Origin of the sequence: Pseudomonas sp. 9.1(2019) (genome assembly GCF_009910445.1) — a bacterium.
GTDB lineage: Bacteria > Pseudomonadota > Gammaproteobacteria > Pseudomonadales > Pseudomonadaceae > Aquipseudomonas > Aquipseudomonas paraversuta.
The window spans coordinates 623,595-678,549 of record NZ_VBWF01000005.1; the positions used below are offsets into that span (position 1 = coordinate 623,595).

The window sequence follows — 54,955 nt, forward strand, 5'->3', positions numbered from 1 at the left end:
TAGTCATAGGCAAGCCCGGCCTGTTCGGCCTGTTGGCGCTCGACAATCAGTGTCAGGCCTTCTTGTTCACGAAAGCTGCCGATCACCTCGCAACTGTCCGGGATGCGGTGGTCGGGCAGGGTGCAAAACACGTAGTCACCCTGGTTGAGGTGCGGGCTCATGCTGCGCAACAGAGTTGCCAGGGCGGTTTCGCCGGCCATGGAGTAAATCCTTGAAGAGTGAAAAGTGATGCTGGCTATTCTCGGGGCTGAAGCTGTATAAGAAAAACCAATATTGCTGATCGCTCATTAGGAAAACTGATGTTCGACTATAAATTACTCTCTGCCCTTGCCGCAGTCGTAGAGCAGGCCGGTTTTGAACGGGCGGCCCAGGTCCTGGGCCTTTCGCAATCGGCCATCTCCCAGCGGATCAAGCTGCTGGAGGCACGCATCGGCCAGCCGGTGCTGATTCGCGCCACACCGCCGAGCCCGACCGAGATTGGTCGGCGTTTGCTCAACCACGTCCAGCAAGTGCGTCTGCTTGAGCGTGACTTGCAGAGTGCGGTCCCGGCCCTGGACGATGAAGGCCTGCCCGAACGGCTGCGCATTGCCTTGAACGCCGACAGTCTGGCCACCTGGTGGGCCGTGGCGGTGGGGGACTTTTGTGCCGACCAGCACCTGTTGCTGGACCTGGTGGTTGAAGATCAAACCGTGGGCCTCAAACGGATGCGGGCCGGTGAAGTGGCCGCCTGCCTGTGCGCCAGTGAGCGTCCGGTGGCCGGGGCCCGTAGCGTATTGCTGGGCGCCATGCGTTACCGCGCACTGGCCAGCCCGGCGTTCATTGCCCGACATTTTCCCGAGGGGGTGAGTGCCGGGTTGTTGCCAAAAACCCCCGCGCTGGTATTCGGCCCGGATGACTTTTTGCAACATCGCTACCTGGCATCCCTTGGGGTCGACGGCGGCTTCGAGCACCATTTGTGTCCGTCCTCCGAAGGTTTTATTCGCCTCACCGAAGCCGGCCTGGGCTGGGGGCTGGTACCTGAATTGCAGGTGCGCGAGCAGCTTGCAAGCGGGGCTTTGGTGGAGCTTTTGGCAGATAAACCGATCGACGTGCCACTGTACTGGCATCATTGGCGCAACGGTGGGCAACTGCTGGGGCAACTGACCGAGCATTTAACGCGCTCGGCACCCCGCTGGTTAGTGCCTTTGGCCTGACAACCAGCGTTTAAACAGCAGGCAACAAGAATTACAGCATTTGGAGTGATTGATGAAGATTCTGGTCACCGGCGCGAGCGGCTTTATTGGCGGACGCTTTGCGCGTTCTGCCCTGGAGCAGGGCTTTGACGTACGGGTCAGCGGGCGACGGGCCGAAGGTGTTGAACACCTGGTGCGGCGCGGGGCTGAATTTATCCCGGGTGATTTGACCGATGGCTTGCTGGTGCGCGATTTGTGTGTCGATGTCGATGCCGTGGTGCATTGCGCCGGTCACGTGGGCGCCTGGGGTCGTTATCAGGACTTCCACCGCGACAACGTGCTGGTCACCGAGAATGTGGTGGAAGCCTGTCTGAAGCAGAGAGTACGGCGCCTGGTGCATTTGTCTTCGGCATCGCTGTACTTCGATGGCCGCTCCCATACCGATTTGACTGAAGAACAGTTGCCCCGGCGTTTCCGGCATCCCTGTGCCGCGACCAAAAACCTGGCGGAACAAAAAGTCTTCGGTGCCCAGGAGTTCGGCCTTGAGGTGATTGCCCTGCGTCCGCGATTCGTCACCGGGGCGGGAGACATGAGCCTGTTCCCGCGCCTGCTCAAGCTGCAACGCAAAGGTCGGCTGGCCATCGTCGGCAATGGCCTGAACAAGGTCGATTTCACCAGCATCCAGAATCTCAACGAAGCCTTGATGAGCAGCCTGCTGACCACGGGTTCGGCCCTGGGCAAGGCCTACAACATCAGTAATGGCGCACCCATTCCGCTGTGGGATGTGATCAATTACGTGATGCGCCAGATGAACGTGCCGCAAGTTACCCGCTACCGAGGCTATGGTCTGGCCTACAGCCAGGGAGCGCTCAACGAGGCCGCCTGCAAACTGTGGCCGGGTCAGCCTGAGCCGACCCTGTCGCGCCTGGGCGTGCAGATCATGGACAAGGACTTTACTCTCGACATCAGCCGCGCCCGGCACTATCTGGACTACGACCCTAAAGTCAGTCTGTGGGCGGCGCTTGACGAGTTTTGCGGCTGGTGGAAAGCCCAGGAATCGCCTTACCGTTAACCCTCTGGTGTCCGAAGCTTGTACCTTGACCCCATTTTCAGGATTCAAAAAAGGTTTAGCCATGCGTAATGATGCCCGCGACGACTTTCACGATGTACCGCTCCTGCGCGCCACGGCGGCTGATCAGGACCCGCTGGAGCCGGCTGGCGGTGCCCGTGAACGCACCACGGTGTACTCGCGCAACACGCCGGTGATCAAGGTCAAGGGGCCGAGTACCGGACCTTTGTGGGTGCTTGTCGGTGCATTGATGCTGGCGGTTGCGGGGCTGGGGTGGTGGAGCTTTCAGCAGATTTCGCTGATGGAGCAGCAACTGGTGGCGACCCAGGAAAGCTTTGCCCGTATCAGCGAGGATGCGGCGGGACGCTTGCAGGCCATATCGGGCAAGGTGGTGGCCAGCGAGTCGAACATCAATAACGGCAGCGAAGCCCTGAAGTTGCAGATCAAGCAGATTGAAGAGCAGCTGCAGGAGCAGAGCACGCGCCAGCAAGGCATGGTGGCGGGGCAGCAGGGCGAACTGGACAACCGTTTTGAGCAGATCAATGCCGCGATGTTGCTGCAGGTGACGGCCCAGAAAGAAAGCCAGACCAGGCTCGAAGCCGATATCAAAAGCCTGGGCAGTGAACTGACCACACTCAAAGCCAGCGTCGCGCAACAAGCGGTGGACGTGGCGGCCCTGAAAAAACAGGGCAACCCGGGTGCAGCGGTAGAGCGTCTGGAGCAGGACTTGATGGTGCTCAAAAGTGAACTGGAGAACCGCCCGGCACCCGCCCAGGGCACCAATACCGCTGAGTTTGACGCCTTCCGTGGCCAGGTGACGCGCAACATCAATACCCTGCAAAGCCAGATTCAAAACTTGCAGAAGCAGATCAGCGCTCGGCCTTGATGGGGTGCAACACCTCTAGCCGCGAGCTTGCTGGCGATGGCATCGGTGCAGTGTTCACGACTGCACCGATGGCCCAATAATTTACTGCGCCTTGTCTTCGCGACCGCGCAGCACCTGATTGGGCATGGCTATCGCGGCGCTCAACCCCAGCAGCGAGATTGCCGCACTGATCAGTAACAGGTGACGGAAGGTCTGCAGCAATTCTGCGCGAAGGCTCGCCAGTGCAGGGCCTTGCACTGTATTCAGGCTGTCGAGCAAGAGGTTGCCCGAGCTGCCTTCAACCAGCATCCCTGTGCCGCCGGCAGGGGCCAGCAAGGAACCGTGCAGCAGCGCCAGCAACAAGGCCGACATCAACGCCACACCCACTGCGCCGCCCAGTGAGCGGAACAGATTGGTGGTGCTGGTGGCCACGCCAATGTCGTGCTGCTGTACCGAGTTTTGTGCACCCACCAGCGAGGTCGGAAACTGCAGCCCGGCGGCAATCCCGGCGAACAACATAAAGACGCCGCTCAATACCTCCGAACCTGGCGGGCTGAATGCCATGCCGGAAATGGCCAGGGGCATCAGCACCGCGCCCGCCAGAATCATCGGTTTGTAATAGCCGGTAACCGAGGTCATGCGTCCCGCAAAGTAAGCGCCCATCGGCAGGCCCATGGCCAGTGGCAACAGGTGCATGGCGGCGCTGTCAGCGCCCGCGCCGGTGATGCTCTGATAACGCAGCGGCATCAGCACGATCAGCGAAATTGCCTGAAAACTGGTGAAGAAAATCGTGCACCAGCACAGCACCGCGTTGCGGTTGGCAAACAGGTGCATTGGCAGCAACGGCTCCAGGGTGCGGCGCTCATGCCGTACGAACAGGCCAAGGGCAATCAGCGCAGCCAGCAGCAGGCCCAGCACCTGAGTATCCCGCCAGCTATGGCCCTGACCGATAAAGGTGATGCTCAGCAGCAATGACGTGAGCCCGACAATCATCAATACCGTACCCAGGTAATCAATGATCGGTTTGCGTTGCGGCACGGGCAGCCCGACCAGTGTGCGGTACGAGATCCACCACGCTGCCAGGCCCAGGGGCAAATTGATCAAAAATACCCAGCGCCATGACAGGTATTGGGTCATATAGCCGCCCAGAACCGGCCCGGCAACGCTGGCAATGGCGTACATGCCGCTGAAATAGCCCTGATAACGCCCGCGCTCGCGGGGTGGCACGATGTCGCCAATGATTGCCTGGCTTACCGAAATCATCCCGCCCGCGCCGATCCCCTGAATGATGCGCGCCAGCACCAGTTGCTCCATGTTCTGCGCCAGCCCGCAAAACAGCGAGGCCAGGGTGAACAGGCCCATGCCGAACAGCATCAGGCGTCGGCGCCCGTACAGGTCGCCGAGTTTGCCGTAGATGGGAACGGCCACGGTCATGGCCACCATGTAGCCCGAAATCACCCAGGCCAGCTGGCTGACGTCCTTGAACTGGGCGGAGATGGCAGGAATGGAGACGGCTACGATGGTCTGGTCCAGCGCGCCGAGGAAAATCGCCAGCATCAGGGCAACCAGAATGCTGCGTATGGCGGGTCTGGATTGGGGGGGCTGATTCAGATTGGTCACTACAACACCTGTGCGCGGCATGCCTGTGGTGGAATGCCGCCCAGTCTACTCGATAGCTTGCTATTCGATAGCCTCGTAAGGAAGGCCCACGTAATTTTCTGCAATGGTCGTGCGCCCTGCCACAGAGTCGACGAAATATGCCAGCTCACTGTCGGTAATCCGCTGGCTAAAGCTGTCGCTGTCAGGGAAACGGTGCAGCATCGAGGTCATCCACCACGAAAAGCGTTCGGCCTTCCACACTCGCCGCAGGCACACCTCGGAGTAGCGCTCCAGCAAATCGGTGCGACCTTGTGTGTATACCTTGAGCAGAATATTGAACAGGGTGCTGACATCACTGGCGGCCAGGTTCAAGCCTTTGGCCCCAGTGGGCGGCACGATGTGTGCGGCGTCCCCCACCAGAAACATGCGTCCGTACTGCATGGGCTCGACCACGAAGCTGCGTAGCGGCGCGATGCTTTTCTCGATTGACGGGCCGGTCACCAGACGTTCGGCCAGGGGCTGCGGCAGGCGGGCCTTGAGTTCGTCCCAGAAGCGCTGGTCGGACCAGTCCTCGACCTGCTCATCGGCCGGCACTTGCAGGTAATAACGGCTACGGGTTGCCGAGCGCTGACTGCACAGGGCAAAACCGCGCTCATGTTTGGCGTAAACCAGTTCGTCGTTGACGGGCGGGGTATCTGAAAGCACCCCGAGCCAGCCGAAGGGGTAAACGCGCTCGAAGATTTTCAGTACGTCGCCGGGAATCGACTGGCGCGCCACTCCGTGAAAGCCATCGCAGCCGGCAATGTAGTCGCAATCCAGGCGCCAGCTTTCGCCGTCTTTCTCAAAGGTCAGGTAGGGCGCATCGGTTTTCATGTCGTGGGGCTGGACGTTGCTGGCGCTGTACAGGGTTTGCGCGCCTGCTTGCGCACGTGCAGCCATCAGGTCGCGGGTCACTTCGGTCTGGCCGTAGACCATCACCGTTTTTCCGCCGGTCAGACCCTTGAGATCGATATGGACCTGGCGGCCATCCAGTGCCAGTTCAAAACCGTCGTGCACCAGGCCTTCAGCGTCCATGCGCTGGCTGACTCCGGCCTGTCGCAGCAGGTCGACCATACCTTGCTCAAGCACCCCGGCGCGGATTCGCCCCAGGACGTAATCGGCAGTCTGGCGTTCGATAATGATGTTATCGATGCCCGCTCCATGCAGCAGTTGACCGAGCAACAGGCCTGAAGGGCCGGCACCGATAATGGCGACTTGAGTTCTCATCGTGGTGGTCTCTCGCAAGCCCCGGCCGTTAAGGGCGAGGTGGTTCTTATTAGTTTGTGCTTGTATTTTTCGCTTGCGAAGCGGGCAATAGAAGGTGATAACCACGTCATTACCGGTACTTTTCGCTAATCGGTGCGGTTATCGGCCCTTGACCCATCTTTAGACACTGGCGCTATGAATCTTTCCTCTTATCCGTCGATCCCGGTCTTCAAGCTTTATGGTGAGCAGCAGGACTGGCTCAGTCCCGACCTACTGCACTGCGAAACCATTTCGTTGCGCAGCCGTGTCCACGACTGGGAGATTCGCCCCCATCGGCATGCAGATCTGTGCCAGTTGCTGTACGTGCACAAGGGGCGGGCGCAGGTTGAAATCGAAGGCCAGCAGCATGTGCTGGAGCAATCTGCGATTCAGGTAATCCCGCCGTTATGCGTCCACGGTTTTCAGTTTTCCCCTGACGTTGACGGCTATGTCCTGACGCTGGCCGCGCCGTTGGTGGCGCAGTTGCAAGCCCAGCTGGGCGGTTCGCTGAGTGCTTTGCAAAGGGCGGCCAGTTACCCGGCGGGCAAGGATCGGCATTACCTGAATAATCTGTTCAGCGTGCTGCAAAGCGAATATGCGGGCGCCCGGCCGGCCCGGGACATGCTCCTGCAATCGCTCATCAGCGTGCTGTTGGTGTGGGTCACGCGCCAAGTCATCGCACGGCGTGAAGCGCGGCAATTGCCACAACGTGGCCGGGAGTATTTGAGCCTGTTCAATCAACGGGTCGAGATCCTGTTTCGCCAACAACCCGCCGTGGAGCAGTTAGCGCATCAGGTAGGCATTTCGGTGGCGCATCTAAACAGCATCTGCCGTGAACTGGCGGGGCAGTCAGCGTTGCAGATCATTCATCAGCGCCTGTTGCTGGAGGCCAAACGGCATTTGATCTACACACCGATGACCATCAGCGAAGTGGCCGATAGCCTGGGTTTTGCCGACCCGGCGTATTTTGCGCGTTTTTTCCGGCGCCTGACCGGGACTTCGCCCAGCGCGTTTCGTACAGACCGGACTGACAACAGCAGTCCGGTCTGACTCCGGGGCATCCTTACCTCAGAGCGCTAAACGCAGAATTACAGTGCCCGCCATTGCAACTGACGGTATATCCGACTGCTTGCCGGGTTTGTTCGGCGCGGTAGCAAGCGCCAGCAAAGATGACAGCGGCAGCAAAAATGAGAAACAAGGTCATGCATCTGGTTTTTGTTTTAGTGGTCATGGCATTCATCTCCTAGACGTCACACCATTGAGGCTAGTTCAGACCTAAGGACTTGCCATGCTAGTTGTACGAGTGGAGTTGCAGCGCTTCATCCTCCAAATGGACTATTCGCAAGATTATGTGGCCGCGCTCTAGATGTTTTTTCAGGCATCCCACGCCGGTTTTTCGGTAAAGCGCCCGGCGAGAAAGTCGAGCATGCTGCGCAACGTGGCGGGCATGTGCTTGCGCGAGGCATACACCGCGTAAATGTTCATCACCCGGGGTTCGGCATCTGGCAGCAGACGGACCAGTGTGCCCTGGCGCACATGTATCCCGGCCTGATAGGTGGGCAGCAATGAAACTCCGGCCCCTGCCAGTGTGGCGCTCAACAGGGTGCTGGCTTCATTGGCGCTGATGTTGCCTTGCACCGGCACCGCTATTTCTTCGCCGCGCCGGGTGAAATGCCACAGGCTTTTGCCGTAGTAGGAGTGGGTCAGGCAGTTGTGCCGGCTGAGGTCATCGACCTGTTGCGGTGCCGGGTGCTCGCGCAGATAGGCCGGTGCTGCGCATAACACCGAACGACAGACCGTCAGCTTGCGGGCAATCAGGTTCGGGTCCAGGTCATTGCTGGTGCGAATTGCCAGATCAATCCGTTCATCCACCAGATTCACTGTGCGGTCGAGCATTTGCAGATCGACGCTGACCTGCGGGTTGAGCCGCACATAGTCAGCAACGGCAGCGGCCAGTTGGGCCTGGCCGAATGAGGTGCTGACGCTGATCCGCAGCAAACCCCGCGGCGCATCACCGGGAACACTGACTGTGGCCTGCAGGTCATCTGCCAGTTCCAGTAATTGCCGGCAGCGGGGCAGCGTTTCGAAACCGGCGGCGGTCAGGCTCAGTTTGCGGGTGGTGCGGTGCATCAAGCGGGCGCCCACCCACTCTTCGAGTTCAGCCAGGTACCGCGACACCACAGGCCGCGACAGGTCCAGATGATCGGCCGCCGCTGACTGGCTGCCAAGGTCGACGACGGTGGTGAACACCCGCATTGCAGTAAGACGATCCATGATTTGCCCGATATCCGAAACAGACTATGTTCAAGCATCGCATTTTTAGTTGGCTGGGGTGCTACTAAGCTCTGTCCATCACCTGCATCGTCCCACGACTCTGGATACCTCCCATGCCTGGATTTTCCACCCTGCGCCGTTTCATTCTCGGTGCTGCCGTACTGGGCTTTGCTGCCCACGCGGCAGCGGCCCCGGCCCCCTTGACCCTGGACGTCTACAACCCCGGTGCTGCGGCCATTTTCCCGGTGTCCTCAGTGCTGGTCAGCGGTGAAAAAGACGCGATTCTGATTGATGCCCAGTTTGCCGCCGCCCAGGCCCGGCAAGTGGTCGACAAGATCCGCGCCAGCGGCAAACACTTGACCACCATCTACATCAGCCATGGCGACCCGGATTACTACTTCGGCCTGGAAACCCTGACCCGGGCCTTCCCGGACGCCAAAGTGCTGGCCTCGGGGCCGACCGTCGAGCACATCAATAAAACCAAGGACGCCAAGCTGGCGTACTGGGGGCCGCAGATGGGCCAGGATGTACCTGGCCGGTTGATCGTGCCGCAGGTGTTGAAGGGCAACACCCTGGAGCTTGAAGGGCGTGAGCTGGACATCGTAGGTCTGGGCGGCAGACAGCCGGATCGCACCTTCGTCTGGATTCCCTCGCTCAAGGCGGTGGTCGGCGGCGTGGTAGTGGCCGACAACCTGCACGTGTGGATGGCCGATACCCAGACCCCGCAGTCCCACCGGCAGTGGCTGGCCACTCTCAAACGTATCGACAGCCTGCAACCGCAAGTGGTCGTGCCCGGTCATTACCTGGGGCAGAACGACCGCTCCCTGAACGCCGTACATTTCACCCGCGACTACATCAAGGCCTTTGACGAAGAAGCCCTCAAGGCCCGCAATTCGGGAGAATTGATCGCCGCGATGAAAAAACGCTACCCGGATCTGGGCGAAGAATCTTCGCTGGAACTGAGCGCCAAAGTAGCCAAAGACGAAGTGCAGTGGTGAGGCAGGATTTACCTGCCACCCATCAATCCAGCTGGAGAATGTCATGAGCAAGATTGCAATTATCGGCGCTACCGGTCGTGCGGGTAGTCAATTGTTGGAAGAAGCCCTGCGTCGCGGTCACAGCGTTACGGCCATTGCCCGCCATGCTTCGAAAATCGGCGCCCGTAACGCAGTTGTGACCAAGGATGTGGACATCAACGACGCAGCCGCGCTGCAAGAGGCGGTGGCAGGTAACGATGTGGTGTTGAGTGCTGCGCACTTCTCGACCCTGCCGGCTGCGGCCATCATCGACCCGGTAAAAAAAGCCGGTGTCAGGCGCCTGCTGTTTGTCGGTGGTGCGGGTTCGCTGTTGCTGCCCGACAATACCAAGGTCATCGAAAGCCCGGGTTTCCCTGCCGAGTACAAGCCGGAAGCCACAGCCGGAGGCGTTTATCTGGATACCCTGCGCGCCGAGAAGGACCTGGACTGGACCTTTATTTCCCCGTCTGCCGAGTTTGTAGAAGGCCCGCGCACCGGTAAATTCCGTTTGGGCAAAGATCATTTGCTGGTCAGTGCCGAAGGCAAAAGCTGGATCACCTTCGCCGACTTCGCCATCGCCATGCTCGATGAAGTGGAGCACCCCAAGCATTCGCGTCAGCGGTTTACGGTCGGTTACTGATTACCGGCTGTGACAGGGGCGAGCAGGTCTGGTGACAGTATTGTCGCGAGGCGAGCTCGCCCCTACGGCGTTGTTGTTGCCTGCTTGACCAGCCATTCCATTAATTCGCGCAGCGGCGCCGAAGCTTCTGCGCGCGGCGAGCAGACAAGCTGATACACCGCTCCGGTGCGTACTTTCAAATCAAATGGCAGGGCCAGGCGGCCACTCTTCAGGTCGTCGCCGATCAGTGACCAGTCACCTATCGCGACACCGTTGCCCTGGGCTGCCACCGTCATGGCCAGGTCCAGGGTGTCGAAGTACTGACTTTTGCAGATGCTCGCGACATCGCCTCCGGCTGCATTCAGCCAATTGCTCCAGTCCCGTTGATCGCGGCTGGGGTGCAGTAGCGTGTGGTGCTTAAGGTCGTCCAGGCTATTGATGGCTTCGCTGCCCTCCAGCAACTGCGGGGCGCATACGGGGGTCAGTTGCTCATCAAGCAGGTGTTGGCCCAGGCGCTTTGGTCCCGGGGTGGCGCTGTAAATCACCGCGGCATCGAAGCTCTCACGGCGAAAATCCACCCCGTGCTCCATGCTGCTGGTCAGTTCTACCGGCACGTCCGGGCGCAGCTTTTGCCATTCCATCAATTTGGGCAACAGCCAGCGCAACATGCAGGTCGGAGCTTTTATCTGCAGCGGGATACGGCGCACGCTGGCCTGCTCGACCGCTTCACCGATCAGATCGAAGGCCTGCTCGATCCTCGGGTACAGCGCCTGGCCTTGCTCGGTCAGGCTCAAGCCCCGTGCCTGGCGGTGGAACAGGGCATAGCCCAGGTGATCTTCAAGCCCGGCAATCTGCCGGCTCACGGCACCCTGGGAGATATGCAACTGCTCTCCGGCCCGGGTGAAGTTGCAGCATTGGGCAGTGATTAAAAAAGTATGCAGCGCAGGGAGTGGCGGAAGGCGTTTCATCAGGAGTCAGCCATGAGCACAGGACATGGCTAGTATGAGCAGGTTTGCGTTGTGCGCGCCACACTCGCCCGCTTCAATGGTTCATTTAGAACAACAAGAGGGGCAGGACAGATGGCGACGTGCGGCGAAGTATTGGTCAAGTTGCTGGAGGCCTACGGGGTTGATCAGGTATTCGGCATTCCCGGCGTGCATACCGTTGAGTTGTATCGCGGGCTGGCGGGCTCGTCGATCAATCACGTGACCCCGCGTCACGAACAGGGTGCCGGCTTCATGGCTGATGGCTATGCCCGTACCAGTGGCAAACCCGGGGTGTGCTTCATCATTACCGGCCCGGGCATGACCAATATCACCACGGCAATGGGCCAGGCCTATGGCGATTCGATTCCGATGCTGGTGATCTCCAGTGTGCAGTCGCGCAGTCAGTTGGGCGGTGGCCGCGGCAAGCTGCACGAGTTGCCGAACCAGAGTGCGATGGTGGCTGGAGTGGCGGCGTTTTCCCACACCCTGATGTCGGCGGCTGAACTGCCGGCCGTACTGGCCCGCGCTTTTGCCGTGTTCCAGGCGGGACGTCCACGGCCGGTACACATCGAAATTCCGCTGGATGTGCTGGTGGAAAATGCTGATGCGCTGCTTGCCAGCCAACCGGTCAGCATTGCTCGTGCTGGCGCGGCGCCCGCTGCTATCGAACAGATGGGCCAGCGTCTGGCCCAGGCCAAACGGCCATTGATTCTGGCCGGTGGCGGTGCAATTGACGCGGCCCCGGCGCTGCAACAACTGGCCGAACGGCTGGGTGCGCCCGTGGCCTTGACCATCAACGCCAAGGGCATGCTGCCTGCCGCCCATCCGCTGCTGATCGGCTCCACCCAGTCCCTGGTGGCCACCCGCGCTTTGGTCGCCGAAGCGGACGTAGTCTTGGCCATTGGCACCGAGCTGGCCGAAACCGATTACGACATCACCTTTGCCGGTGGCTTTGAAATTCCCGGGGTCTTGCTGCGGATTGATATCGACCCGGATCAGACGGTTCGCAACTATGCACCCGCGCTGGCCCTGGTGGCAGACGCCAGAGTGGCGGCTGAAGCCTTGCTGGCTGAACTTGGCGTCTTGCCGGCACGCGGTGCCGAATGGGGCGCGGCGCGGGTCAGCCGCTTGCAGGCGCAACTGGCAAGTGACTGGGATGCGCCGACCCGGGCGCAAACGCACTTTTTGCAGACCCTGTTCGATGTATTGCCGGATGCAGTATGTGTCGGCGACTCGACCCAGCCGGTATACACCGGCAACCTGACCTTCAATCCCGATCAGCCGCGGCGCTGGTTCAACTCTTCCACCGGCTACGGCACCCTGGGGTATGCCTTGCCAGCGGCCGTTGGTGCCTGGCTGGGGCGTCGTAGTGGCAGCCAGGCGGGTGGTCCGGTGTTATGCCTGATCGGCGATGGCGGCTTGCAATTTACCCTGTCCGAACTGGCCAGCGCGGTTGAAGCTCGCACGCCGATTATCCTGTTGCTGTGGAACAACCAGGGTTACGGCGAAATCAAGAAGTACATGCTCAATCGTGCCATCGAGCCGGTGGGCGTCGATATCTACACTCCGGACTTTATCGGTGTGGCTAAAGCCATGGGCTGTGCCGCACTGGCGGTGGAGGGCGAAGGGCAACTGCGCGCAGCGCTGGCCAGTGCCGCCGACCGTCAGGGGCCGACCCTGATCGAAATCGACGAGCTGCACTGGCAAAAATCCCTGGCGCTATAGGCTCATTCGCAGGCGCGCCAGATCCCGTACCGGTGGCGCACCAAACAGGCGGCTGTACTCGCGGCTGAATTGCGAAGGGCTTTCGTAGCCCACACGGTAGCCGGCGGCCGATGCATCCAGCCCCTCGCTGAGCATCAACCGCCGCGCTTCGTTGAGGCGCAGCTGTTTTTGGTACTGCAACGGGCTCATGGCTGTCATCGCCTTGAAGCGGTGGTGCAAGGTCGACACGCTGAGATTGGCCTCCCGGGCCAGGCTGTCGATGCGCAGCGGCTGTTCGAAGTTACCGTTGAGCCAGGAAATCGCCCGGCTAACACGATGCGTCTGACTGTTCTCGCTGGCTATTTCATACAGCCGGTAGCCCTGCGGGCTGCGCAACAGGCGGTACAAAATCTCGCGGCGGATCAAGGGCGCAAGCATGGCGATATCTTTCGGCGTGTCGAGCAGGCGGGTCAGGCGCAGCAATGCGTCGAGCATCGGCTGGTCGATGGGTTCGACATACAGGCCCCGCCCCGCAGGCCGTGACGGTACGCCCATGGGCCCGGCGTCGCTGATCAAGGTGGTGATGTCTACCGGATCAATATCCAGGCGCAGGGCCAGTACCGGCTGTTCGGGATCACTCTCCAGAACCCGGCCGCTGATGGGCATCGACACCGAAACCACCAGGTAATTGAGCGGATCGTAGGCAAAGTACTCATCGGCTAACCGCACCTCCTTGCGGCCCTGGGCCATGATGCACAGGGCCGGTTTGGGGTGGCTGGGGGAAAAGTCACTGGGCCGGCTGTAGCGCGAAACGAACAGCGCCTCGACGGGAGTAGTGAACGTGCCGTCTTCACGGGCGTGACGGTGGATCAGGTCAGCCAGTTCCACCCGCTGCTTTTCTAGCGCGGGGTCGAGCGCGGGGCGCGGCGGTTCCAGCAGTGACATGGGAGCATCCTCGTTAAAGCGGCAGAGTGGGCACAGCTTAAATTTGTGCAAGGCGCAGGGGTAGTCGATTCCTGTCGAAGGCTTGCCTGATTCTGTCGCTGTCCGGGGTTGGCTGTCCGGCGAGGCCGTGGCAGAGGTCGATGATTGCTTGAAAGCATAGCGCCCAGTCAGTCTGGTGAGTACCTGGGCAGAGGAGGGGGACGTGCGAGGTTTTGCAGAATTGTGCAAGCCAGGGGCAGGAATCGACTAACGGCCAGGAGCGCCGGGCTATAAGCTTTGAACCTCTCACCCATGCCACTTTCTTTTGTGGAGGCCACCATGCCCCAGTCCAGTGCCGTCAGTCATATGACCTTGGTCCGCGCTCGCGTAGGGTGCTCGGCCCAAGTGCAGACCTGCCTCAACCAACTGCTCGAGCCCACCCGTAAAGCCGCCGGTTGTATGCACTTTGCCTTGCAGCATTGCGACACCGACCCGCTGTTGTGGCACGTCGTGGGCCATTGGCAGGATGAACCCTCGATGCAAGCCTACTTCAACTCCCCGGTGATGGAGGTTTACAGCGTGCTGGTGCACCAACAGGTGGTTGAAAGCATCGATTTTAAAACCTTCAGCGATGCAGGCGGGTTGAACAGGTAGAATGCCGGTTTTTTGTGGCCGGAGTTTTCAGCATGGCGCGTAAAGAGTTTGCACATTTTGAAGCGGTATCAGCGGTTGTTCCGGTAGAACCCGGTACTTACCATGCGGCGATTGCAGTCAAAGCCTTGTACGAAGGCGGCGCGCCGCGCTTTCACAAAGTGTTGATCGATCAGACTTTTAAAACAGCGACCGAAGCCGATGCGGCCGCCGCTCAAAAGCTTGAAGACCTGCAGGGCGTTACTGAAGACGCCGAACTGGTCTGGTAACGACTAGCGGGGGCGGTGCATTTTGAACAGCGCCTCAGGCCCCAGCTGGAAGTAATCCGCCGGGCCGCCGCCGCGCAAAATAGGTTCAGCGGCGGCAGTGTCGTAAATCCCGTCTTTAAGCAGATGCCTGGCGATATGTACCGCCACCACTTCCCCCAGAATCAGCCAGCTTGGCACCAGTTCCTGGTCTGCCCTTTGCAGCTGAATGATCTGCGTCACCTTGCACTCGAACGACACCGGGGTTTCGGCCACCCGGGGCACGCTTACTACCCGTGAGGCCACGGTCGTCAGCCCGGCCAATTCGAATTCATTGATCTCTGGCGCGACCATCGCACAGCTCTGGTTCATCGCCTCGGCCAAAGGCCGGGTAGCCAGGTTCCAGACGAACTCGCCGGTTTGCTCGATGTTATTGAGGCTGTCTTTGCGGCCAACACTGCAAAACCCGATGATTGGCGGGATGTAGTTGAACGCATTGAAAAAGCTGTAGGGCGCAAGGTTCAGCCGGCCCTGGGCATCCTGCGACGAAATCCAGCCGATCGGCCGCGGCCCGACGATGGCGTTGAATGGATCATGGGGTAAACCGTGGCCCTTGGCGGGCTCATAGAAATGGATGTCGTCATGCATGGCAGGAGTCCGCAAACGGCTGGGATAGAGGGGCTATATAGTGCAAGCCATTTTGTTGAATGACAAAACAAGATTGGCTTTTTGATATTTTTGGCGTGATTGAGCCCCTTTCTACCTGCAGCAGCAAGCTCGCGCCTACAAGTAGGAGGCCATTGCCTTTTACCTTGCTCCAGAAACGACTAAGCCCGGCCGAAGCCGGGCTGGAGTGGCAACTTCAGGTGTTAGCTGAAGCGGGCGCCGTGGGTACGATCATAGCCATCGGCGGCGAAGGTGGCCGACTGGGTGCGGCTGTAACCGTCTTCGGCAAAGGTGGCAGAACCGGTGCGGTCATAACCGTCGGCAGCGACTGCGGCAGAACCTGTGCGGCTGTAGCCATCTTCAGCAAAGGTTGCTGATTGGGTGCGATCAAATCCGTCGCCTGCAAAAGCGTTGAAGGCCAGGACTGAGAGGGCGGCGGCGAGGATAAATTTGGTTTTCATGGTCGTGCTCCTTGTTGCGGACTCTTGTGAAGAGCGGGATGTTTCGTTGCTATGGGTTTAAGACTACGCCGATTAAATTGATTAAAAAGCGCAAAAATTAGCACTAAGTAATCAGTTTATTCGATGTATTGGCGCGCTCAATCATGTGATCTGCAGGCTGCTCAGCTTGTTGGCCGAGGGCGCTGCGAATCATCCATGAACTGATGTTTCGCTGAGATTGATAGTGGGCTATCAGCATTAACTGACTATTAATCTTGAAAAAAACTGCACCCGCGGACGGACTTTTCATTTTCGCGTTACCTATTTTTCACCGGGCGGGCAGCAGTCTTCAGCGGGCAAAAAAGCCGACAACTGCAACGGCTTTGCACCCTGCCACCTGGAGCCTTTACCCGATGAATAAACTTCCCCAAATCACCCTTGCGTTCTGGGTGATGAAAATCTGCGCCACGACCCTGGGAGAAACCGCCGGCGATTTGCTGTCCATGACCCTCAATGTGGGTTATGCCGTTAGCTCGATGATCCTTATCAGCGTGTTCGTTCTGACCTTGCTGACTCAGTTGTTCTCGAAAACCTACAACCCGGTGCTGTACTGGTTGGTGATTCTGTCCACCAGTACGGCCGGCACCACCATGTCGGACTTTATGGACCGCACACTGGGCCTGGGTTACGCCACGGGCTCATTGATTCTGGTGTCGATACTGGTGGCGATTTTTGCGCTGTGGAAATGGAGCGGCGAGTCACTCAACGTCAGCAAGGTGCAGACCCCGCGCGGCGAGATGTTCTATTGGATGGCGATTCTGTTTTCCAACACCCTGGGTACCGCCCTGGGCGATTACCTGGCGGATGATTCGGGGCTGGGTTTTGCGGGAGGTGCCTTGTTCATCGGGGCAACCATTGCCGTTGTGGTGCTGGCACGTTACTTGAGCAACATCTCGTCGGTGGTGTTGTTCTGGGTGGCGTTCGTGCTGACGCGACCCTTTGGCGCGACCCTGGGCGACTTCCTGACCAAGCCCCATGACAAGGGTGGACTGGATTTCGGCACTGTCGGCTCGTCGCTGGTACTGGCAGGGATACTGGTGGCGATGATCGCCGGCGCCGCCTATGTCAAAAACAAACAAACCCGGCCTGCGGTGGCCGGGTTGTCTTAAACGATGAACTTGCAGGAGCGAGCTTGTCTGGCGCTCTGTTAAAAGCTCGCTCCTGCAGAGCCCGGGACGTTTAGTCGGTCTCGATCCGCGAATGTTTGCGGGTGTCTTTCATCGTGATGTACACCAGCAGCGAACAGGCGATACACGCCGTCACGTACCAGTAATAGCCGGTTTCCATACCTGCACTTTTGAACCACAGGGCGATGTATTCAGCAGTGCCGCCGAAGATCGATACCGTCAGTGCGTAAGGCAGGCCTACACCCAGAGCGCGGATTTCGGTCGGGAACAGTTCGGCTTTCACCACGGCGTTGATCGAGGTGTAACCGCTGACAATGATCAGCGCCGCCATGATCAGGAAAAACGCGCCCCACCAGGTGGTGATGGTATGCAGTGTGGTCAGGATCGGCACGGTGAACAGGGTACCCAGTACACCGAAGGCGATGAGGATCGGACGTCGTCCAACCTTGTCGGACAGCCCGCCCACCAGGGGCTGGATGCACATGAAGAGGAACAGCGTGGCGGCCGAAATGGTGGTGGAGTCGGAGATGCTCATCCCGACCGTGTTCACCAGGTATTTCTGCATATAGGTGGTGTAGGTATAGAACGCCAGTGTGCCGCCCATGGTCAGGCCGACTACGGTCATCAACTCTTTTGGATGACGCATCAGCGTGCGCATGGCGCTTTCTTTAGGCTCGGCTTTGACCTTCTTGAAGGACTCGGTCTCTTCCATTCCGCGACGCAGATACAGGGCAACCACTGCACACAGGGCACCGATCACGAACGGAATCCGCCAGCCCCAGCTATACAGCTGCTCTTCGGTCAGGGTCTGTTGCAGCACGATCAACACGCCCAGCGCGATGAGCTGGCCCGAGATCAGGGTGACGTACTGGAAGCTGGAGAAGAAACCGCGACGTTCTTTAGTCGCCATTTCGCTGAGATAGGTCGCCGAGGTACCGTACTCGCCACCCACCGACAAGCCTTGCAGCAAGCGGGCGAAGACCAGCAGGACCGGCGCCCATACGCCGATGGTTTCGTAACCTGGGGACAGGGCAATCAGCAGCGAGCCGAAGCACATCAGCAGTACCGAAGCCATGAGCGCGGCTTTACGGCCTTTGCGGTCAGCGTACAGGCCCATCAGCCAGCCGCCGATCGGGCGCATCAAAAAGCCGACGGCGAAGATCGCGGCGGTATTGAGCAATTGGGCAGTGGTGTCGCCTTTCGGGAAAAAGGCTTTGGCGAAGTACAGCGAGAACGCGGCATAAACATACCAGTCGTACCATTCGACCATGTTGCCGACGGAACCGCTGAAAATGGATTTGATGCGGCTGGAGGTGGTTCTTTCTTTCGGGGTTGCAGCAGACCCGGCAGACAGGGAGCTTGAGTTATCCATTAAATGGATCCTTCTTTTATTTGTTTTTTTATAGCGCGTCAAAACGCGAGCTTGCAGGGCTATAGCAGGAGTTGTGCCAAGGCTTGAACCCCCGGTTTATAAGGGGGGAACGATAGGAAATGAGCGGGTATCCGCCGGGCGGGATGTTTGGATGAGCGGAAATCCGCCTATATGGCGCGCAAACTGTTCGCGGCCGCTCTGAAGCGCTCGGGCCTACAGAGGTTGTGTGAATGCCTCACGTACCAGTCCATGACGCTGCATTTTTTCATTCAGGGTGCGGCGCGGCAGTTGCAGCTCGTTGAGCACGGCCTTGATATCGCCTTTGTGCCGGCTAAGGGCGGCCCGCAGGCATTGCGCTTCAAAGGCTTCCTGTTGCGCCACGAGGGACTGGCCAGGATTGAGGTCTTCAAACTGGGGTTCGCTCAGGCCCAGGACGTCACGTTCTGCAACGTTGGCCAGTTCGCGTACGTTGCCGGGCCAGTCGTGGCTCAGCAGACGCGATAGCTGCGGCCCGCTGAGTGGCCGCGCGCTACGGCCCAGACGCTCGGCCGCGGTGTGGGAAAAGTATTGATACAACAACGGAATGTCTTCACGGCGTTCGCGCAGAGGTGCCAGGCGCAGTTCGGCCACCGTCAGGCGATAGGCCAGGTCTTCGCGAAAGCGTCCGGCGCGGGCTTCTTCGAGCAAGTCGGGTTTGGTTGCGGCGATCACCCGCAAATCTACCGCGATGCTCTGGTTCGAGCCCAGGCGCTCGAGTTTTTGCTCCTGCAGCACCCTCAGTAATTTGGCTTGCTGGGCCAGTGGCATGCTTTCGATTTCATCCAGAAACAAGGTGCCGCCATCGGCATATTCCAGTTTGCCTAAGCGCTTGCCCTGGGCGCCGGTGAACGCGCCGCTTTCGTGACCGAACAATTCGGCTTCAAACAATTGTTCGGGGATCGCCGCGCAATTGAGCGCGACAAAAGGTTTGTCGGCCCGCGGGCCAAAGTCATGCAGGCTGCGGGCGACCAGTTCTTTGCCGCTGCCGGTTTCGCCGCGAATCAGCACATTGACCGGCAGCGGCGCCAGTTCCATCACCTGGCGGCGCAAGGTCTGCAAGCTGCGGGACATGCCGAGCAGGCGCCCGTCGATCTGCTGGCGCAGGTCTGCCTGTTCGTGCAAACGACGGTTCTCCAGTACCAGCCGGCGCTTTTCCAGCGCGCGCCGAAGGCTGCTCAGTAGCGCTTCGGGGCTAAAAGGCTTCTCCAGAAAGTCGTAAGCGCCATCGCGCATGGCTTCGACCGCCATCGGGACATCGCCATGGCCCGTCAGAAGAATGACCGGCAGATCCGGGTCCAGCTGCTGTAAGCGGTTCAGCAGGGCCAGGCCCCCCATCCCCGGCATGCGCACATCACTGACAATCACACCGGCGAAATGTGCGGGTAACTGGCTCAGGCAATCTTCAGCGCAACTGAACAACTGCACGTCAAAACCGCTGAGGCTCAGCCATTGCTCAACGGCATTGCGAATACTGGCCTCGTCATCGACCACGATAACCGAATTGAGCATGTTTCAAGATTCCTGTGCGATGGGCAACGTCAGCGTGAAGAGCGCGCCGTCAACCTGATTGCAGGCTGTCAGACGTCCACCGATTTCATGAACAATGGCGTAAGACACCGCCAGCCCCAAGCCTAAACCTTCACCCACGGGTTTGGTGGTGAAGAAAGGGTCGAACACTTTACCCAAGTGCTCCTCGGCGATTCCGCCACCGCTGTCGCTGACGCTCAATTTCCAGAGTTGCTGATCGGCTTCGATGCGGATTTGCAATTGCTTGCGCGGTTTGTCCGCCATGGCATCCAGCGCGTTGTGCAACAGGTTGATCAACACCTGTTCCAGGCGAATGGCATCGCCCCGTACCCATGCCGGGCGTACCAGTTCAACCTGCAGGTCTATCTCTTCTTCCTTCAGTCGTGGTTCGAGCAATTGCAGGGATTGATCCACAACGCTGGCCAGATCCAGTCGTTCGCGCAAGCCGCTCGGGCTTTGCCGGGCGTAGGTTTTGAGGTGGCCCGTGAGGGCCGCCATGCGCGTCAACATCTGCTCCAGTGGTACCAGGGCTTTATAGGCATCGTCGACCCGGCCGTGATCGAGCAACAGGCGCAAGGTTGCCAGTTGCATGCGCTGAGCCGTTAACGGTTGATTGATTTCATGGGCCAGCGCTGCCGACATTTGCCCCAGCGCCGCGAGCTTGGCCGATTGCACCAGGCCATCTTGAGCGGTACGCAGATCCCGGGTGCGGGCTTCTACCAGTTGCTCCAGTTCTTCACGATTACGCTGGCGCAAACGGCCCAGTCGCCAGCGCTGGAGGAGAAACAATCCTGAAAAGACCAGCGTCAGCCACAGGCCGATCGCCGCCAATGCGGCATTGCGGCTGTCTTCGGCTGCGACCACGGGGTGGCGTAACAGATGCAAGGTCCAGCCTTCAGCCGTTAGCGGTAAAGATTCCCACAAATAATCTGCCGCTCCAGTGGGGGCGTCGACCCGGGTCAGAAAGCTGTTTTCGGCAAAGCTGCGCAAAGTATGGGTTTTGAGCAAGGTCAGAGGTTGGTTGTGATACTGGCGAGTGAGGGTGATTTCGCTGCGGTCACTGTCACTCAACGGCCGTAAAAGGCGGTAACGCCAGCCTGGCTGGTTGGCGATAAATACGATGCCCCGCGCATCGCTGACCAGCAGTATGTCGTTGCCATGATTCCATTCCCGCTCCAGCTGCGGAAACTCCAGTTTAACCACCATTGCCCCTGAAAATTGCCCCTGGGCATCGAGTACCGCGCTGGACAAAAAATACCCCGGAATGCCGCTGGTCACGCCCACTGCATAAAAACGCCCGGAGCCCTGGCTGCGGGTCTGGCTGAAGTAAGGCCGAAAGCCATAGTTATGGCCTACATAACTGTTGGAGGTGTTCCAGTTGCTGGCAGCTACCGCCAGCCCGGTTCGGTCCAGCAGTTCCAGGGTTGAGGACTGTGCCGCGCCATTGATGCGCTCAAGTTTTTGATTGAGTGACGCCTGGACCTCAGGGGTGATGGGAGCACTCAGGGCGGCGACCAGTTCAGAGTCCAGCGCCAGCACTGCGGGCAAAGCCCGATAACGCTCAATCAGGGTGTGCAGTGAGTTGGCATACAAACTCAGTTGCTCGGGACCACGGCGGGCACTTTCTTCCAGTGCATGCTGCTCGGCCTGGCGCACGGCCCAGCCGCCGGCAATCACTGCGCCGGCCAGAATCAACAGGCAATACAGCGCCAGTCGCAGGGCTCGGGAGGTTAGCGGCATGCGGGGAAGTCGCTTGCAGCGCTGATCGCTACCACGCTCAGCAATTGCCCGTGGTACAGCGCAAATTGCGCGTCCAACTCCTGGCCCTGCTGCCATTCAGGCGACAGGTCGGTGAGCAGGCGCAGGCGGACATGGCCTTCGCGGGACCAGCTCAGCACCTGCGCATGCTCAAAGTAAAAGCGTTTTTTCACCAGCGGGAAGAGGGCCTTGAACAGGCTTTCCTTGACGGAAAAGGTCAGCGTCACCAGCAGCGCAATGTCTTGGGCTGCACCGGCGGCCATGGCCCGCAGTTCATCGGGGGTGAGGATTTCCTTGGCCAGGCGTTCGGCCCGCTCGGTACTGAGCATGTTTTCGAGGTCCATGCCCAGCCCTTGCCACTGGCTTTTAAGGCCGACGATGGCCGCAGCGGTGCCATTGCTGTGGGTGATTGCCCCGCTGATGTGGGCGGGCCACACGGGCGCGCGATCTTCACCAATGGCCGGGATGGCCCGGGTGCCGTCCAGTTGCAGCATGGCGGCGCGAGCGCAGACCCGGCCGGCGAGAAATTCGGTTTGGCGTTTGGCCACAGAGCGTTGAATACTTGCAGGCATCTCAATGGCACTGCTCGCAAAATCGTCAGCCGTGAGCCGGGCAGGGGTGAAACCGGTGCTGAACCATACGCTGCCCGGCAACGCTTGGGGCAAGGGCCATTCGTCACGCAGCGGGGTGCAACAGGCAGGCAGTGCGGGGAGTCGATTCATGGCGGGCATTTTGCAGGCTGGCGGCCATGCTGTGCAATTGTTCAGAGTATGTTCAGGGCACACGACATACTGTGTGTGGCTAAGCTATATAGGACGCACGTCCTTCAAGACGCGGTTTTTGCCTGGGAGAGCGCAATGAAATTGCTGGTGGTTGAAGATGAGGCGTTATTGCGCCATCACTTGCAAACCCGTCTGACCGAAAATGGCCATGTGGTCGAGTCGGTGGCCAATGCCGAAGAGGCGTTGTACCAGACCGGGCAGTTCAATCATGATTTGGCGATGATTGATCTGGGATTGCCGGGTTTGGGCGGTCTCGAGCTGATTCGCGAACTGCGCAAGCGCGGCAAGACGTTCCCGATCCTGATCCTCACGGCTCGTGGCAACTGGCAGGACAAGGTCGAAGGGCTGGCAGCAGGGGCCGACGATTATGTGGTCAAGCCGTTCCAGTTCGAAGAACTGGAAGCACGTCTGAATGCATTGCTGCGTCGTTCCAGTGGTTTCACCCATTCAACCATTGTCGCTGGCGAACTGGTGCTGGACATCAATCGCAAGCAGGCAGTACTTGAGGGCGAACCCCTGGCGTTGACCGCCTATGAATACCGGATACTTGAATACCTGATGCGCCATCACCAGCAGGTGGTGGCCAAGGACCGACTGATGGAACAGCTGTACCCGGATGACGAGGAACGTGATCCGAATGTGATCGAGGTGCTGGTCGGGCGCCTGCGACGCAAGCTTGAGGGGGCAAACGGCTTTAAGCCAATCGATACGGTACGCGGTTTGGGGTACCTGTTTACTGAGCGCTGTCGTTGATCCGTTCGCTTCGCGTTCGATTGATGCTGGCGGCCACACTGTTGGCCGTGCTCTTTATGCTTGCGCTGTTACCGGCGATGCAGGGGGCGTTCAGCCTGGCGCTCAAGGATGCGATCGAGCAACGCTTGGCATCCGATGTGAGTACGCTGATCTCGGCGGCCAGGGTTGAAAGAAATCATTTGAAAATGCCGGCATTGCTGCCGGACGAAGAGCTGAATCTGCCTGACAGCCGGATGCTCGGCTATATCTATGACCGCGAGGGGCGTCAGGTCTGGCGCTCGCGGGCGACTCAAGAAGAATCCATCAACTACAAACCGCGCTACGACGGGCGCGGTAACGAGTTTGCGAGTATTCGTGAAGACAATGGCGAAGAGTTCTTTGTCTACGATGTCGAGGTCAAACTGCTGGGCGGCAAAAGTGCAGCGTTCAGTTTTGTCGCCCTGCAACCAATGCGAGAGTACAACCTGACCCTCGAGGGGCTGCGTGAAAACCTCTATCTGGGGTTCGGTGCGGCCCTGGGTGTACTGCTGGCTTTGCTGTGGATCGGTTTGACTTGGGGGTTACGTGCCTTGCGACGTTTGAGCCAGGAGCTGGACCAGATTGAATCCGGTGAGCGCGAAAGCCTCAGCGAACAGCATCCTCGTGAGTTGCTGCGTTTGACCGGCTCATTGAACCGTCTGCTGCAAAGTGAGCGCGAGCAACGTACGCGTTATCGTGATTCCCTCGACGATCTGGCCCACAGCTTGAAAACCCCGTTGGCGGTGCTGCAAGGCGTCAGTGAAAGCATGGCCCAGCGTCCGCAAGATCGTGAACAGGCCTGGGTGCTGCAAAGTCAGATTGAACGCATGAATCAGCAAATCAGCTATCAGTTGCAGCGCGCCAGCTTGCGCAAGAGCGGTCTGGTACGCCACCAGGTGGAGCTGATTCCGGTGGTTGAAAGCCTGTGTAACACGCTGGACAAGGTCTACCGCGACAAACGGGTCAAGGTCAGTTGTGACATACCGCCATTGAGTCATGTGCCCATTGAACAAAATGCGTTGCTGGAGTTATTGGGCAACCTGCTGGAAAACGCCTATCGACTGTGTCTTGGACAAGTGCGCATCAGCTTGCATCGCAATGCTTATGGGGTTGAAGTCTGCGTGGAAGACGATGGTCCCGGCGTACCGGCTGATCAGCGCGCTCGGATCTTGCGCCGCGGCGAACGTCTGGATCGCCAGCACCCGGGGCAGGGTATCGGGCTGGCAGTGGTCAAGGACATCATTGAAAGTTATGACGCCAAACTCACCCTGGATGACTCATCCCTGGGCGGGGCGGCATTTCGAATTCATTTCCCGGCTTTGTAATCCCCAGCAGGGGGCGGTCTGTTTAAGGCGGATATCCGCCATCTGCGCCGCCACACCCCTTCGAAAAGGCGGAAACCCGCCAACTATTGTCCGACAAGATCCCTGCGCTATTTCCCTCCAGGCGAGTCGCCTGCGCTATTGCGAGGCTTTTGTTCAATGTGGCCCGCGCCTTGCAAAGTGTGTTGTGAGAGGTCTGCCGCTAGAGCAGCTCAACACAACAAATCCCTCCAAGTACAGGAGGGTTCGCGCTTTGGGTATCACCGGTCTCAGATGGAATGACGACTGAGTGATGCACTTGAGGAACTTTGCAATGACGACTCGTCAGCCACTGTACAAATCCCTGTATTTGCAAGTGATCGTAGCGATTGCTATCGGTATTTTGCTGGGCCATTACTACCCGGAAACCGGGGTTGCACTCAAACCCCTGGGTGATGGCTTTATCAAACTGATCAAGATGGTAATCGCGCCCATTATTTTCTGTACGGTGGTGAGCGGTATCGCCGGCATGCAAAGCATGAAGTCGGTCGGCAAGACCGGTGGTTATGCGTTGCTCTACTTTGAAGTAGTGTCGACCATCGCCCTGCTGATCGGGCTGGTTGTGGTGAACGTGGTTCAACCGGGCGCGGGCATGCACATTGATGTGGCCACCCTGGACGCCTCCAAAGTAGCGGCCTACGTGACTGCCGGTGCGGACCAGAGCATCGTTGGTTTCATCCTTAACGTGATCCCTTCGACCATCGTCGGCGCGTTTGCCAATGGCGACATCCTGCAAGTGCTGATGTTCTCGGTGATCTTCGGTTTCGCCCTGCATCGACTGGGTGCTTACGGCAAGCCGGTGCTGGACTTTATCGATCGCTTCGCCCACGTGATGTTCAACATCATCAACATGATCATGAAGCTGGCGCCACTGGGTGCGCTGGGTGCCATGGCGTTCACCATCGGTGCCTACGGTGTGGGTTCGCTGGTGCAGCTGGGTCAGTTGATGATCTGCTTCTACATCACTTGCGTGTTGTTCGTACTGGTCGTACTGGGCGGCATCGCTCGCGCTCACGGCTTCAGCATCCTCAAGCTGATTCGCTACATCCGTGAAGAGCTGCTGATCGTTCTGGGCACCTCCTCGTCGGAATCGGCCCTGCCACGCATGCTGGTGAAGATGGAGCGTCTGGGGGCGAAGAAGTCGGTAGTGGGTCTGGTCATTCCGACCGGCTACTCGTTCAACCTCGATGGCACTTCGATCTACCTGACCATGGCTGCCGTGTTCATTGCGCAAGCGACTGACACCCACATGGACATCACTCACCAGATCACTCTGTTGCTGGTGCTGCTGTTGTCGTCCAAAGGCGCTGCAGGCGTGACCGGCAGTGGCTTTATCGTACTGGCCGCGACCTTGTCGGCTGTAGGCCACTTGCCGGTTGCCGGTCTGGCGCTGATTCTGGGTATCGACCGTTTCATGTCCGAAGCCCGTGCCCTGACCAACCTGATTGGTAACGCTGTCGCCACGCTGGTGGTTGCCAAGTGGGTCAAGGAACTGGACGAAGACAAGCTGCAGGTGGAGCTCAGCTCCGGTGGCAGCCCGTTGAATGACATGCGTCCTGTGGACGACCTGGGCGTAGCTGAAGGCGCGGCCCCGGTGCTGTCGAAGTAAGCTCAGGCGGATAAAAAACCCATCTTCGGATGGGTTTTTTTATGCCTGTTCATTCGACGCGGGTTTCACCACTGAACACCAGCGTGTTGCGGCAGCGCCGGCACAGGTAGCCACGACCTTGCTTGACCAGGCCGTGGCGCTGGGCGGAAAACGCGAAATCGCTGTCCGGGCAAGGACAGCGGTAGATATAGCGCGTGGCGCTGCGGCGTTTGATGGCGTAGGTGTGGCAGCGGTTGGGTGGCAGTTCATAGACCCCGCGCATGATCAACTGCCACTCTTCGCCATGGGGCGTGATGCGGTCGCCAAACAATTGGTGGGCAATCAGGTGAGCGACCTCGTGAGCGACTGTTTGCTTGATGAAGTCTTCACTGTTTTCGCGGTACAGCTGTGGATTGAAACGCAGCAGGTTTTCGTGCAAATGCGCGACACCGGCCTTTTGCCCACGTAGCTTGAGACTGACCACGGGGCGTTTGAAGGGGCGTTTGAAAAATTTTTCGGCCTGTTGAAAACAGTCTTCGACGCGGGTATTGAGCAACTCGGGCATGCGGTTCGGTTCTCCAGAGCTGGCGATTATGCCGCAAGCGGCAGGAGTTCCGAAGCTGATCACGCCCAATGGTCATACAACCATTCTGTACCTGCAGGAGCGAGCTTGCTCGCGAGGTTTTTCAACCCCAGCCCTCGCGCCTGCAGGGTTTGCGCTCAGTTGGTATAGACCGGACCTACCCCCAGGCCCCAGATGATCACGGTAAACGCCATGATCGCGACCAGCACCACCAGGCCGACTGCCAGCACTGAACTGGAAAACAAAAACCCTTCGTCCGGGTCGATGTTCATAAAGGTCGGCAGGCCGACATAAAGCAGGTACACGGTGTAACAAATGGCCGCGGTGCCGACCATCATGCCCAGCCACATATGCGGATACAGAGCGGCCAGTCCCCCGATAAACAGGGGCGTAGCAGTGTAAGTGGCGAAGGCGATGCAACGGGCCATGCTTGGTTGCGCATCATAAGTACGCGCCATCCAGTGAATAAAGGCTCCCATCACGCCTACGCCCGCCAGCATCGCGATATAGGACATCAGGGTCATCCACAAGGCGCTGTCGGTGGTCAGCATCACTGCTGCCCGGCTGCCGATGGACCAGCCGACCTGTGTGGTGCCGATAAACGCCGAAATGGCCGGTATGGCAGCCAAAATCAGGGTGTGGGTGAAGTACATATGGCCGATGCTTTCCTCTGCATCGCCACGGATTTCGCGCCACTCTTGATCGGGATGGGTGAAAAGCCCCACTACGTGATGGATCATGGCTATCGCTCCTGTAAAAAACGCATCGCCCCAGAGGGACACGTGCCGGTCGCGCAGCCAGATGGTGGGTTCAGATACATGGGCATGCGGCCTTAGTCGCAGTATAGGAAAACTGATGCCCAATGAACCCGGGCCCTTAGAGCATATTGCGCTGTCAGGCGCCGGCTTATCGCGTTGCTGTCTTTAACCTTTGCAGGGGCTTCGTACAGCGGGTTTTTTTAAGTAAAATCCCCGGTTTTTGGTCTTAACTCGCGGATTTGAAGCGCTATGGGCACTCTTTCGGTCTCTCAAAATAAACTCCAGAAACGCTTGCGCCGACTGACCGGTGAGGCTGTGGCCGACTTCAACATGATTGAGCACGGCGACAAGGTGATGGTCTGCCTGTCGGGTGGAAAAGACAGCTACACGCTGCTGGATGTGCTGCTGCACCTGCAAAAGGTCGCGCCCATCCAGTTCGAAATCGTTGCCGTGAACATGGACCAGAAACAGCCGGGCTTTCCCGAGGACGTGTTGCCGGCCTATCTGAAGTCATTGGGTGTGGAATATCACATCGTTGAAAAAGACACCTACTCGCTGGTCAAGGAACTGATTCCTGAAGGCAAAACCACCTGCTCGCTGTGCTCGCGCTTGCGGCGCGGCACGCTGTACACCTTTGCCGATGAGATAGGTGCGACCAAGATGGCCCTGGGGCATCATCGCGATGACATCGTTGAAACCTTCTTCCTCAACATGTTCTTCAATGGCAACCTCAAGGCGATGCCGCCCAAGCTGCGCTCCGATGACGGTCGCAACGTGGTCATCCGGCCGTTGGCCTACTGCAACGAGAAAGACATCCAGGCCTACTCCGATTGGCAGCAGTTCCCGATTATTCCGTGCAATTTGTGCGGCTCCCAGGAGAACCTGCAGCGTCAGGTGGTTAAAGACATGCTGGTGGAATGGGAGCGCAAGACGCCGGGCCGCACCGAGAGTATCTTTCGCAGCCTGCAAAACGTGATGCCGTCGCAACTGGCGGACCGTAACCTGTACGACTTCAAGAGCCTGAAGATTGACCAAAACGCCGCACCGCGGTTCGTCAATCTGCTCAATCTGTAAGTCTGATAGCCAAGAGGAGAGGGCATGCGCGACTACAAATGGCTGCATGAATATTGTTTGAATCGCTTTGGTTCGTCAGCCGCCCTGGAAGCCGAGTTGCCCGTCCCCAAAACTGCTGAGCAGTTGCGCCGGATCAGTGACGATCGCTACCTGTCGACCCTGGCCTTGCGGGTGTTTCGCGCGGGGCTCAAGCACAGTGTGGTGGATGCCAAGTGGCCGGTATTTGAGCAGGTTTTTTTCGGTTTCGACCCTGAAAAAGTGGTGCTGATGGGGGCCGAGCATCTGGAGCGTCTGATGCAGGATGCGCGGATCATCCGTCACCTGGGCAAGCTCAAAAGCGTGCCGCGCAACGCGCAGATGGTGCTCGACATTGCCAGGGAACACGGCAGTTTCGGCGCCTTTATTGCCGACTGGCCGGTGACCGATATTGTTGGGCTGTGGAAATACCTGGCCAAGCACGGGCACCAGTTGGGCGGGCTGTCGGCGCCGCGCTTTTTACGCATGGTCGGCAAGGACACTTTTGTGCCGAGCTATGACGTGGTGGCGGCGCTGAATGCGCAGCAACTGGTGGACAAGGCGCCGACCAGTTTGCGCGACCTGGCGATAGTGCAGCACGCTTTCAATCAATGGCACGCCGAAAGCGGCCGGCCCATGTGTCAGTTGTCACAGATGCTGGCGTTCACGGTTAATCACTGACATTAGGGCGTTTTTATCGCTGGCAAGCCAGCTCCCACAGAGCGTGCATTTAACTTGTGGGAGCTGGCTTGCCAGCGATGGATTCAAGCACCTTCACCCGCCAGCCGGCGCTCAAGTTGATAGTGCCAGCGCACATGCAGCATGGCGCTGCCAAACACTGCCACGCTGGTAAGCCAGCTCCCACAGAGAGTGCATTTAGCTTGTGGGAGCAGGCTTGCCAGCGATGGATTCAAGCGCCTTCACCCGCCAGCCGGCGATCCAGTTGATAGTGCCAGCGCACATGCAGCATGGTGCTGCCAAACACTGACACGCTGGCAAATCAGCTCCCACAGAGAGTGCATTTGTCTTGTGGGAGCTGGCTTGCCAGCGATGGATTCAAGCGCCTTCACCCGCCAGCCGGCGGTCCAGTTGATAGCGCTAGCGCACATGCTGCATGGCGCTGCCAAACACTGCCACGCTGGCAAGCCAGCTCCCACAGAGCGTGCATTTAACTTGTGGGAGCTGGCTTGCCAGCGATGGATTCAAGCGCCTTCACCCGCCAGCCGGCGGTCCAGTTGATAGCGCCAGCGCACATGCAGCATGGCGCTGCCAAACACTGCCACGCTGGCAAACCAGCTCCCACAGAGCGTGCATTTAACTTGTGGGAGCTGGCTTGCCAGCGATGGAATCAAGCGCCTTCACCCGCCAGCCGGCGGTCCAGTTGATAGCGCCAGCGTACATGCTGCATGGCGCTGCCAAACACTGCCACGCTGGCAAATCAGCTCCCACAGAGAGTGTATTTAACTTGTGGGAGCTGGCTTGCCAGCGATGGATTCAAGCACCTTCACCCGCCAGCCGGCGGTCCAGTCGATAGCGCCAGCGCACATGCAGCATGGCGCTGCCAAACACTGACATGCTGGCAAGCCAGCTCCCACAGAGCGTGCATTTAGCTTGTGGGAGCTGGCTTGCCAGCGATGGGTTCAAGCGCCTTCACCCGCCAGCCGGCGGTCCAGTTGATAGCGCCAGCGCACATACAGCATGGCACTGCAAAACACTGCCACGCTGGCTGCGATTTCCAGCAAACCGAACACCTGCCGGTTCGGGTCGAATGCGGCCAGTGCACCTTTGATCAAGTACAGGTTGACCACATAGCAGGTGAACGAGTGCCCGCGTGCGCTGCCCATCAGCATGCCCGGCACCAGAAACATCAGCGGCACCAGTTCGATCAGCAAGATCACCCAGGGGCGCGCGCCATGCAGGTTGGCGAACCCCAGGTAATAGACGCAGAGCAGGCCGACCAGCCCAAAGAAGCTCACCAGGCTCAGTACCCGCATCAGCTTTACCCGGGGTGCCAGCCACTCGATGGAGGGCAACACTTTTGGCTTTTTAGCCACGGGTGTTCTCCAGTCTCAGGGCGGTGGTCGCCAGGCGCTGCCCCAGTGCCCGGCACAGGGCTACTTCGTGCTCGTCCAGCTTGCGCTTGCCATCCGCTCCGGCATGGTGGCTGGGACCGTAGGGAGTGCCGCCGCCCGTGGTATTGAGCAGCGATGTCTCACTGTAAGGCAGGCCGGTGATCAGCATGCCGTGATGCAGCAAGGGCATCATCATCGACAGCAGGGTGGTTTCCTGGCCGCCGTGCAGGCTGGCGGTGGAGGTGAACACGCCGGCAGGCTTGCCGACCAGGGCACCGGTCAGCCACAGGTTGCTGGTGCCATCCAGAAAGTACTTGAGCGGGGCGGCCATGTTGCCGAAACGGGTCGGGCTGCCGAGCGCCAGACCGGCGCAGTTTTTCAGGTCGTCAAGGCTGGCATACAGCGCGCCCTCGGCCGGAATGTCCGCAGCCACGGCTTCGCATTCGCTGGAGACGGCCGGCACGGTGCGCAACCGCGCTTCAAGGCCGCCCTGCTCGATGCCCCTGGCGATTTGCCGGGCCATTTCATTGGTCGAGCCATTGCGGCTGTAATACAGCACCAGAATGTAGGGTGTGCTCACGGCAGGATCTCCAGGACTTTTTCAGGCGGACGGCCAATGACCGCTTTATCACCTGCCACCAGAATCGGACGTTCGATCAATTTAGGGTGTGCGGCCATAGCGGCGATCAAATCCTCGTCACTGAGGCCGGCATCGCCAAGGTTGAGGGTTTTGTATTCCTCTTCGCCGGTGCGCAGCAACTGGCGCGGGCTGATGTCGAGTTTGCCCAGCAGGCTGTGCAATTGCGCAGCGTCCAGAGGGGTATCGAGGTAGCGCACCACGGTAGGGGTGAGGCCGCGGGCTTCAAGGATTTCCAGCGCACCGCGGGATTTCGAGCAGCGCGGATTGTGATAAAGCGTCAGATCGGTCATGTGCGGGTCGCATCTTGCGTAAGGTGGCGGCTATTCTACCCGTCTGGCGAGCGTGTCTGAACCGCATGCGGTGATTGGCCGCCGTACAAAGATTTTTTGACTGTATTTACCCACAAGGATCAACACATGTTTAAGCGGCTTTTGGCGGTAGTTACCGTCGCCACCACGTTACTGCTGAGCGGTTGCGGTATTGATTACGGGGTCGATCAACATGGACAGAAGGTCGCATCCGAGCGTCTGGACAAGCAATGGAAGGTCATTAATTACTGGGCCGAGTGGTGTGGCCCGTGCCGCATTGAAATCCCGGAACTCAATGAGCTGGAGAAGCAGTTGCAGGGGCAGTCGGTGGGCGTGTTCGGGGTGAACTACGATGGCTTGCAGGGCAAGGAGCTGAGCGATGCCAGTTCTGCGATGGGCATCACCTTCACCGTGCTGGCGCAAGATCCGGCCGAGCATTTTGATCTGCCGCGCAGCGAAGCATTGCCGGTGACCTACATCATTGATGAGAAGGGCAAGGTCATGGCGCAGATGATGGGCGAGCAGACCGCCGCCGGGGTATTGGCCAAGATCAAGGAACTACGCGGTAATTAAGCCCGCTGCCCTGTAGAAGCGAGCGTGTTCGTGATCTTTTAATCTTCAAAGATCACGAACCGGCCCGCTGCTGCAGTGGCGCGGCAATCAGCCTTCTTCAGGCCACAGCCGCAACGGCTTGCCTTCGGCAGGCCAGAAACGCACCTGTTCGATCGGGGAGATGTCCCAGCGCTGTACGGTTTGCAGGGCTTCGAAGAATCGTTGCTCCTGCTCCATCAACGCCGGAGCACAGGCTTTGCGGGTGCTGCCCACGCCACCAAAGGTCAGTTTGTCGCCGTCCAGGGTGTAGGGCGCAAACCAATGATTACAACCACCGTTGCCATAGGCCCGGCCGCCTTCATCGAAGGTCACGGTCAGATGGCTGTAATCCATCAGTGGCCGCTCGCCAATCCATTCCACGACGTAGGCACGGTTGTGCTGCAATTGCACCGGATCGCCTGCGCAGCCTGCCAGGCTTGCGCCCAGCAATGCCAACAGGGTCAGGTGTTTCATAGCGCGGCCTTTTGGCATTGCGGGCACTGGTGCTTGCTGCCTTCAGTGCTCCAGCCCAGCTCGGCAATGCGCAGGCTGGCGGCAGGTTTCTGCGCTTTGGTACCGAGCTTGGCGTCTACCGCGAACTCGAACTTCAGTTCTTTGCCACAGGCATCGCAATTGACTTGCCATTGATGAATCGCCAACTCACCGAAAACCGGTCCTTTGGTGACGGCAACCCACTGGCCGCGCGGGTTGATCAGGTGGCGCACTTTGTCGACGGTCAGGCGCATGGACAAGTCCTTGCTGCCTTTGAGCGTCACGATCAGTACGTCACCGGTCTGGATCGAGCCACCGTTGCCGGTGACTTGATACAGGCCTGGCGCCAGGGCGCGGCATTCAATCAGGGTGTGCTGCGGGTTAAGCAGGCTGTAGCGAAAATCGTGTTCGACCATGGGTCCTCCAAATAGGCCGCTATGCTAGCACGCAGCCGAGGTCTGGCCTTTCAACCTTCGATCAGGTTTTGTGGCGTGCCGTTGCTCCAGGCCGCAATGTTGTCCAGTGTGGTGCCGGCAATCGCGCTGAGTGCCTCGCGGGTGAGAAAGGCCTGGTGCGCAGTAATGATCACGTTGGGGAAGGTCAGCAGCCGCGCCAGCACGTCATCCTGCAACGGTAAATCGGAGCGGTCCTCAAAGAACAGCTGGGCTTCCTCCTCGTACACATCCAGTCCCAGGTAGCCCAACTGACCACTTTTCAGCGCCTCGATCAGTGCCGGTGTGTTGACCAGTGCACCGCGCCCGGTATTGATCAGCATGGCGCCATGTTTGAGGGTCGCCAGCGACTGGCTGTTGATCAGGTGCTTGTTATCCGCAGTCAGCGGGCAGTGCAGGCTGATGATATGCGAGCCTGCCAGCAGCTCGGGCAAGCTTACATACTGCGCACCCAGTGCCAGCAGTTGTGCATTTGGATACGGGTCAAAGCACAGCAGCTTGCAGCCGAAGCCGGCCATGATTTTGCCGAAGGTCGCGCCGATCTGGCCGGTTCCGACCACGCCGACGGTCTTGCCGACCAGGTCAAAGCCGGTCAGCCCGTGCAGGGTGAAGTCGCCTTCGCGGGTTCGGTTGTAGGCGCGGTGCAGGCGGCGGTTAAGCGCCAGGATCAGGGCCACGGCATGTTCTGCCACAGCATGGGGCGAGTAGGCGGGAACCCGCACAACGCTCAAACCCAGGCGCTTGGCGGCGGCAAGATCGACATGGTTGTAGCCGGCCGAGCGCAGGGCGATCAGGCGGGTTCCGCCAGCGGCCAGTTGCTCCAGTACCGGGGCACTCAAATCGTCGTTGATGAACGGGCAGACCACCTCGTAATCATGGGCAATGGCCGCAGTATCGAGGCTCAGGCGCGCCGGTTGAAAGTGCAGTTCAAGACCCTCGGGTTGCGCGGCGGCAGTAAAACTGTCGCGGTCGTAGGTCTGGCTGCTGAACAGGATCGTGCGCATGAGATCTTCCTTGGGGTGTGTGGGGTGGTGACGGTCTTGCCTGGTTACGCGGTACTGCGTGCCTCTTTGGCCAGGCGGATAATGGCCTCGTCCAGTTCGTTGAGGGCGGCGTAGGCGTGCGGGCTTTCTTGCTTGAGCAGGGTTTCGCTGCGCTGGCAGGCGGCACGCAATTGCGGTACCCCGCAGTAACGTGTTGCACCGTGCAGACGGTGTACGCGTTCGATCAGTGCATTGTTGTCCTGGTCCTTGCGCGCCAACAGGATCGCTTCACGATCTGCCTCCAGCGAGGCCAGAAGCATGGCCAGCATGTCGATAGCCAGATCGGCTTTGCCAGCGGCCAGTCGCAGGCCTTCTTCGTGATCAAGAATCGGTAGTTTGGCGTTGGGGCGGGCAGGCTCGTAGCCGCTGTCCTGGACTTGATTGCGCAACGCCAGCCCGGTCCACTTCAGCACCACTTGCGCCAACTGCCGTTCGCTGATGGGTTTGGTCAGGTAGTCGTCCATGCCGCTCTGCAGCAGGGCGCGTTTTTCGTTGGCCATGGCGTGGGCCGTCAGCGCGACAATGGGCAGCGGCGCATTGTGCTGCCCGGTTTCCCACTGGCGCACCACTTCGGTGGTTTCCCGCCCGTCCATGCCGGGCATCTGGACGTCCATCAGCACCAGGTCGAAGGCTTCATTCTTGACCGCTTCAATGGCGGCATAGCCGCTGTCCACGGCCGTTACCTTGGACCCCATGTCTTCCAGAAGGGTTTGCACCAGCAACAGGTTGGCCGGGTTGTCATCGACGCACAAAATTCGCGGTGCACGGCTGGCCAGCAGTTCGCCGGGCTCGGTACGGGCCTGTCGCGGGTTGATCAGGTCGGCCAGGGTGCGCCGCAGTTTCCGGGTGCAGGCAGGTTTGGATTGCAACTGGCTGTGGGGATTGGGCACCGCCGTATTGAACAGGACCTGCTCGGTGGTCGGGCACAGCACCAGGACTTTGCAGCCCATATGTTCGAGGTCCCAAATATGCTGGTTGAGGCGCTCGGGCGGCATGTCTTTGGCCGTGACCCCAAGGACCGCCAGATCAATGGCCTGAGGCGTCTGATGGGCACCGGTCACGCAATTGGTGAGCTTCTCCAGGGTGGTAAACGGCGTGACTTCAAGTCCGCAGTCTTCCAGTTGATGCTGCAATGCCTGGCGTGCCAGATCGTGTTTCTCCAGCAAGGCTACGCGCCGGCCCGGCAGCGGGGCGGCGGGCAAATCTTCAGCATCGTCCCGGGCTTTGGGCAGCTTGACGCTGATCCAGAACACCGAGCCTTCGCCGGGGGTGCTCTCAACGCCAATTTCGCCGCCCATCTGTTCCACCAGACGCTTGGAAATGACCAGTCCCAGGCCAGTACCGCCGGGTTGGCGTGACAGGGAATTGTCGGCCTGGCTAAAGGCCTGGAACAGTGCCCGTACATCCTGGCTGGTCAGGCCGATACCTGTGTCTTGCACGCTGATGCGCAACTGCACGCAGCCGTCGGCATTATTGTCATCTTCATCTTCGAGCATGGCCCGCACCGCAATCGTGCCCTCGCGGGTGAACTTGATGGCGTTGTTGACCAGGTTGGTGAGGATTTGCTTGAGCCGTAACGGATCGCCAATCAGCGACAGGGGGGTGTCGCGGTAGACCAGACTGACCAGCTCCAGGCTTTTTTCGTGGGCTGACGGGGCAAGGATGGTCAAGGTGTCCTGCAACAGGTCGCGCAGGTTGAACGGGGTACTGTCCAGTACCAGCTTGCCGGCTTCGATTTTCGAGAAGTCCAGAATCTCGTTGATGATGCCCAGCAGGCTGTCGGCAGATTTCTCTATGGTGCTCAGGTAATCGTACTGGCGGGGTGTCAGCTCGCTTTTTTGCAGCAAGTGGGTGAAGCCCAGGATGCCATTGAGCGGGGTGCGGATTTCGTGGCTCATGTTGGCCAGAAATTCGGACTTGATGCGGCTGGCCTCAAGCGCTTCCTTGCGGGCCAGATCGAGCTCCAGGTTCTGGATCTCGATGGTTTCGAGGTTTTGACGCACGTCCTCGGTGGCTTGGTCGACGCTGTGTTGCAGTTCTTCCTGGGCATTTTGCAGGGTTTCGGCCATGCGGTTGATGCCTGAGGCCAGTTCGTCCAGCTCGTGGCTGCCCAGGGGTGGCAAGCGGGTTTGCAACTTGCCGTCCTTGAGCTGGGACACGGCATGTTTGATCCGGTCCAGGGGAGCATTGATCGTGCGACTCAAACGCAATGCCAGCAGCGTGGTAAACACCAGTCCGCTGACAATCAGCATCAAGCTGGCAAACAGGCTGCGGTAGCCGCGCAACAGCATGTTGTTATGGGACAGTTCAAGCTCGACCCAGCCCAGCAGGCGATGGGCTTCGTTAGGTATTACATCGCCCGCCAGGTTGCGATGACGACCAAATACGGGCAACAGATAGCGTGTGGCATCGTTGTCGGAGCGCTGCTGTAGTTGGGTGCCGTAACCCAGTGGCGGCTGGTTGATCATGGTCGGGCCGGTATGCACCAGAGGTTCGTGGTTGGCATCAAGGAATGCCACGGACCGTACATCTTGTTGTTCCAGGGCTTCGTTGGCGATGCGGGTCAGCAGGGCAATGTCATTGCGGCCCATTGCGGGGGCAGCCAGGGGGGCGAGCTGTTCGGCGATCATTTCGCCGCGTTGCAACAGTTGCGCTTGCAGCTCTGACTGCTGCAACCACGTGAAGTAGCCACCCAGTACCATCGCCATCAGCGTGACGGGCAATAACGTGAGCAACAACACACGACCTTTGATACCCAGGTTCTTAAGCACGCAACTCTCCAGCCCTACATTCTTATAAGTGTTTCCTGAGCGTCCGGCGCAGGCCAGGTGCCAGTGTAGCCATTTGAAGCATGGCAAATCCGTGAAAATTTGTCGTCAAGGCCTGGATCAGGCTTTGTAGACCCTGTGCCGGTTGCTCGTGGTGGCCCAATATTGAATAATCGATGATTGAGAATTACTTGCAGACGCTAATGAATCCCGTAGCTGTTAGCCCGTCCCGCCTGTTGGCGATAGAAGACGACCCTGTTCTGGGCGCCTACCTGCATGAGCAGTTGCTGCGCTGCGGGTTTGAGGTCGTTTGGTGTCAAAACGGTCAGGAGGGGCTGGCACGTGCCCGGCAAGAACCGTTTGACGTGGTGCTGATGGATATCCTGCTGCCGGGCATGAATGGCCTGCAGGTGCTCACGCAATTGCGCCAGACCCATGCACTGCCAGTGATTCTGATGTCTGCCCTGGGGGCCGAGGCGGATCGTATCAGCGGCTTTCAGCTGGGAGCCGATGACTACTTGCCCAAACCGTTCAGCATGGCCGAATTGCGGGTGCGGATTCAGGCCATCCTGCGCCGGGTCGCGCTGGACCGCATGCCGCGCCAGGCACCGGTGGCGGATGGGGCCCCGGGCGAGTGCGAGCTGTTTGTCGATGAAGAAACTGCCGATGTGCGCTATGGCCAGCAATGGGCCGGCCTGACCCGCAGTGAATACCGTTTGCTCGACACGCTGCAGCGCAATCCCGATGAAGTACTGAGCAAGGCATTCCTCTATCAACAGGTGCTGCAGCGCGGCTATGCGGCCCACGACCGCAGCCTGGACATGCATATCAGCCAGATCCGGCGAAAACTCAAAACCATCGGCTACCACACACGGGAAGTGCGTACGGTGTGGGGCAAGGGGTACGTCTTGAGTGCCAGCGATGCGCTGTAAGGTGCCCGGCAAGCATTCGGTGTTCTGGAAACTGGCGTGTTTGCTGGTGGCTTTTTGTTTGTTGATGATCTGGCTCAGTTGGTCCTGGGGCCGCTACATGGACAAGCGCACCGGCTATTTAACCGAGCTGGCACAGAGCACCCTGGTGCGCTATGCGGGGGAGGCCGAACGCGCCTGGGAGACCGGCCAGCAAGCGGGTGTCGACCAGTGGTTGCAGAAGATGGGGCGCAAGGAGCCTGGCTGGATCGGTGTGGTGGGGCAGGACCTGCAAGCACTCAGCAGTTATCCGTTGAGCGAGACCGAAAGTCAGCGAATGACCTTTCTGCGCGGTCTGGACTGGCCCATCAGCCACGTCAGAACGGCCCGGCCGTGGATCAAGGTGCCGTTCCCCAAGGATACTTCTGCGGGGTACCTGATTATTGAACTGCCCCAGCGCTTTATGCCGGGCCATTCGCAACTGATCTGGCGCATTCTCACCAACGGTGTGATTCCGGGCCTGTTCACGTTGCTGCTATGTGTGGGGCTGTACCGCTTACTGATCGTGCCGCTGAACCATTTGCGCGAGCAGGCCAGCGCCTGGCGGGCCGATCAGCTGGGTACAAGGCTGTCGAGCCAGACCACCAGCCGTCAGGACGAGCTGGGGGACCTGGGGCGGGCATTCGATCAAATGTCCGAGCGCCTGCAAAGTACCGTCAACCAGCAGCAACAACTGCTGCGCGACTTGTCCCATGAGCTGCGAACGCCTTTGAGTCGGCTGCGGGTGGCCTGTGACAGCGAGCAGGACCTTGAGGCCCTGCGCGAACGTCTGGGCCGTGAAGTTGATGGCATGCAGCGGCTGGTCGAAGACACCCTGCAACTGGCCTGGCTGGATGCCGAACGCGGGCCGTTGCCGGTGGAAGACATTCAGATCCAGGCGCTGTGGGAGATGCTCACTGAAAACGCCGGCTTTGAAAGTGGCTGGCCGCAATCGCGGTTGCCCTGCTTTGTTGAAGCTGATTGTTGGGTGCGAGGGCATTTGAACAGCCTGGCCCAGGCCCTGGAGAACATCCTGCGTAATGCCATTCGTCACTCTCCGGCCGAAGGTACTGTCAGTCTGAACGGGCAGCGCGAGGGCGAGATGTGGCATTTGTGGCTCGATGATCAGGGCGGCGGGGTGGCGGCTGAAGAGCTGGAACGGATCTTCGCCCCCTTTACCCGGCTCGATGGTTCACGCCCGGGTGATGGTGGCTTTGGTCTGGGCCTGAGCATTGCGCGCAATGCGCTGCGGCTGCAGGGCGGCAGTTTGTGGGCGGAAAATGTCGGGCCGGGCTTGCGGGTGCATATCCGGTTACCGGCCAGTTCCGGGCAGTCCTGATTACTTGTGGGGGCTTGCCGGCGCTGGGGGTTTTCCAGCCCCGGTTGTTCACCTCACAGGCAAGCCGTCTGCCACCGGGTTTGCAGTGTTTGCCCGGGAGGCTTATAGCCTTTCGCCATAAGCACCGTACTTTGCGTGATATGGGCTGTGGGCGTTTGTCGGTATGATGTGCGGCCCCGCGGTCTGGATTGCGAATACGCCATGATATTGCAGTACCCAACTATCGCCGATTGCGTCGGCAACACCCCGCTGGTGCGCTTGCAGCGCCTGGCGGGAGACACCACCAATACCTTGTTGCTCAAGCTCGAAGGGAATAACCCTGCGGGTTCGGTCAAGGATCGCCCGGCTCTGTCGATGATCAGCCGCGCCGAAAACCGCGGCCAGATCCAGGCCGGCGATACCTTGATTGAAGCCACCTCGGGCAATACCGGGATTGCGCTGGCGATGGCTGCCGCGATCAAGGGCTACAAGATGATCCTGATCATGCCCGACAATTCCAGTGCCGAGCGCAAGGCCGCCATGACCGCCTATGGCGCCGAGCTGATTCTGGTCAGCCAGGAAGAGGGCATGGAAGGGGCCCGCGACCTGGCCGACAAGATGCAGGCCGAAGGCCGTGGCAAGGTGCTCGATCAGTTCGCCAACGGTGATAACCCCGAGGCGCATTACACCAGCACCGGCCCGGAAATCTGGCGCCAGACCCAGGGTACGATCACCCACTTCATCAGTTCGATGGGTACCACCGGCACCATCATGGGCGTTTCGCGCTATCTCAAAGAGCAAAACCCGAACGTGCAGATCGTCGGTTTGCAGCCGATGGAGGGCGCCGCCATTCCGGGCATCCGTCGTTGGCCACATGAGTATCTGCCCAAGATTTATCAGGCCGACCGGGTTGACCGGATCGTCGACATGGCCCAGCGCGAAGCCGAAGACGTGACGCGTCGCCTGGCCCGGGAAGAAGGCATTTTCTGCGGTGTGTCTTCAGGCGGGGCAGTGGCAGCGATGCTGCGCTTGTCCCAGGAAGTCGAAAATGCGGTGATGGTCGCGATCATTTGCGACCGGGGCGATCGTTATCTGTCGACCGGCATTTACGATGAGCCGAACTGATGGCTAAGCAAGAAAGAGGGCTGCGCTTCCAGCCAGCTGGCGGTACCAAGGCTGCGCAAGTGCCTGTGGGCAAAAAACAGCGTTTGAACATCGAGCGTCTGGCTAACGATGGCCGTGGCATAGCCTTTGTAGAAGGGCGTACCTGGTTTGTCTCGGGCGCCCTGGCCGCAGAGGAAGTAGAAGCACGGGTTCTGGGGGCGCACGGTAAAGTCGTCGAAGCGCGTACCGAGCGCGTGTTCAAGGCCAGCGACGTACGGCGCGTGGCCCCTTGTGCCCATGCAGGTAAATGCGGTGGTTGCAGCCTGCAACACTTGCCCCATGAAGAGCAGCTTGCACTTAAACAGCGCATGCTCGCCGAGCAACTGTCCCGCGTGGCCGGTGTCGAACCTCAGGAGTGGGCGCCGCCGCTGACCGGCCCCGAGTTTGGCTATCGCCGCCGGGCACGCATTGCCGTGCGCTGGGATGCGCGGGCCAAGCACCTGGAGGTCGGTTTCCGCGCTGCCGGCAGTCAGGACATCGTGGCCATCGATCACTGTTTGGTGTTGGTACAGGCATTGCAACCTATCATGGCCGGGTTGCCTGCCATGTTGCGTCAACTGAGCAATCCCAAGGCTTTGGGGCATGTCGAACTGTTCAGCGGTTCGGCGATTGCCGTGTTGCTGCGTCATATGGCACCGCTTAACGATGCCGACATGCAGGTTTTACACGCATTTTGCCGCACCCATGACGCCCAGCTGTGGCTGCATGGCGACGCCGGGCCACAGCCGGTCGATGTGAACCAGAACCTGGGCTACCGTTTGCAGACGTGGAATCTGGAGTTGGCCTATCGCCCGGGTGATTTTGTTCAGGTCAACGCCGGCGTCAACGAAGCGATGGTGTCTCAAGCATTAGCGTGGCTTGCTCCGCAAGCTGATGAACGGGTTCTTGACTTGTTCTGTGGGCTGGGTAACTTCGCATTACCGCTGGCGAGCCAGGTGCGCGAGGTGGTGGCTGTCGAAGGTGTTGCGACCATGGTCGAACGCGCCGCGCAAAACGCGGTCAGTAACAAGCTGAATAATGCAGCGTTTTTCCAGGCGGACTTGTCGCAGCCGCTGGACGACGCAGCCTGGGCCAAAGAGGGCTTTGCCGCCGTACTGCTCGACCCGCCGCGTGACGGGGCTTATGAAGTGGTGCGCAAACTGGCGGGGCTGGGTGCCAAACGTTTGGTGTATGTGTCGTGCAACCCGGCAACGCTGGCGCGCGACACCCTTGAGTTGATGAAGCAGGGTTATCGGTTAAAACGTGCCGCAATCCTCGATATGTTCCCGCAAACAGCGCATGTCGAGGCGATGGCGTTATTTGAAGCAGACTAGGACGTCTGTCTATTTCAACTGGCCCGCAACCCCGTGCTGCTGAGCCCTGCAGCGCGTGGTTGGTATTAGGGGCGGTGATTTTGACACATTGAATCTGTGTCGTAGGGAAGGTAAGCAAGATGGTACAGGTCAGAGCACACCAGCCGATCAACACCGACGGCAGTCTCAACCTCGAGGCATGGCTTGATCACGCGGTGAGTGTCGATGCGGCGCTGGACCGTGAAGCCTTGAAGGAAGCGTGCGAGTTTGCGCGTGAGGCGGAACAGCAGGCCAATGCGGCTAAAAACCTGTGGGCCGAAGGCATGTCGAGCTTTCGCACCGGTTTGGAAATCGCCGAGATTCTCGCTGATCTCAAGCTGGATCAAGACTCTCTGGTGGCAGCGATTCTTTACCGCTGTGTTCGCGAAGGGCAGGTGCAGTTGCCTGCCGTCAGTCAGCGCTTTGGTCCGGTGGTGGCCAAACTGATTGATGGCGTGCTGCGCATGGCGGCCATCAGCGCCAGTCTCAGTCCCCGTCAGTCCATGGTGCTGGGCACCCAGGGCCAGGTCGAAAACCTGCGCAAGATGCTGGTCGCCATGGTCGATGACGTGCGTGTGGCACTGATCAAGCTGGCCGAGCGCACCTGCGCCATTCGTGCGGTCAAGAATGCGCCGGATGAAAAGCGCAACCGGGTTGCCCGCGAAGTGTTCGATATTTACGCGCCGCTGGCACACCGTCTGGGTATCGGCCATATCAAGTGGGAACTGGAGGACTTGTCCTTCCGCTACCTCGAGCCTGAACAGTACAAACAGATTGCCACTTTGCTGCATGAGCGCCGGCTTGATCGCGAGCGCTTTATCAGTGACGTGATGAACCAGTTGCGCACTGAACTGGTGGCCACCGGGGTTGACGCCGATATCAGCGGCCGGGCCAAACATATCTATTCCATCTGGCGCAAAATGCAGCGCAAGGGCCTGGCCTTCAGCCAGATCTATGACGTGCGTGCGGTCCGGGTTCTGGTCCCGGAGATGCGCGACTGCTATACCGCGCTGGGTATCGTCCACACGTTGTGGCGACACATTCCCAAAGAGTTCGACGATTACATCGCCAACCCCAAGGAAAACGGCTACCGCTCGCTGCACACTGCGGTGATCGGGCCTGAAGGCAAGGTGCTGGAAGTGCAGATCCGCACCCACGCCATGCACGAAGAAGCGGAGCTGGGGGTTTGCGCACACTGGCGTTACAAGGGCACCGACGTAAAAGCCGGGTCCAACCAGTACGAAGAGAAAATCTCGTGGTTGCGCCAGGTGCTGGAATGGCACGAAGAGCTGGGAGACATTGGCGGCCTTGCCGAGCAGCTGCGGGTCGATATCGAGCCGGACCGGGTTTATATCTTCACCCCTGACGGTCATGCGATCGACTTGCCCAAAGGCTCCACACCGCTGGACTTCGCTTATCGGGTGCATACCGAGATCGGCCACAACTGCCGTGGCGCCAAGATCAACGGGCGCATCGTGCCGCTCAACTACACCCTGCAAACGGGTGAGCAAGTCGAGATCATCACCAGCAAGCACGGCACGCCGAGCCGCGACTGGCTGAACCCGAACCTGGGCTACATCACCACGTCCCGGGCGCGGGCCAAGATCGTTCACTGGTACAAGTTGCAGGCCCGCGACCAGAACGTTGCCGCCGGTAAAACCTTGCTCGAGCGCGAGCTGAGCCGTTTGGGCTTGCCGGGTGTGGACTACGAGAAGCTCGCTGACAAAGCCAACATGCGAACCGCCGAGGACATGTACGCGGCCCTCGGTGCCGGCGATCTGCGGTTGGCGCAACTGATCAACCTGGCGCAACAGCTGGTGGAGCCGGAGCGCGGCAACGAGCAGATGGAGCTCATTCCCCGCAAGGCCACCGGCTACAAGCCGGGCAAGCGTGGAGATATCCAGATCGAGGGCGTGGGCAACCTGCTGACCCAAATGGCCGGATGCTGCCAGCCACTGCCGGGCGATGCGATTGTCGGCTACATCACCCAGGGTCGTGGTGTGAGCATTCACCGTCAGGACTGCGCCTCGGTGCTGCAACTGGGCAGTCGTGAGCCAGAGCGGATCATTCAGGTCAATTGGGGGCCGATCCCGGTCTCGACCTATCCGGTCGATATCGAGATCCGTGCCTACGACCGTTCGGGATTGTTGCGTGACGTGTCCCAGGTGCTGCTCAATGAGCGGATCAACGTGCTGGCGGTCAATACCCGCTCGAACAAGGAGAACAACACGGCGTTGATGTCCTTGACCATCGAGATCCCGGGGCTGGATGCATTGGGGCGTTTGCTGGGGCGGATTTCGCAGCTGCCGAACATCATCGAAACCCGCCGCATAGGGCGCAGCGAGCCACGCTAGCGGCGAGCTTTGAGCAGCAAGCAGCAAGTTAAAGCCGGGCGCGGTCTGTCTTGGTTTTCTCTTGCAGCTTGCCGCTAAAAAACTGAAGGATCCTGATGCATACCTTGGACGATTTGCTGTTTTTGATGACCCGACTGCGGGATCCGCAGTACGGCTGCCCGTGGGATATCAAGCAAACCTACGCCACGATCGTGCCCTATACCCTCGAAGAAGCCTACGAAGTGGCTGATGCCATTGAGCGCAGCGACTTCGAGCATTTACAGGGCGAACTGGGCGATCTGCTGTTTCAGGTGGTGTATTACAGCCAGCTGGCCCGCGAAGAAGGGCGGTTTGAATTCGCCGGGGTGATCGACAGCATTACCCGCAAGCTGATTCGTCGTCATCCCCATGTATTCCCGACTGGCGATCTGTATGCGCCGCTGGATGTGCCGCGCCTGAGCGAAGAGCAGGTCAAGGTGCGCTGGGATGAGATCAAGGCCCAGGAGCGAGCAGAAAAGTCTGCGGCACCCGAGCAGTTGTCGTTGCTCGATGACGTGCCTGTGGCCTTGCCGGCCTTGTCCCGGGCCGCCAAGTTACAAAAGCGCGCGGCTCAGGTCGGGTTTGACTGGCCTGCTGCTTTGCCGGTACTGGACAAGGTTCGTGAAGAGCTGGACGAAGTGCTGGAGGCCATGGCGGATAACGATTCGGTGGCGATCCATGATGAGATTGGAGACCTGCTGTTTTCAGTGGTAAACCTCGCCCGGCACCTTAAAGTTGATCCCGAAACAGCCTTGCGCGGTGCCAATGCTAAATTTGACCGACGTTTCCGGTTTATTGAGCAGGCATTGCGCGATACCCTGCGTCCCATTGAAGATTGCACCCTTGAAGACCTGGACGCCCTGTGGGGCGAAGCCAAGCGTCAGGAAAAGAATTTACCCAGCTGCGGCTGAGTTTGCCTAAGTGAGTAAGTAGATGAGCATTTCCCTACGCGACCAGTTGCTCAAAGCCGGACTGGTCAACGAGAAGCAGGCCAAACAGGCCGGCAAAGAAAAGCAAAAGCAGCAACGCCTGGTACACAAAGGCCAGATTGAGCAGGACGATACTCAGCAGCGTCTGGCTGCCGAAGCCAAGGCCGAAAAGGTCAAGCGCGACCAGGAGCTCAATCGTCAGCAACAGGAAAAGGTCGAGCAAAAGGCCCGCGCGGCGCAGATCAAGCAACTGATCGAAGTATCGCGTCTGCCCAAGCTGACCACCGAGGACTATTACAACTTCGTTGACGACAAGAAGGTCAAGCGCCTGTCGGTCAACACCTTGATGCGCAACAAGCTGGCCAATGGTTCGCTGGCAATTGTGCAGCACCAGGGTGGTTACGAAGTGATTCCCCGTGAGGCCGCACTGAAGATCCAGGAGCGCGACCCGCGCCGTATTGTCCAGCTCAACATCCTGGTGGAGTCGAAGACGCCGGAAGAAGACGATCCGTACGCGGCTTATCAGATTCCGGACGACCTGATGTGGTAACCCCGCAGGAGCGAGCTCGCTCCTGCAGGTGTTGATTGCCCCGGATACGACAAACCCCGCTTCGGCGGGGTTTGTGTTTTTCAAGTCTGTGGTTTTAGTGACTCATGCCTGATGTTTCTGCGCTTCCAGCTTTTCCAGCTCAGCCTTGTAGCTTTGAGCGTCGCTTTCGCGGTGGAACATACCAACCAGTACGTCTTCCTGATGCACGTCCCACAGGTGAATACCGTGGGCCACAAGCTGGTGGAACATACGTGAATCGTCGCGTTCAGTTACTTTGATAGTCATCTGCTTGCTCCAAATTCTGATGGGGATCTGCGGCAAGGCGTCGCAGGTCTTCTTTATAGAATTTGTTAGCTTCCTAAGTAAATAGCCAATTGTCATGCTGTCATGTTGTTAAAAACGTCATATCGCTGCAGCCCTTTAACTACGGGGTGTTTACGAAATGATCCAATAGTTTTATGACAAATGTTTCATGTTGGAAGGCTTTCTGATGGCAGGAGAGGCGGCTCCTGCGGGGATAGCGCTTTGCACTCAGATATGAGGTTCAGAAACGAAAAAACCTCGCCGAAGCGAGGTTTTGTCTTACAGCTTGCAGCTCAGGGCTTGCCGCTTAGTTGCCCTTGACTGTTTTGCCATTCACCGTGCCGTCCAGCAGCATGATGTTGTATTCCTTGCCGTCTTTTTCGACCTGACGCAGTTTTACCAGCAGACCATCCCAGTTCTTGGCGAACCACATTTCAGTGATGCGCTTGTTCTGGGACGGGTCGCGAACACGTTCGACCTTGATCGCGTCTACCTTGCCGGCTTTGGTCTCGACCACTTCCGGGCCGATGACGCGGAAGTCATAGGTATCCACATCGTTGCCATCGACCACCTGATAGCTCATCGACTTTTTGCCCGCAGCCACATCGCGCTGCAGGGCCAGTTGGTAGGTGGACTTGTCGAGCATGCCGGTCAGCAACTTCACGTTTACCGGCTCTTTATTGTCGGTGCCGGTGACGGTCATGTCGGACCAGTCGAAATTGAGATCGATGTTCTTGGCCTTGCCCAGACCGCCACGTTCGAAGTGGTAGGTCAGCGGAACCGGCTTGTCTTTTTCCAGCTTGAGGGTGCTTTCTTCGTTCAGGCTGGCCACCAGCATCGAGGCCTTGAAGTTCAAGGTCCAGTTGCCGTCGCTGTTTTTAGTCAGGCTACGCTCGGCAGAACCGCTCATCGGCAACTGTTTCCAGTCTGCGGTGTAGCTGGCGTTGAAAGGCTGAAGATCGGCCGCCTGCACTGCTGGAATAGTCAGCAGGCTGAGGGCGAGGAGCAGGGCACGACGCATAATGTCTCCTAGGTTCGTATCAAGTGGCCGCTGGCCGCAAGTAATTGACCGTCTAATAATGCGCCTTGCTCGTCAAGTGCCAAACGACCTTCGGCAAACCAGCGCACTGCAAGCGGATAAATCCGGTGTTCCTGGGTATGAACCCGTTGCGCCAGACTGTGTGGCGAGTCGTCGGACTTTACCGGCACTACTGCCTGTACGACCAGAGGCCCGCCATCGAGTTCCTCGGTTACAAAGTGCACGCTGCAGCCGTGCTCGCGATCACCCGCCTCCAGCGCGCGCTGATGGGTATGCAAGCCTTTGTATTTGGGCAGCAACGAGGGGTGGATATTGAGCAGGCGACCCTGATAGTGGCGTACGAAGTCTGCGCTGAGAATGCGCATGAATCCGGCCAGAACCACCAGTTGCGGTTTGAAAGTGTCAATGACTTCGATCAGTGCAGCATCGAAGGCCTCGCGGCCCTCGAATGCTTTGTGATCCAGTACGCAGGTATCGATACCTGCGTCTTTGGCGCGTTGCAGGCCGTAGGCATCTGCGCGGTTGGAAATCACCGCGCGAATTTTAGCCGGGCTGTCCTTGATGTCATTGCTGTCGATCAAGGCCTGCAAGTTGCTGCCGGTGCCGGAAAGCAGCACCACTACATCACAGGTGTCAGGCATTAGTGCGCCTTGAGGTTTTGCAGCTCAACTTGTGGCGCGCCTTCGGCGGCCGTTTCGATATGGCCGATCACCCATGGCTGCTCGCCAGCTTCACGCAGTACGTTCAGGGCGGTCTCTACGTCGGCCTGGGCTACGCAGATCACCATGCCTACGCCGCAGTTCAGCACGCGATGCATTTCGGTTTCGGCCACGTTGCCTTTTTCCTGCAACCAGTCGAATACCGCCGGGCGCTGCCAGCTGGCAACATCAACTACCGCCTGAGCGCCTTTTGGCAGAACGCGCGGGATGTTGTCGAGCAGGCCGCCACCGGTGATGTGGGCCATGGCTTTGACAACGCCGGTGTCTTTGATCAGCTTGAGCAGCGGCTTGACGTAGATGCGGGTCGGAGCCATCAGCAGATCGGTCAGCGGCTTGCCGTCGAGCTGGATATTTTCGATGTCGGCACCGGACACTTCGATGATCTTGCGGATCAGCGAGTAACCGTTGGAGTGCGGGCCCGAAGATGGCAGGGCGAGCAGGGCATCACCGGCAGCAACCCGGGAGCCGTCGATGATTTCGGACTTCTCTACAACGCCAACGCAGAAACCGGCCAGGTCGTAGTCTTCGCCTTCGTACATGCCCGGCATTTCAGCGGTTTCGCCGCCTACCAGCGAGCAGCCGGACAGTTCACAGCCAGCGCCGATACCGGTAACCACCTGGGTCGCGGTTTCTACGTTGAGCTTGCCGGTGGCGTAGTAATCGAGGAAGAACAGTGGCTCTGCGCCGCACACGATCAGGTCGTTAACGCACATTGCAACCAGGTCGATGCCGATGCTGTCGTGTTTGTTCAGGTTCAGTGCCAGGCGCAGCTTGGTACCTACACCGTCGGTGCCGGAAACCAGAACAGGCTGCTTGTAGCCAGCCGGAATTTCGCAGAGGGCGCCAAAACCGCCGAGGCCGCCCATCACTTCCGGGCGTGCAGTGCGCTTGGCCACGCTCTTGATGCGTTCGACCAATGCTTCACCGGCGTCGATGTCTACACCGGCGTCTTTGTAGCTCAGGGATGGTTGCTTGCTCATAATCCAGGCCTTTAGGGGGGATTCGGGGGTATCGACCGAGTTCAGAGGGCTGGCTTGCACGTGCTCAGGTATTGAACGGAGCATTTACATGGCGCCCGGCTGTTGCCGGTCTGCGAAGGCGCGCGATTTTATCAGGCTTGAAGGGCAGCGGCCATCCTCGGGCCGACAGGCAGGGTTATATCTGTCGAAAAAAACCTTTTTTAGTCGTATTAGGGTCTGTGCCCGGGCCTGTATAAGGTATAGATGTCTGGTTTCTATTTGTTATACCGAATGAAAACTGCTGGGTTGGGGTGAATGATTCGGCTGCGGCCCTGTCTGAAGCCTTGTCGAGTGTTTTTATACGGCTTTTATAGTGTCTTTTGCCGTCGGGAATTTTTCATGCGCTTTCATCAATTTTTAGCTGTGGGCTGTTTGTCATTTTTTAGCCTGGCCAGTCACGCCGAAATTCTGACCGGTCTGTATCAAGTTCGGGAACCGGTCTCCAGTCAAACGCCAGAAGAACGTACCCAGGCCACGCAAAAGGCCCTGGAAACCCTGGTTTTGCGCCTCACGGGCGATGCCAAGGCTGTACAGAACCCGGCGCTGGAAGCGATTCGCAAAGACCCGCAGCAAATCATCAGCCAATACGGTTATGACGCAGGCCCGCCCGAAAGCCTGCAAGTTGACTTCGATCCTGTGAGCACTGACCGGGCTCTGCGCCAGGCCGGATTGTCGCTGTGGGGCACCAACCGTCCGGCGCTGCTCGGCTGGTGGTTGAATGATTCGGTTGACGGATCGAGCCTGGTCGGTGATGGCCAGTCGGCTGCCGGACCTTTGCGGCTCGCGGCGCAACACCGCGGTCTGCCGCTGCGCCTGCCGTTGGCGGACTTGAGTGAGCAACTGGTCGGAACTGCGGAAAATCTCGAGGGCAGTAACCCGGCCCCCTTGAAGGATGCTTCCGAGCGTTACGGCGCAGATGCGTTGCTGGCCGTGCATGCCCGTGAGGATGATGGCAAGTGGAGCGCCAAGTGGCGTCTATGGGTTGGCGATCAGCAAGAACAAGGCACTGCTGAAGCGTCCGATCAGGCCGCTCTGGCTGATGCGGTGATGCTGGCCGTGAGTCAGCGGCTGGCCCCGCGCTATGCAGTCAAGCCCGGTATTTCCACTGAGCAGTTGCTGCAGGTGCAGGGCATGACGCTGGAGCGTTACGCGCAGTTGGGGCGTTTGCTCGAGCCGTTTGGTGGTCAGCTCAAAAGCGTCGAGGGTGACCGCATTGTTTATCAGGTCAACGGTAGTGCCGAACAGTTGCGCTCACAGCTGGGCCTGGCCCAGTTGCATGAAGTGACTGCTGATCAGGCGCAGGGCGCAACTGATGCGCCGGGCGTGCAGTTACGGTTTCGCTGGTAGGTTTTTTTCTTCTATATAAAGGATGGGTAGTTCATGGCAGATTCGCGGCGTTGGGTATGGTGGGGCGTAGCGTTTGCAGCGGCCTTGTTCGTGTATTTTTTGCATCCAATACTCACGCCGTTTCTGGTCGCGATCGTTCTGGCCTACATGTTCGACCCTGTGGTTGATCGTCTTGAAAAGTACGGTTTTTCAAGAACCTGGGGCGTCGTCACGGTTTTCGCGCTGTTCACCGTCATTTTCATGACTCTGCTCCTGGTGTTGGTGCCGTTGCTGGCCAAGCAGTTGCTGAAACTCTATCAATTGGCACCTCTGGTGCTGGATTGGCTGCAGCACACGGCCATGCCCTGGGTACAGGCCAAGTTCGGGTTGAGTGACGGCTTCTGGCAGTTTGACAAGATCAAGGCGGCGATCACCGAGCACGTGGGGCAGGCCGGCGACATCGTCGGGGTGGTGTTGTCCAAGGCGACCGCTTCAAGTCTGGCGCTGGTAGGCTTTCTGGCGAATCTGGTGCTGATTCCGGTGGTGGCGTTTTACCTGTTGCGGGACTGGAACATCTTGCTGGAAAAAATCCGCAATTTGCTGCCGCGTGACAGTGAAGAGCGGATTGTGTCCCTGGCCAAAGAATGTCACGACGTACTCGGTGCGTTTGTTCGCGGTCAGTTGCTGGTGATGCTGGCGCTGGGGGTTATCTACTCGGCCGGGCTGATGCTGGTCGGGCTTGAGCTGGGGCTGTTGATTGGACTGATGGCAGGTCTGGCGGCCATCGTGCCCTACATGGGCTTTATCATCGGGATCGGCGCGGCGTTGACCGCAGGCCTGTTCCAGTTCGGCGGTGACCTGTACCCGATGCTCGGCATCGTGGCGGTGTTCATGGTCGGGCAGGCGCTGGAAGGCATGGTGCTCACGCCATTGCTGGTGGGAGACCGGATCGGCCTGCACCCGGTAGCGGTGATCTTTGCCATTCTGGCCGGTGGCGAGCTGTTCGGTTTTACCGGGGTGTTGCTGGCGCTGCCGGTGGCGGCCGTGATCATGGTGCTTGTGCGCCATGTGCAGGATGCGTACAAGGACTCCCAGGTATACAAAGGCGATGAGGATCCTCAGCTGTAACGGTGTGAGGGTTTGACGAAGGCCGGTTCATTCTGCAATGAACCGGCCTTTTTTCTTCCCCCGTGATTTTGCCTATCCATGAGATAAAGCTCATTCAATCCAAGACCTTAACGCAAACCTTTGATTTTGTTCGTGGTCTGTTACATTGTGCGCCCGGCTACACGGGTATAAACTTTGCAAACTTTACACAGAGGCCACTAACGGTTCGTTTGAACTGTTCAGTCAGCATGAAACCGATTCAGCTGCCCCTAGGTGTGCGTCTGCGTGATGACGCTACCTTCATAAACTACTATCCAGGCGCCAATGCCGCTGCACTAGGCTATGTCGAGCGTCTGTGCGAAGCCGACGCCGGCTGGACAGAAAGCCTGATCTATCTTTGGGGCAAGCAGGGCGTAGGCCGTACGCACTTGCTACAGGCTGCATGCCTGCGCTTTGAACAGATGGGGGAGCCGGCAGTCTATCTGCCGCTGGCCGAGTTGCAGGATCGCGGGATTGAAATCCTCGATAACCTTGAACAGTACGAGCTGGTCTGCCTGGACGACCTGCAGGCGGTGGCCGGACGTGCTGATTGGGAAGAAGCGCTGTTTCACCTGTTCAATCGTCTGCGCGACAGCGGGCGCCGCCTGTTGATTGCAGCTTCGGCATCGCCCCGTGAGTTGCCGATCAAGCTGGCCGACCTCAAGTCACGTCTGACCATGGCTCTGGTTTTCCAGATGCGCCCCCTGTCCGATGAAGACAAATTGCGCGCCTTGCAATTGCGTGCATCCCGTCGCGGCCTGCACCTGACCGACGAGGTGGGGCATTTTATCCTCACCCGCGGTACCCGCAGCATGAGCGCGCTGTTTGATCTGCTGGAGCGGCTTGATCAGGCGTCCCTGCAAGCGCAACGCAAGCTGACCATCCCCTTCCTGAAAGAAACCCTCGGCTGGTAACTCGCCCTCGTTCGTCCACGCCTTGTCATGTGTGCCTGCAGGGCTGCTGACAATATTCAGGCGTCAGAAAACCTGCGTGGCAGAGGGCTGCGCGCACAAAATCGATTGTCAGGGGTGTAAAGTCTTAGATGTCATGACAAAACGCTCAGGTCACATTTAGATCGATTGAATTTGCAAATGAGGATCATAGAAGGCATAGTCGCGGCTACTTTTCTTTCAAGCCACGGTCGTGCCCATGCTAAAGCGCTTCGCACCCCTCGTGCCCCTCGCACTCGTTACCCTGTTGTTCGGCTGCGCTGCACACACACCAGTGTCACAGCAAGTTGTGCAACAACAGGTTCAAAAGCCATCAGCGTCCCAGGCTTCCGCTGTTTATCAGGAAGAACTGGCGACTGAAAAAGAACTGGCCCAATTTTCCGCCAACAGCAAGCCTTATGAACTGCCAGCCCTGGCTGACAGCATTCTTGAGCGTGGCATGTCCTTGATCGGTACCCGTTACCGTTTTGGCGGCACCTCTGAGGCAGGCTTTGATTGCAGCGGGTTCATCGGCTACCTGTTCAAAGAAGAAGCGGGCATGCAACTGCCCCGTTCAACGCGGGAAATGATCAACGTAAAAGCACCGTTGGTCGCGCGAAACAACCTCAAGCCGGGTGACTTGCTGTTCTTCAGCACCAATGGTCGCGGCCGTGTCAGCCATGCCGGGATTTACCTGGGCGATGACCAGTTTATTCACTCCAGCAGCCGCCGTAGCGGTGGTGTGCGGATCGACAGCCTGGGCGATACCTACTGGAACAAGACCTTTATGGAAGCCAAGCGTGCATTGGCGATGGCGCCTACAAACGTTGTAGCGCGCAAGTAAAGTTAAAGTCTTACTTGAAGTTTGGCCTCTAAGGTCTAGAATTCAGTCGCATAGTTAATTCCTGAAGCCGCGAAGGTGCCCCCTGTCGCGGTTTCGGGTTTCGCGGCCCCAGTAGCCGTATCCAGAATCAGGAACATTCTGTTTATGTCGACCATGGCCCGCGTTGCCCTTCTGACTCTAGCAGCACTGCTCAGTGCCTGCGCCAGCCACCCCCCGCCAGCCCCCGTGGTGCAAAAGCAGGTGGTGTTTTCCAACTCCCCTGAAGACGCTTCGCCGATTGCTACGGATGTGCTGTTCCGTGCCCTGGGGCTGGTCGGTACGCCTTATCGCTGGGGCGGTAATACCCCGGATTCCGGTTTTGATTGCAGTGGTTTGATCAAGTACGTCTACAACGATGCCGCAGGTATTTCCTTGCCCCGTACCACTCGCGAGATGATCGTGATGCGGGTGCAGAGTGTTGGCAAAGACAAGCTGCAAACCGGTGACTTGCTGTTTTTCGCTACCAGTGGTGGTTCCCGGGTCAGTCATGCCGGGATTTATGTCGGCGAGGGCCGCTTCGTGCATGCGCCTGCAACAGGCGGCACGGTCAAGCTGGACAGCCTGAACAAGGCCTACTGGCAGAAAGCCTATCTGGAGGCCAAGCGTGTACTGCCGACCGAGCAGCATCTGGCCCACAACCCGTAAGCCAAAGCCGAACCAGTAGGAGCGAGCCCTTGAGCGGCTCGCTCCTGTAGTTTATTTCCCGGACACCCGCCAGATCTTGTTGCCAACATCATCGGCAACCAGCAGATCCCCCTGTTTATCAATCACTACCCCTACCGGGCGGCCCATGGCTTTCTCATCGGCATTGAGAAAACCGGTCAGCACGTCCACCGGCATGCCGGCAGGTTTGCCTTCAGTGAACGGCACGAAAATCACTTTATAGCCACTGTGGGGTTTGCGGTTCCAGGAGCCGTGCTGGCCAATAAATGCGCCCTCGGTAAAGTTGGGCAGCTTGCTGTTTGTCGCAAAACTGAGCCCCAGGGATGCCGTATGCGGGCCCACGGCATAGTCCGGCGCGATGGCTTTGGCCACCAGCTCCGGGTTTTGTGGATTAACCCGTGTATCCACGTGTTGCCCGTAGTAGCTGAAAGGCCAGCCATAGAAGCCGCCATCCTGTACCGAGGTGATGTAGTCAGGCACCAGATCGCTGCCGATTTCGTCGCGTTCGTTAACCGCAGTCCAGAGTTTTCCTGATTTGGGCTCCCAGTCCATGCCGTTGGGGTTGCGCAGGCCCGAAGCGAAAATACGGTGGCTGCCGGTAGCCGGGTCCACTTCCCAGATCGCGGCGCGGCCTTGCTCTTTGTCCAGGCCGTTTTCGCCCACGTTACTGTTGGAACCCACGCTGACATAGAGTTTTTTGCCATCCGGGCTGGCGATGACGTTTTTGGTCCAGTGGTGGTTCAGCGGGCCGCCGGGCAGGTCGACGACCTTGGTCGGCGGGGCGCTGATGGATTGCTCGCCGGCCTGATAGGGGAAGCGCAGCAGTTTGTCGGCGTCTGCGACATACAGATCATTGCCCACCAGGGTCATGCCGAACGGGGAGTTGAGCTTATCGATAAAAACCGTGCGGGTTTCTGCCACGCCGTCATGGTTGCTGTCGCGCAGCAGCGTGATCCTGTTGGCGCTGGGGACTGCGGCCCCGGCCCGGCCCATGACTTTCTCCATCACCCAGCCGCGGATACCCTTGCTGTCATCCGGCTTGGGCGGTGCATTGGTTTCTGCCACCAGCACATCACCATTGGGTAGCACGTAGAGCCAGCGGGGGTGGTCAAGACCTTCGGCGAAGGCTGCCACTTTCAGTCCCTGGGCGGCAGTCGGCGTAGTGCCCTCGGGCCAGCCTATGGCCGGTGCGATGTTGACTGTCGGAATCAGCGTCTTGTTCGGTTCCGGCAGCTTGGGTGAAGGGCCGGTGCCATCCACCACTTGCAGGGTCGAACTCTCGCCACAGGCGGCCAACCCTGCTGCAAGTACGATGACAATGGCGTGCTGGCGCTTGAGCATGAAGATCTCCATCAGTTCTTGGGCTTGTCAGTCATAGAGGAGCGTAGCTGCTCAAAGGTTCAAGTCGTTGCTGCCGGCTTTAATTGACGCTCCACCCCCAACCCTCTAACCTTCGCGGCTTGTTTCAGGTGCTCTGTGGCCAAAGGTCGACAGGGTGAAACAGGGAAGCCGGTGAGGGCGTGTTTGATCCACACAACCGCTTTGATCCCGGCGCTGCCCCCGCAACGGTAAATGAGTAAAGGCTGCGCTCGATGTCACTGTGTTTTTGCACGGGAAGACGC

54 protein-coding genes, 2 pseudogenes and 1 riboswitch (2 of these 57 only partly in view) are annotated in these 54,955 nt (G+C 59.0%); of the genes and pseudogenes, 28 read left to right on the top strand and 28 right to left on the bottom strand.

The features are described 5' to 3' along the window. Positions 1 to 200, bottom strand: partial view of an ACT domain-containing protein gene (locus FEZ21_RS08905; protein ID WP_003442927.1) — the start only. It extends 202 nt beyond the left edge of the window; only the first 200 of its 402 coding nucleotides appear in the window; it begins with the start codon at positions 198 to 200; its stop codon lies beyond the left edge, outside the window. 99 nt (positions 201 to 299) lie between these two features. Between FEZ21_RS08905 and FEZ21_RS08910 the strand changes: the two genes are divergently transcribed. The 3 genes from FEZ21_RS08910 (at position 300) to FEZ21_RS08920 (ending at position 3,127) form a co-directional block, all read left to right on the top strand. Then, entirely contained in the window at positions 300 to 1,193 is an 894-nt protein-coding gene (locus FEZ21_RS08910) for a LysR family transcriptional regulator ArgP (RefSeq protein WP_003442925.1), read from the top strand. A 52-nt stretch (positions 1,194 to 1,245) separates the two neighbouring features. Beyond that, positions 1,246 to 2,244, top strand: a complete 999-nt coding sequence (locus FEZ21_RS08915) for an NAD(P)-dependent oxidoreductase (RefSeq protein ID WP_003442923.1) — start codon at positions 1,246 to 1,248, stop codon at positions 2,242 to 2,244. Positions 2,245 to 2,305: 61 nt separating this feature from the next. After that, on the top strand, positions 2,306 to 3,127 hold the full coding sequence (locus FEZ21_RS08920) for a hypothetical protein (protein ID WP_003442921.1): 822 nt from the start codon (positions 2,306 to 2,308) through the stop codon (positions 3,125 to 3,127). An 81-nt stretch (positions 3,128 to 3,208) separates the two neighbouring features. On the opposite strand, the gene FEZ21_RS08925 is transcribed toward FEZ21_RS08920, so the two are convergent. Continuing rightward, a complete protein-coding gene (locus tag FEZ21_RS08925; protein ID WP_003442909.1) occupies positions 3,209 to 4,726 on the bottom strand; it encodes an MDR family MFS transporter in 1,518 nt (505 codons plus the stop codon). A gap of 60 nt (positions 4,727 to 4,786) precedes the next feature. Next, positions 4,787 to 5,971: a 4-hydroxybenzoate 3-monooxygenase gene (gene pobA, locus FEZ21_RS08930; protein WP_127196154.1), complete on the bottom strand. Its 1,185-nt coding sequence runs from the start codon at positions 5,969 to 5,971 to the stop codon at positions 4,787 to 4,789. 174 nt (positions 5,972 to 6,145) lie between these two features. Between pobA and FEZ21_RS08935 the strand changes: the two genes are divergently transcribed. Continuing rightward, positions 6,146 to 7,039 (top strand): helix-turn-helix domain-containing protein, encoded by an 894-nt coding sequence (locus tag FEZ21_RS08935; protein ID WP_010655740.1) that lies wholly within the window; start codon positions 6,146 to 6,148, stop codon positions 7,037 to 7,039. A 324-nt stretch (positions 7,040 to 7,363) separates the two neighbouring features. Here the strand turns inward: FEZ21_RS08935 and FEZ21_RS08940 are convergent, their stop codons facing one another. After that, a complete protein-coding gene (locus FEZ21_RS08940; protein WP_003442894.1) occupies positions 7,364 to 8,263 on the bottom strand; it encodes a LysR family transcriptional regulator in 900 nt (299 codons plus the stop codon). Between the two features lie 113 nt (positions 8,264 to 8,376). Here FEZ21_RS08940 and FEZ21_RS08945 point away from each other — a divergent pair, with 113 nt between their 5' ends. Both FEZ21_RS08945 and FEZ21_RS08950 read left to right on the top strand, forming a co-directional pair. Then, complete coding sequence (locus FEZ21_RS08945; RefSeq protein ID WP_010655741.1) at positions 8,377 to 9,261, top strand: MBL fold metallo-hydrolase; 885 nt, start codon at positions 8,377 to 8,379, stop codon at positions 9,259 to 9,261. Positions 9,262 to 9,304: 43 nt separating this feature from the next. Continuing rightward, complete coding sequence (locus FEZ21_RS08950; RefSeq protein ID WP_160626895.1) at positions 9,305 to 9,919, top strand: NAD(P)-dependent oxidoreductase; 615 nt, start codon at positions 9,305 to 9,307, stop codon at positions 9,917 to 9,919. A gap of 62 nt (positions 9,920 to 9,981) precedes the next feature. Here FEZ21_RS08950 and FEZ21_RS08955 read toward each other — a convergent pair whose 3' ends face one another. Beyond that, positions 9,982 to 10,866 (bottom strand): LysR substrate-binding domain-containing protein, encoded by an 885-nt coding sequence (locus FEZ21_RS08955; protein ID WP_160626897.1) that lies wholly within the window; start codon positions 10,864 to 10,866, stop codon positions 9,982 to 9,984. 111 nt (positions 10,867 to 10,977) lie between these two features. Here FEZ21_RS08955 and FEZ21_RS08960 point away from each other — a divergent pair, with 111 nt between their 5' ends. Next, positions 10,978 to 12,609, top strand: a complete 1,632-nt coding sequence (locus tag FEZ21_RS08960; RefSeq protein ID WP_160626899.1) for a 5-guanidino-2-oxopentanoate decarboxylase — start codon at positions 10,978 to 10,980, stop codon at positions 12,607 to 12,609. On the opposite strand, the gene FEZ21_RS08965 is transcribed toward FEZ21_RS08960, so the two are convergent. After that, the gene (locus tag FEZ21_RS08965; RefSeq protein ID WP_003442880.1) at positions 12,604 to 13,533 is read right to left on the bottom strand and encodes an AraC family transcriptional regulator; all 930 of its coding nucleotides are present in this window, start codon (positions 13,531 to 13,533) and stop codon (positions 12,604 to 12,606) included. The genes FEZ21_RS08960 and FEZ21_RS08965 overlap by 6 nt on opposite strands. A gap of 318 nt (positions 13,534 to 13,851) precedes the next feature. On the opposite strand from FEZ21_RS08965, the gene FEZ21_RS08970 reads away from it, so the two are divergent. Beyond that, positions 13,852 to 14,166, top strand: a complete 315-nt coding sequence (locus tag FEZ21_RS08970; protein ID WP_003442878.1) for a putative quinol monooxygenase — start codon at positions 13,852 to 13,854, stop codon at positions 14,164 to 14,166. Positions 14,167 to 14,198: 32 nt separating this feature from the next. Beyond that, complete coding sequence (locus FEZ21_RS08975) at positions 14,199 to 14,432, top strand: hypothetical protein (protein WP_003442877.1); 234 nt, start codon at positions 14,199 to 14,201, stop codon at positions 14,430 to 14,432. Between the two features lie 3 nt (positions 14,433 to 14,435). Here FEZ21_RS08975 and FEZ21_RS08980 read toward each other — a convergent pair whose 3' ends face one another. After that, positions 14,436 to 15,056, bottom strand: coding sequence for a flavin reductase family protein (locus FEZ21_RS08980; protein ID WP_003442875.1), 621 nt, complete (start codon positions 15,054 to 15,056; stop codon positions 14,436 to 14,438). Positions 15,057 to 15,277: 221 nt separating this feature from the next. Continuing rightward, complete coding sequence (locus FEZ21_RS08985) at positions 15,278 to 15,535, bottom strand: hypothetical protein (RefSeq protein ID WP_003442858.1); 258 nt, start codon at positions 15,533 to 15,535, stop codon at positions 15,278 to 15,280. 392 nt (positions 15,536 to 15,927) lie between these two features. Here FEZ21_RS08985 and FEZ21_RS08995 point away from each other — a divergent pair, with 392 nt between their 5' ends. Beyond that, positions 15,928 to 16,683 carry a membrane protein gene (locus FEZ21_RS08995; protein ID WP_010655743.1) on the top strand — a complete coding sequence of 252 codons (756 nt, stop codon included), beginning with the start codon at positions 15,928 to 15,930 and terminating at the stop codon, positions 16,681 to 16,683. 70 nt (positions 16,684 to 16,753) lie between these two features. Here FEZ21_RS08995 and FEZ21_RS09000 read toward each other — a convergent pair whose 3' ends face one another. The 4 genes from FEZ21_RS09000 to FEZ21_RS09015 form a co-directional block, all read right to left on the bottom strand. After that, entirely contained in the window at positions 16,754 to 18,073 is a 1,320-nt protein-coding gene (locus tag FEZ21_RS09000) for an MFS transporter (protein ID WP_003442854.1), read from the bottom strand. Positions 18,074 to 18,286: 213 nt separating this feature from the next. Next, the gene (locus FEZ21_RS09005) at positions 18,287 to 19,621 is read right to left on the bottom strand and encodes a sigma-54 dependent transcriptional regulator (protein ID WP_160626901.1); all 1,335 of its coding nucleotides are present in this window, start codon (positions 19,619 to 19,621) and stop codon (positions 18,287 to 18,289) included. A 3-nt stretch (positions 19,622 to 19,624) separates the two neighbouring features. Continuing rightward, positions 19,625 to 21,379 (bottom strand): ATP-binding protein, encoded by a 1,755-nt coding sequence (locus tag FEZ21_RS09010; RefSeq protein ID WP_010655745.1) that lies wholly within the window; start codon positions 21,377 to 21,379, stop codon positions 19,625 to 19,627. Continuing rightward, positions 21,370 to 22,119, bottom strand: a complete 750-nt coding sequence (locus FEZ21_RS09015; protein WP_160626903.1) for a 4'-phosphopantetheinyl transferase — start codon at positions 22,117 to 22,119, stop codon at positions 21,370 to 21,372. The genes FEZ21_RS09010 and FEZ21_RS09015 overlap by 10 nt, the downstream gene beginning before the upstream one ends. Before the next feature lie 135 nt (positions 22,120 to 22,254). Here FEZ21_RS09015 and FEZ21_RS09020 point away from each other — a divergent pair, with 135 nt between their 5' ends. The 3 genes from FEZ21_RS09020 (at position 22,255) to FEZ21_RS09030 (ending at position 25,920) form a co-directional block, all read left to right on the top strand. Continuing rightward, positions 22,255 to 22,932 (top strand): response regulator, encoded by a 678-nt coding sequence (locus FEZ21_RS09020; RefSeq protein WP_003442848.1) that lies wholly within the window; start codon positions 22,255 to 22,257, stop codon positions 22,930 to 22,932. Continuing rightward, positions 22,929 to 24,275, top strand: coding sequence for an ATP-binding protein (locus tag FEZ21_RS09025; protein ID WP_003442847.1), 1,347 nt, complete (start codon positions 22,929 to 22,931; stop codon positions 24,273 to 24,275). The genes FEZ21_RS09020 and FEZ21_RS09025 overlap by 4 nt, the downstream gene beginning before the upstream one ends. A 310-nt stretch (positions 24,276 to 24,585) precedes the next feature. Further along, the gene (locus FEZ21_RS09030) at positions 24,586 to 25,920 is read left to right on the top strand and encodes a dicarboxylate/amino acid:cation symporter (RefSeq protein WP_003442846.1); all 1,335 of its coding nucleotides are present in this window, start codon (positions 24,586 to 24,588) and stop codon (positions 25,918 to 25,920) included. 49 nt (positions 25,921 to 25,969) lie between these two features. On the opposite strand, the gene FEZ21_RS09035 is transcribed toward FEZ21_RS09030, so the two are convergent. Then, positions 25,970 to 26,464 (bottom strand): SprT family zinc-dependent metalloprotease, encoded by a 495-nt coding sequence (locus tag FEZ21_RS09035; protein ID WP_010655746.1) that lies wholly within the window; start codon positions 26,462 to 26,464, stop codon positions 25,970 to 25,972. 155 nt (positions 26,465 to 26,619) lie between these two features. Continuing rightward, the gene (locus FEZ21_RS09040) at positions 26,620 to 27,222 is read right to left on the bottom strand and encodes a Yip1 family protein (protein WP_003442844.1); all 603 of its coding nucleotides are present in this window, start codon (positions 27,220 to 27,222) and stop codon (positions 26,620 to 26,622) included. Positions 27,223 to 27,489: 267 nt separating this feature from the next. Here FEZ21_RS09040 and ttcA point away from each other — a divergent pair, with 267 nt between their 5' ends. Both ttcA and FEZ21_RS09050 read left to right on the top strand, forming a co-directional pair. Beyond that, entirely contained in the window at positions 27,490 to 28,314 is an 825-nt protein-coding gene (gene ttcA / locus FEZ21_RS09045; protein ID WP_003442843.1) for a tRNA 2-thiocytidine(32) synthetase TtcA, read from the top strand. A gap of 24 nt (positions 28,315 to 28,338) precedes the next feature. Further along, on the top strand, positions 28,339 to 29,010 hold the full coding sequence (locus FEZ21_RS09050) for a DNA-3-methyladenine glycosylase I (protein WP_160626906.1): 672 nt from the start codon (positions 28,339 to 28,341) through the stop codon (positions 29,008 to 29,010). Positions 29,011 to 29,531: 521 nt separating this feature from the next. Here the strand turns inward: FEZ21_RS09050 and FEZ21_RS09060 are convergent. From FEZ21_RS09060 to arsC, 5 genes and pseudogenes are all read right to left on the bottom strand, one after another. Then, positions 29,532 to 29,618, bottom strand: a pseudogene (locus FEZ21_RS09060) (DUF2069 domain-containing protein); the annotation flags it as partial. Between the two features lie 59 nt (positions 29,619 to 29,677). After that, positions 29,678 to 29,764: pseudogene (locus tag FEZ21_RS22605) on the bottom strand (DUF2069 domain-containing protein); the annotation flags it as partial. Positions 29,765 to 29,969: 205 nt separating this feature from the next. Next, positions 29,970 to 30,383 (bottom strand): DUF2069 domain-containing protein, encoded by a 414-nt coding sequence (locus tag FEZ21_RS09075; RefSeq protein ID WP_003442841.1) that lies wholly within the window; start codon positions 30,381 to 30,383, stop codon positions 29,970 to 29,972. Next, positions 30,376 to 30,981 (bottom strand): NAD(P)H:quinone oxidoreductase, encoded by a 606-nt coding sequence (gene wrbA / locus FEZ21_RS09080; RefSeq protein ID WP_010655748.1) that lies wholly within the window; start codon positions 30,979 to 30,981, stop codon positions 30,376 to 30,378. The genes FEZ21_RS09075 and wrbA overlap by 8 nt, the downstream gene beginning before the upstream one ends. Continuing rightward, positions 30,978 to 31,331, bottom strand: coding sequence for an arsenate reductase (glutaredoxin) (arsC, locus tag FEZ21_RS09085; protein WP_003442835.1), 354 nt, complete (start codon positions 31,329 to 31,331; stop codon positions 30,978 to 30,980). Before arsC ends, wrbA begins: the two co-directional genes overlap by 4 nt. Before the next feature lie 126 nt (positions 31,332 to 31,457). Between arsC and FEZ21_RS09090 the strand changes: the two genes are divergently transcribed. After that, positions 31,458 to 31,922 (top strand): TlpA disulfide reductase family protein, encoded by a 465-nt coding sequence (locus FEZ21_RS09090; protein WP_003442832.1) that lies wholly within the window; start codon positions 31,458 to 31,460, stop codon positions 31,920 to 31,922. Between the two features lie 87 nt (positions 31,923 to 32,009). Here the strand turns inward: FEZ21_RS09090 and FEZ21_RS09095 are convergent, their stop codons facing one another. The 4 genes from FEZ21_RS09095 to FEZ21_RS09110 are packed head-to-tail and all read right to left on the bottom strand — an operon-like array spanning position 32,010 to position 36,698. After that, complete coding sequence (locus tag FEZ21_RS09095) at positions 32,010 to 32,414, bottom strand: META domain-containing protein (RefSeq protein ID WP_003442829.1); 405 nt, start codon at positions 32,412 to 32,414, stop codon at positions 32,010 to 32,012. Further along, on the bottom strand, positions 32,411 to 32,848 hold the full coding sequence (locus FEZ21_RS09100) for a hypothetical protein (RefSeq protein WP_003442826.1): 438 nt from the start codon (positions 32,846 to 32,848) through the stop codon (positions 32,411 to 32,413). The genes FEZ21_RS09095 and FEZ21_RS09100 overlap by 4 nt, the downstream gene beginning before the upstream one ends. Before the next feature lie 50 nt (positions 32,849 to 32,898). Further along, positions 32,899 to 33,888: a 2-hydroxyacid dehydrogenase gene (locus FEZ21_RS09105; RefSeq protein ID WP_003442823.1), complete on the bottom strand. Its 990-nt coding sequence runs from the start codon at positions 33,886 to 33,888 to the stop codon at positions 32,899 to 32,901. A gap of 44 nt (positions 33,889 to 33,932) precedes the next feature. Beyond that, positions 33,933 to 36,698 (bottom strand): response regulator, encoded by a 2,766-nt coding sequence (locus tag FEZ21_RS09110; protein WP_160626908.1) that lies wholly within the window; start codon positions 36,696 to 36,698, stop codon positions 33,933 to 33,935. Between the two features lie 200 nt (positions 36,699 to 36,898). Here FEZ21_RS09110 and FEZ21_RS09115 point away from each other — a divergent pair, with 200 nt between their 5' ends. The 7 genes from FEZ21_RS09115 (at position 36,899) to FEZ21_RS09145 (ending at position 45,306) form a co-directional block, all read left to right on the top strand. After that, complete coding sequence (locus FEZ21_RS09115; RefSeq protein ID WP_010655749.1) at positions 36,899 to 37,627, top strand: response regulator transcription factor; 729 nt, start codon at positions 36,899 to 36,901, stop codon at positions 37,625 to 37,627. Next, on the top strand, positions 37,617 to 38,981 hold the full coding sequence (locus FEZ21_RS09120) for a sensor histidine kinase (RefSeq protein WP_160626910.1): 1,365 nt from the start codon (positions 37,617 to 37,619) through the stop codon (positions 38,979 to 38,981). Before FEZ21_RS09115 ends, FEZ21_RS09120 begins: the two co-directional genes overlap by 11 nt. A 201-nt stretch (positions 38,982 to 39,182) precedes the next feature. After that, positions 39,183 to 40,085: a cysteine synthase CysM gene (gene cysM, locus FEZ21_RS09125; protein WP_029612294.1), complete on the top strand. Its 903-nt coding sequence runs from the start codon at positions 39,183 to 39,185 to the stop codon at positions 40,083 to 40,085. Next, a complete protein-coding gene (rlmD, locus tag FEZ21_RS09130) occupies positions 40,085 to 41,437 on the top strand; it encodes a 23S rRNA (uracil(1939)-C(5))-methyltransferase RlmD (protein WP_160626913.1) in 1,353 nt (450 codons plus the stop codon). The genes cysM and rlmD overlap by 1 nt, the downstream gene beginning before the upstream one ends. Before the next feature lie 119 nt (positions 41,438 to 41,556). Then, a complete protein-coding gene (relA, locus tag FEZ21_RS09135) occupies positions 41,557 to 43,809 on the top strand; it encodes a GTP diphosphokinase (RefSeq protein WP_003442805.1) in 2,253 nt (750 codons plus the stop codon). A gap of 95 nt (positions 43,810 to 43,904) precedes the next feature. Continuing rightward, entirely contained in the window at positions 43,905 to 44,738 is an 834-nt protein-coding gene (gene mazG / locus FEZ21_RS09140; protein WP_003442803.1) for a nucleoside triphosphate pyrophosphohydrolase, read from the top strand. 22 nt (positions 44,739 to 44,760) lie between these two features. Further along, on the top strand, positions 44,761 to 45,306 hold the full coding sequence (locus FEZ21_RS09145) for a DUF2058 domain-containing protein (protein WP_003442800.1): 546 nt from the start codon (positions 44,761 to 44,763) through the stop codon (positions 45,304 to 45,306). Positions 45,307 to 45,408: 102 nt separating this feature from the next. Here the strand turns inward: FEZ21_RS09145 and FEZ21_RS09150 are convergent, their stop codons facing one another. The 4 genes from FEZ21_RS09150 to purM form a co-directional block, all read right to left on the bottom strand. After that, positions 45,409 to 45,591: a hypothetical protein gene (locus FEZ21_RS09150; protein WP_003442797.1), complete on the bottom strand. Its 183-nt coding sequence runs from the start codon at positions 45,589 to 45,591 to the stop codon at positions 45,409 to 45,411. A gap of 325 nt (positions 45,592 to 45,916) precedes the next feature. After that, positions 45,917 to 46,630 (bottom strand): DUF3108 domain-containing protein, encoded by a 714-nt coding sequence (locus FEZ21_RS09155; RefSeq protein WP_003442792.1) that lies wholly within the window; start codon positions 46,628 to 46,630, stop codon positions 45,917 to 45,919. An 8-nt stretch (positions 46,631 to 46,638) separates the two neighbouring features. Next, a complete protein-coding gene (gene purN / locus FEZ21_RS09160; RefSeq protein WP_003442790.1) occupies positions 46,639 to 47,289 on the bottom strand; it encodes a phosphoribosylglycinamide formyltransferase in 651 nt (216 codons plus the stop codon). Next, positions 47,289 to 48,347 (bottom strand): phosphoribosylformylglycinamidine cyclo-ligase, encoded by a 1,059-nt coding sequence (purM, locus tag FEZ21_RS09165; RefSeq protein ID WP_003442788.1) that lies wholly within the window; start codon positions 48,345 to 48,347, stop codon positions 47,289 to 47,291. The genes purN and purM overlap by 1 nt, the downstream gene beginning before the upstream one ends. 378 nt (positions 48,348 to 48,725) lie before the next feature. On the opposite strand from purM, the gene FEZ21_RS09170 reads away from it, so the two are divergent. From FEZ21_RS09170 to FEZ21_RS09190, 5 genes are all read left to right on the top strand, one after another. Next, a complete protein-coding gene (locus FEZ21_RS09170) occupies positions 48,726 to 49,733 on the top strand; it encodes a DUF2066 domain-containing protein (protein ID WP_160626915.1) in 1,008 nt (335 codons plus the stop codon). 33 nt (positions 49,734 to 49,766) lie between these two features. Continuing rightward, a complete protein-coding gene (locus FEZ21_RS09175; RefSeq protein WP_003442784.1) occupies positions 49,767 to 50,840 on the top strand; it encodes an AI-2E family transporter in 1,074 nt (357 codons plus the stop codon). A 227-nt stretch (positions 50,841 to 51,067) separates the two neighbouring features. Continuing rightward, positions 51,068 to 51,772 carry a DnaA regulatory inactivator Hda gene (gene hda, locus FEZ21_RS09180; RefSeq protein WP_003442781.1) on the top strand — a complete coding sequence of 235 codons (705 nt, stop codon included), beginning with the start codon at positions 51,068 to 51,070 and terminating at the stop codon, positions 51,770 to 51,772. Positions 51,773 to 52,007: 235 nt separating this feature from the next. Then, a complete protein-coding gene (locus FEZ21_RS09185; protein WP_010655754.1) occupies positions 52,008 to 52,631 on the top strand; it encodes a C40 family peptidase in 624 nt (207 codons plus the stop codon). A gap of 144 nt (positions 52,632 to 52,775) precedes the next feature. Next, positions 52,776 to 53,315 (top strand): C40 family peptidase, encoded by a 540-nt coding sequence (locus tag FEZ21_RS09190; protein WP_160626917.1) that lies wholly within the window; start codon positions 52,776 to 52,778, stop codon positions 53,313 to 53,315. A 51-nt stretch (positions 53,316 to 53,366) separates the two neighbouring features. On the opposite strand, the gene FEZ21_RS09195 is transcribed toward FEZ21_RS09190, so the two are convergent. Then, a complete protein-coding gene (locus FEZ21_RS09195; protein ID WP_037001549.1) occupies positions 53,367 to 54,674 on the bottom strand; it encodes a sorbosone dehydrogenase family protein in 1,308 nt (435 codons plus the stop codon). 109 nt (positions 54,675 to 54,783) lie between these two features. Next, positions 54,784 to 54,955, top strand: a riboswitch (cobalamin riboswitch); it runs 72 nt beyond the window's last position.

What these genes read in the sequence shown, in the direction of transcription:
- FEZ21_RS09095 (WP_003442829.1), bottom strand. Translation starts at nt 32,414, where the DNA reads ATGAAACACCTGACCCTGTTGGCATTGCTGGGCGCAAGCCTGGCAGGC.
- FEZ21_RS09195 (WP_037001549.1), bottom strand. Translation starts at nt 54,674, where the DNA reads ATGCTCAAGCGCCAGCACGCCATTGTCATCGTACTTGCAGCAGGGTTG.
- FEZ21_RS09050 (WP_160626906.1), top strand. Translation starts at nt 28,339, where the DNA reads ATGCGCGACTACAAATGGCTGCATGAATATTGTTTGAATCGCTTTGGT.
- FEZ21_RS09175 (WP_003442784.1), top strand. Translation starts at nt 49,767, where the DNA reads ATGGCAGATTCGCGGCGTTGGGTATGGTGGGGCGTAGCGTTTGCAGCG.
- FEZ21_RS09185 (WP_010655754.1), top strand. Translation starts at nt 52,008, where the DNA reads ATGCTAAAGCGCTTCGCACCCCTCGTGCCCCTCGCACTCGTTACCCTG.
- mazG (WP_003442803.1), top strand. Translation starts at nt 43,905, where the DNA reads ATGCATACCTTGGACGATTTGCTGTTTTTGATGACCCGACTGCGGGAT.
- FEZ21_RS09090 (WP_003442832.1), top strand. Translation starts at nt 31,458, where the DNA reads ATGTTTAAGCGGCTTTTGGCGGTAGTTACCGTCGCCACCACGTTACTG.
- FEZ21_RS09000 (WP_003442854.1), bottom strand. Translation starts at nt 18,073, where the DNA reads ATGGATAACTCAAGCTCCCTGTCTGCCGGGTCTGCTGCAACCCCGAAA.
- purM (WP_003442788.1), bottom strand. Translation starts at nt 48,347, where the DNA reads ATGAGCAAGCAACCATCCCTGAGCTACAAAGACGCCGGTGTAGACATC.
- FEZ21_RS08920 (WP_003442921.1), top strand. Translation starts at nt 2,306, where the DNA reads ATGCGTAATGATGCCCGCGACGACTTTCACGATGTACCGCTCCTGCGC.
- relA (WP_003442805.1), top strand. Translation starts at nt 41,557, where the DNA reads ATGGTACAGGTCAGAGCACACCAGCCGATCAACACCGACGGCAGTCTC.
- hda (WP_003442781.1), top strand. Translation starts at nt 51,068, where the DNA reads ATGAAACCGATTCAGCTGCCCCTAGGTGTGCGTCTGCGTGATGACGCT.
- FEZ21_RS08935 (WP_010655740.1), top strand. Translation starts at nt 6,146, where the DNA reads ATGAATCTTTCCTCTTATCCGTCGATCCCGGTCTTCAAGCTTTATGGT.
- FEZ21_RS09040 (WP_003442844.1), bottom strand. Translation starts at nt 27,222, where the DNA reads ATGATCCATCACGTAGTGGGGCTTTTCACCCATCCCGATCAAGAGTGG.
- pobA (WP_127196154.1), bottom strand. Translation starts at nt 5,971, where the DNA reads ATGAGAACTCAAGTCGCCATTATCGGTGCCGGCCCTTCAGGCCTGTTG.
- FEZ21_RS09105 (WP_003442823.1), bottom strand. Translation starts at nt 33,888, where the DNA reads ATGCGCACGATCCTGTTCAGCAGCCAGACCTACGACCGCGACAGTTTT.
- FEZ21_RS09035 (WP_010655746.1), bottom strand. Translation starts at nt 26,464, where the DNA reads ATGCCCGAGTTGCTCAATACCCGCGTCGAAGACTGTTTTCAACAGGCC.
- FEZ21_RS09150 (WP_003442797.1), bottom strand. Translation starts at nt 45,591, where the DNA reads ATGACTATCAAAGTAACTGAACGCGACGATTCACGTATGTTCCACCAG.
- FEZ21_RS08975 (WP_003442877.1), top strand. Translation starts at nt 14,199, where the DNA reads ATGGCGCGTAAAGAGTTTGCACATTTTGAAGCGGTATCAGCGGTTGTT.
- FEZ21_RS09155 (WP_003442792.1), bottom strand. Translation starts at nt 46,630, where the DNA reads ATGCGTCGTGCCCTGCTCCTCGCCCTCAGCCTGCTGACTATTCCAGCA.
- FEZ21_RS09005 (WP_160626901.1), bottom strand. Translation starts at nt 19,621, where the DNA reads ATGCTCAATTCGGTTATCGTGGTCGATGACGAGGCCAGTATTCGCAAT.
- ttcA (WP_003442843.1), top strand. Translation starts at nt 27,490, where the DNA reads ATGGGCACTCTTTCGGTCTCTCAAAATAAACTCCAGAAACGCTTGCGC.
- FEZ21_RS08960 (WP_160626899.1), top strand. Translation starts at nt 10,978, where the DNA reads ATGGCGACGTGCGGCGAAGTATTGGTCAAGTTGCTGGAGGCCTACGGG.
- FEZ21_RS09030 (WP_003442846.1), top strand. Translation starts at nt 24,586, where the DNA reads ATGACGACTCGTCAGCCACTGTACAAATCCCTGTATTTGCAAGTGATC.
- FEZ21_RS09120 (WP_160626910.1), top strand. Translation starts at nt 37,617, where the DNA reads ATGCGCTGTAAGGTGCCCGGCAAGCATTCGGTGTTCTGGAAACTGGCG.
- FEZ21_RS08940 (WP_003442894.1), bottom strand. Translation starts at nt 8,263, where the DNA reads ATGGATCGTCTTACTGCAATGCGGGTGTTCACCACCGTCGTCGACCTT.
- FEZ21_RS08965 (WP_003442880.1), bottom strand. Translation starts at nt 13,533, where the DNA reads ATGTCACTGCTGGAACCGCCGCGCCCCGCGCTCGACCCCGCGCTAGAA.
- FEZ21_RS08955 (WP_160626897.1), bottom strand. Translation starts at nt 10,866, where the DNA reads ATGAAACGCCTTCCGCCACTCCCTGCGCTGCATACTTTTTTAATCACT.
- FEZ21_RS09020 (WP_003442848.1), top strand. Translation starts at nt 22,255, where the DNA reads ATGAAATTGCTGGTGGTTGAAGATGAGGCGTTATTGCGCCATCACTTG.
- FEZ21_RS08980 (WP_003442875.1), bottom strand. Translation starts at nt 15,056, where the DNA reads ATGCATGACGACATCCATTTCTATGAGCCCGCCAAGGGCCACGGTTTA.
- FEZ21_RS09115 (WP_010655749.1), top strand. Translation starts at nt 36,899, where the DNA reads ATGAATCCCGTAGCTGTTAGCCCGTCCCGCCTGTTGGCGATAGAAGAC.
- FEZ21_RS09190 (WP_160626917.1), top strand. Translation starts at nt 52,776, where the DNA reads ATGTCGACCATGGCCCGCGTTGCCCTTCTGACTCTAGCAGCACTGCTC.
- cysM (WP_029612294.1), top strand. Translation starts at nt 39,183, where the DNA reads ATGATATTGCAGTACCCAACTATCGCCGATTGCGTCGGCAACACCCCG.
- FEZ21_RS09170 (WP_160626915.1), top strand. Translation starts at nt 48,726, where the DNA reads ATGCGCTTTCATCAATTTTTAGCTGTGGGCTGTTTGTCATTTTTTAGC.
- FEZ21_RS08985 (WP_003442858.1), bottom strand. Translation starts at nt 15,535, where the DNA reads ATGAAAACCAAATTTATCCTCGCCGCCGCCCTCTCAGTCCTGGCCTTC.
- purN (WP_003442790.1), bottom strand. Translation starts at nt 47,289, where the DNA reads ATGCCTGACACCTGTGATGTAGTGGTGCTGCTTTCCGGCACCGGCAGC.
- FEZ21_RS09010 (WP_010655745.1), bottom strand. Translation starts at nt 21,379, where the DNA reads ATGCCGCTAACCTCCCGAGCCCTGCGACTGGCGCTGTATTGCCTGTTG.
- FEZ21_RS08950 (WP_160626895.1), top strand. Translation starts at nt 9,305, where the DNA reads ATGAGCAAGATTGCAATTATCGGCGCTACCGGTCGTGCGGGTAGTCAA.
- arsC (WP_003442835.1), bottom strand. Translation starts at nt 31,331, where the DNA reads ATGACCGATCTGACGCTTTATCACAATCCGCGCTGCTCGAAATCCCGC.
- rlmD (WP_160626913.1), top strand. Translation starts at nt 40,085, where the DNA reads ATGGCTAAGCAAGAAAGAGGGCTGCGCTTCCAGCCAGCTGGCGGTACC.
- FEZ21_RS08910 (WP_003442925.1), top strand. Translation starts at nt 300, where the DNA reads ATGTTCGACTATAAATTACTCTCTGCCCTTGCCGCAGTCGTAGAGCAG.
- FEZ21_RS08915 (WP_003442923.1), top strand. Translation starts at nt 1,246, where the DNA reads ATGAAGATTCTGGTCACCGGCGCGAGCGGCTTTATTGGCGGACGCTTT.
- FEZ21_RS09100 (WP_003442826.1), bottom strand. Translation starts at nt 32,848, where the DNA reads ATGGTCGAACACGATTTTCGCTACAGCCTGCTTAACCCGCAGCACACC.
- FEZ21_RS08995 (WP_010655743.1), top strand. Translation starts at nt 15,928, where the DNA reads ATGAATAAACTTCCCCAAATCACCCTTGCGTTCTGGGTGATGAAAATC.
- FEZ21_RS09145 (WP_003442800.1), top strand. Translation starts at nt 44,761, where the DNA reads ATGAGCATTTCCCTACGCGACCAGTTGCTCAAAGCCGGACTGGTCAAC.
- FEZ21_RS09015 (WP_160626903.1), bottom strand. Translation starts at nt 22,119, where the DNA reads ATGAATCGACTCCCCGCACTGCCTGCCTGTTGCACCCCGCTGCGTGAC.
- FEZ21_RS08945 (WP_010655741.1), top strand. Translation starts at nt 8,377, where the DNA reads ATGCCTGGATTTTCCACCCTGCGCCGTTTCATTCTCGGTGCTGCCGTA.
- FEZ21_RS08970 (WP_003442878.1), top strand. Translation starts at nt 13,852, where the DNA reads ATGCCCCAGTCCAGTGCCGTCAGTCATATGACCTTGGTCCGCGCTCGC.